Source organism: Actinokineospora inagensis DSM 44258 (genome assembly GCF_000482865.1).
Classification (GTDB): domain Bacteria; phylum Actinomycetota; class Actinomycetes; order Mycobacteriales; family Pseudonocardiaceae; genus Actinokineospora; species Actinokineospora inagensis.
Map to the genome: position 1 here is coordinate 156,936 of NZ_AXWW01000007.1, position 45,850 is coordinate 202,785.

Annotated in this window: 40 protein-coding genes and 1 pseudogene; 19 read left to right on the top strand and 22 right to left on the bottom strand. The window is 70.8% G+C overall.

Going from position 1 to position 45,850, the window contains the following annotated elements:
- Window positions 1–252: pseudogene (locus H504_RS0102875) on the top strand (transposase family protein); the annotation flags it as partial.
- A gap of 47 nt (window positions 253–299) precedes the next feature.
- Here the strand turns inward: H504_RS0102875 and H504_RS0102880 are convergent.
- On the bottom strand, window positions 300–1,085 hold the full coding sequence (locus H504_RS0102880; protein ID WP_026421537.1) for an inositol monophosphatase family protein: 786 nt from the start codon (window positions 1,083–1,085) through the stop codon (window positions 300–302).
- A gap of 83 nt (window positions 1,086–1,168) precedes the next feature.
- On the opposite strand from H504_RS0102880, the gene ppgK reads away from it, so the two are divergent.
- The 3 genes from ppgK to H504_RS0102895 all read left to right on the top strand — a co-directional run bounded on the left by ppgK (window position 1,169) and on the right by H504_RS0102895 (window position 3,969).
- Window positions 1,169–1,930, top strand: a complete 762-nt coding sequence (gene ppgK / locus H504_RS0102885; protein ID WP_026421538.1) for a polyphosphate--glucose phosphotransferase — start codon at window positions 1,169–1,171, stop codon at window positions 1,928–1,930.
- 181 nt (window positions 1,931–2,111) lie between these two features.
- On the top strand, window positions 2,112–3,437 hold the full coding sequence (locus tag H504_RS0102890; protein WP_026421539.1) for an RNA polymerase sigma factor: 1,326 nt from the start codon (window positions 2,112–2,114) through the stop codon (window positions 3,435–3,437).
- 346 nt (window positions 3,438–3,783) lie between these two features.
- Window positions 3,784–3,969, top strand: coding sequence for a DUF7455 domain-containing protein (locus tag H504_RS0102895; protein ID WP_026421540.1), 186 nt, complete (start codon window positions 3,784–3,786; stop codon window positions 3,967–3,969).
- 1,013 nt (window positions 3,970–4,982) lie between these two features.
- Here H504_RS0102895 and H504_RS0102900 read toward each other — a convergent pair.
- The 5 genes from H504_RS0102900 to H504_RS0102920 form a co-directional block, all read right to left on the bottom strand.
- Window positions 4,983–6,152 carry an ROK family transcriptional regulator gene (locus H504_RS0102900; RefSeq protein WP_026421541.1) on the bottom strand — a complete coding sequence of 390 codons (1,170 nt, stop codon included), beginning with the start codon at window positions 6,150–6,152 and terminating at the stop codon, window positions 4,983–4,985.
- 23 nt (window positions 6,153–6,175) lie between these two features.
- Complete coding sequence (locus H504_RS0102905) at window positions 6,176–7,681, bottom strand: sugar ABC transporter permease (protein ID WP_035303122.1); 1,506 nt, start codon at window positions 7,679–7,681, stop codon at window positions 6,176–6,178.
- Window positions 7,682–7,692: 11 nt separating this feature from the next.
- The gene (locus H504_RS0102910; protein ID WP_026421543.1) at window positions 7,693–8,466 is read right to left on the bottom strand and encodes an ATP-binding cassette domain-containing protein; all 774 of its coding nucleotides are present in this window, start codon (window positions 8,464–8,466) and stop codon (window positions 7,693–7,695) included.
- Between the two features lie 62 nt (window positions 8,467–8,528).
- Window positions 8,529–9,662, bottom strand: a complete 1,134-nt coding sequence (locus tag H504_RS0102915) for a sugar ABC transporter substrate-binding protein (protein WP_026421544.1) — start codon at window positions 9,660–9,662, stop codon at window positions 8,529–8,531.
- Between the two features lie 299 nt (window positions 9,663–9,961).
- Window positions 9,962–10,741, bottom strand: a complete 780-nt coding sequence (locus tag H504_RS0102920) for a sporulation protein (protein WP_026421545.1) — start codon at window positions 10,739–10,741, stop codon at window positions 9,962–9,964.
- 48 nt (window positions 10,742–10,789) lie between these two features.
- Between H504_RS0102920 and H504_RS0102925 the strand changes: the two genes are divergently transcribed.
- Complete coding sequence (locus H504_RS0102925) at window positions 10,790–11,032, top strand: DUF3039 domain-containing protein (RefSeq protein ID WP_035303124.1); 243 nt, start codon at window positions 10,790–10,792, stop codon at window positions 11,030–11,032.
- Window positions 11,033–12,145: 1,113 nt separating this feature from the next.
- On the opposite strand, the gene galE is transcribed toward H504_RS0102925, so the two are convergent.
- The 3 genes from galE to H504_RS0102945 all read right to left on the bottom strand — a co-directional run bounded on the left by galE (window position 12,146) and on the right by H504_RS0102945 (window position 15,030).
- Window positions 12,146–13,114 (bottom strand): UDP-glucose 4-epimerase GalE, encoded by a 969-nt coding sequence (gene galE, locus H504_RS0102935; protein ID WP_026421547.1) that lies wholly within the window; start codon window positions 13,112–13,114, stop codon window positions 12,146–12,148.
- Between the two features lie 87 nt (window positions 13,115–13,201).
- Window positions 13,202–14,338 carry a galactokinase gene (gene galK, locus H504_RS0102940; protein ID WP_026421548.1) on the bottom strand — a complete coding sequence of 379 codons (1,137 nt, stop codon included), beginning with the start codon at window positions 14,336–14,338 and terminating at the stop codon, window positions 13,202–13,204.
- Window positions 14,335–15,030, bottom strand: coding sequence for an iron-dependent transcriptional repressor DtxR (locus H504_RS0102945; RefSeq protein WP_026421549.1), 696 nt, complete (start codon window positions 15,028–15,030; stop codon window positions 14,335–14,337). The genes galK and H504_RS0102945 overlap by 4 nt, the downstream gene beginning before the upstream one ends.
- 101 nt (window positions 15,031–15,131) lie before the next feature.
- On the opposite strand from H504_RS0102945, the gene H504_RS0102950 reads away from it, so the two are divergent.
- The 3 genes from H504_RS0102950 (at window position 15,132) to H504_RS0102960 (ending at window position 19,933) form a co-directional block, all read left to right on the top strand.
- Complete coding sequence (locus H504_RS0102950) at window positions 15,132–15,992, top strand: sulfurtransferase (protein ID WP_026421550.1); 861 nt, start codon at window positions 15,132–15,134, stop codon at window positions 15,990–15,992.
- Window positions 15,993–16,053: 61 nt separating this feature from the next.
- On the top strand, window positions 16,054–17,253 hold the full coding sequence (locus H504_RS0102955) for an acetoin utilization protein AcuC (protein ID WP_026421551.1): 1,200 nt from the start codon (window positions 16,054–16,056) through the stop codon (window positions 17,251–17,253).
- A gap of 1 nt (window position 17,254) precedes the next feature.
- Window positions 17,255–19,933 (top strand): bifunctional acetate--CoA ligase family protein/GNAT family N-acetyltransferase, encoded by a 2,679-nt coding sequence (locus H504_RS0102960; RefSeq protein ID WP_245614047.1) that lies wholly within the window; start codon window positions 17,255–17,257, stop codon window positions 19,931–19,933.
- A gap of 31 nt (window positions 19,934–19,964) precedes the next feature.
- Here H504_RS0102960 and H504_RS0102965 read toward each other — a convergent pair whose 3' ends face one another.
- From H504_RS0102965 to H504_RS0102980, 4 genes are all read right to left on the bottom strand, one after another.
- Window positions 19,965–20,669, bottom strand: a complete 705-nt coding sequence (locus tag H504_RS0102965) for an anti-sigma factor family protein (RefSeq protein WP_026421553.1) — start codon at window positions 20,667–20,669, stop codon at window positions 19,965–19,967.
- Entirely contained in the window at window positions 20,666–21,223 is a 558-nt protein-coding gene (locus H504_RS0102970; protein ID WP_026421554.1) for a sigma-70 family RNA polymerase sigma factor, read from the bottom strand. Before H504_RS0102970 ends, H504_RS0102965 begins: the two co-directional genes overlap by 4 nt.
- 83 nt (window positions 21,224–21,306) lie before the next feature.
- Window positions 21,307–22,191 (bottom strand): DUF1996 domain-containing protein, encoded by an 885-nt coding sequence (locus H504_RS0102975; protein ID WP_245614048.1) that lies wholly within the window; start codon window positions 22,189–22,191, stop codon window positions 21,307–21,309.
- A gap of 108 nt (window positions 22,192–22,299) precedes the next feature.
- On the bottom strand, window positions 22,300–23,508 hold the full coding sequence (locus H504_RS0102980) for an acetyl-CoA C-acyltransferase (protein ID WP_157440166.1): 1,209 nt from the start codon (window positions 23,506–23,508) through the stop codon (window positions 22,300–22,302).
- Window positions 23,509–23,593: 85 nt separating this feature from the next.
- Between H504_RS0102980 and H504_RS0102985 the strand changes: the two genes are divergently transcribed.
- The 4 genes from H504_RS0102985 (at window position 23,594) to H504_RS40765 (ending at window position 27,238) form a co-directional block, all read left to right on the top strand.
- Complete coding sequence (locus tag H504_RS0102985) at window positions 23,594–25,111, top strand: carotenoid oxygenase family protein (RefSeq protein WP_026421557.1); 1,518 nt, start codon at window positions 23,594–23,596, stop codon at window positions 25,109–25,111.
- Window positions 25,108–26,034 carry a winged helix-turn-helix transcriptional regulator gene (locus H504_RS0102990; protein ID WP_026421558.1) on the top strand — a complete coding sequence of 309 codons (927 nt, stop codon included), beginning with the start codon at window positions 25,108–25,110 and terminating at the stop codon, window positions 26,032–26,034. Before H504_RS0102985 ends, H504_RS0102990 begins: the two co-directional genes overlap by 4 nt.
- 261 nt (window positions 26,035–26,295) lie before the next feature.
- Window positions 26,296–26,541 carry a hypothetical protein gene (locus H504_RS42795; RefSeq protein ID WP_051385425.1) on the top strand — a complete coding sequence of 82 codons (246 nt, stop codon included), beginning with the start codon at window positions 26,296–26,298 and terminating at the stop codon, window positions 26,539–26,541.
- A gap of 127 nt (window positions 26,542–26,668) precedes the next feature.
- Complete coding sequence (locus H504_RS40765; RefSeq protein ID WP_026421560.1) at window positions 26,669–27,238, top strand: hypothetical protein; 570 nt, start codon at window positions 26,669–26,671, stop codon at window positions 27,236–27,238.
- A gap of 66 nt (window positions 27,239–27,304) precedes the next feature.
- Here the strand turns inward: H504_RS40765 and H504_RS0103005 are convergent, their stop codons facing one another.
- Both H504_RS0103005 and H504_RS0103010 read right to left on the bottom strand, forming a co-directional pair.
- Complete coding sequence (locus H504_RS0103005) at window positions 27,305–27,691, bottom strand: VOC family protein (RefSeq protein ID WP_026421561.1); 387 nt, start codon at window positions 27,689–27,691, stop codon at window positions 27,305–27,307.
- A gap of 18 nt (window positions 27,692–27,709) precedes the next feature.
- The gene (locus H504_RS0103010; RefSeq protein ID WP_169735308.1) at window positions 27,710–29,371 is read right to left on the bottom strand and encodes a fumarate hydratase; all 1,662 of its coding nucleotides are present in this window, start codon (window positions 29,369–29,371) and stop codon (window positions 27,710–27,712) included.
- Between the two features lie 285 nt (window positions 29,372–29,656).
- Between H504_RS0103010 and H504_RS33020 the strand changes: the two genes are divergently transcribed.
- Window positions 29,657–30,088 carry a transcriptional regulator gene (locus H504_RS33020; RefSeq protein WP_051385426.1) on the top strand — a complete coding sequence of 144 codons (432 nt, stop codon included), beginning with the start codon at window positions 29,657–29,659 and terminating at the stop codon, window positions 30,086–30,088.
- A 245-nt stretch (window positions 30,089–30,333) separates the two neighbouring features.
- On the opposite strand, the gene H504_RS0103020 is transcribed toward H504_RS33020, so the two are convergent.
- The 4 genes from H504_RS0103020 to H504_RS33025 all read right to left on the bottom strand — a co-directional run bounded on the left by H504_RS0103020 (window position 30,334) and on the right by H504_RS33025 (window position 34,067).
- Window positions 30,334–31,311 (bottom strand): sigma-70 family RNA polymerase sigma factor, encoded by a 978-nt coding sequence (locus H504_RS0103020; RefSeq protein ID WP_026421563.1) that lies wholly within the window; start codon window positions 31,309–31,311, stop codon window positions 30,334–30,336.
- Between the two features lie 281 nt (window positions 31,312–31,592).
- Window positions 31,593–32,018, bottom strand: coding sequence for a D-aminoacyl-tRNA deacylase (gene dtd, locus H504_RS0103025; protein ID WP_026421564.1), 426 nt, complete (start codon window positions 32,016–32,018; stop codon window positions 31,593–31,595).
- Window positions 32,015–33,520 carry a DUF7782 domain-containing protein gene (locus tag H504_RS0103030; protein WP_026421565.1) on the bottom strand — a complete coding sequence of 502 codons (1,506 nt, stop codon included), beginning with the start codon at window positions 33,518–33,520 and terminating at the stop codon, window positions 32,015–32,017. Before H504_RS0103030 ends, dtd begins: the two co-directional genes overlap by 4 nt.
- A 43-nt stretch (window positions 33,521–33,563) precedes the next feature.
- On the bottom strand, window positions 33,564–34,067 hold the full coding sequence (locus tag H504_RS33025; protein WP_051385427.1) for a class I SAM-dependent methyltransferase: 504 nt from the start codon (window positions 34,065–34,067) through the stop codon (window positions 33,564–33,566).
- 81 nt (window positions 34,068–34,148) lie between these two features.
- On the opposite strand from H504_RS33025, the gene H504_RS0103040 reads away from it, so the two are divergent.
- Window positions 34,149–34,496 carry a DUF3099 domain-containing protein gene (locus H504_RS0103040; RefSeq protein ID WP_051385433.1) on the top strand — a complete coding sequence of 116 codons (348 nt, stop codon included), beginning with the start codon at window positions 34,149–34,151 and terminating at the stop codon, window positions 34,494–34,496.
- Here H504_RS0103040 and H504_RS0103045 read toward each other — a convergent pair.
- The gene (locus tag H504_RS0103045) at window positions 34,471–35,337 is read right to left on the bottom strand and encodes a carbohydrate kinase family protein (RefSeq protein WP_026421567.1); all 867 of its coding nucleotides are present in this window, start codon (window positions 35,335–35,337) and stop codon (window positions 34,471–34,473) included. The genes H504_RS0103040 and H504_RS0103045 overlap by 26 nt on opposite strands.
- Before the next feature lie 95 nt (window positions 35,338–35,432).
- On the opposite strand from H504_RS0103045, the gene H504_RS0103050 reads away from it, so the two are divergent.
- Genes H504_RS0103050 through H504_RS0103060 form a run of 3 tightly spaced genes read left to right on the top strand, consistent with a single transcriptional unit; the run spans window position 35,433 to window position 37,985 of the window.
- Complete coding sequence (locus H504_RS0103050; RefSeq protein ID WP_026421568.1) at window positions 35,433–36,233, top strand: ABC transporter permease; 801 nt, start codon at window positions 35,433–35,435, stop codon at window positions 36,231–36,233.
- Window positions 36,226–37,032 (top strand): ABC transporter permease, encoded by an 807-nt coding sequence (locus tag H504_RS0103055; protein WP_026421569.1) that lies wholly within the window; start codon window positions 36,226–36,228, stop codon window positions 37,030–37,032. The genes H504_RS0103050 and H504_RS0103055 overlap by 8 nt, the downstream gene beginning before the upstream one ends.
- Window positions 37,029–37,985, top strand: coding sequence for an ABC transporter ATP-binding protein (locus H504_RS0103060; RefSeq protein ID WP_157440167.1), 957 nt, complete (start codon window positions 37,029–37,031; stop codon window positions 37,983–37,985). Before H504_RS0103055 ends, H504_RS0103060 begins: the two co-directional genes overlap by 4 nt.
- Here H504_RS0103060 and H504_RS0103065 read toward each other — a convergent pair.
- Together H504_RS0103065 and H504_RS0103070 are read right to left on the bottom strand one after the other, a co-directional pair.
- Complete coding sequence (locus H504_RS0103065; RefSeq protein WP_026421571.1) at window positions 37,967–38,881, bottom strand: pseudouridine-5'-phosphate glycosidase; 915 nt, start codon at window positions 38,879–38,881, stop codon at window positions 37,967–37,969. The genes H504_RS0103060 and H504_RS0103065 overlap by 19 nt on opposite strands.
- A 41-nt stretch (window positions 38,882–38,922) precedes the next feature.
- Window positions 38,923–40,656: a DEAD/DEAH box helicase gene (locus H504_RS0103070; RefSeq protein ID WP_026421572.1), complete on the bottom strand. Its 1,734-nt coding sequence runs from the start codon at window positions 40,654–40,656 to the stop codon at window positions 38,923–38,925.
- 287 nt (window positions 40,657–40,943) lie between these two features.
- On the opposite strand from H504_RS0103070, the gene H504_RS33030 reads away from it, so the two are divergent.
- Both H504_RS33030 and H504_RS0103080 read left to right on the top strand, forming a co-directional pair.
- The gene (locus H504_RS33030) at window positions 40,944–42,017 is read left to right on the top strand and encodes a YihY/virulence factor BrkB family protein (RefSeq protein ID WP_245614049.1); all 1,074 of its coding nucleotides are present in this window, start codon (window positions 40,944–40,946) and stop codon (window positions 42,015–42,017) included.
- A gap of 198 nt (window positions 42,018–42,215) precedes the next feature.
- Window positions 42,216–45,320, top strand: a complete 3,105-nt coding sequence (locus H504_RS0103080; protein ID WP_026421573.1) for an efflux RND transporter permease subunit — start codon at window positions 42,216–42,218, stop codon at window positions 45,318–45,320.
- The last annotated feature ends 530 nt before the right edge of the window (window positions 45,321–45,850 follow it).

The following is a 45,850-nucleotide window of genomic DNA, read 5'->3' on the forward strand; positions in this document are numbered from 1 at the left end:
ATGGCCGACGGCGGCCACCAGGGCAACCCCGGCGTGATCATGCCCTACCGCAAGCCCCGCGACGGCACCGAACTGCCCACCTGGAAAGAAGACCTCAACACCATCCACCGCCGGGTCCGAGCCCGGGTCGAACACGCCCTGGCCCGCAGGAAGAACTGGAAGATCCCGCGCGACTACCGCCGCGCGGGCCACACCCTCGCCACCACCGCCGCGGGCATCGCCTTCCTCCACAACCTCACCATCACCAACTGAACACCACACCACCGGAACCAACCACAAGATCAGTTACGAGACATCCCCTAGAAGTCGCCCATGCCCGCGTCGAGCAGGGCGGCGCGCAGGCGTTCGGCGATCGCCGGGGCGGCGGCGAAGACCGCGTCGTCGCCGAGGTCCAGCGCCTCGCCGGGCAGTTCGACCACCGCACCGGCTTCCGCGGCGATCAGCGCGCCCGCCGCCCAGTCCCACCGGGACAGACCGCGTTCGCAGTAGGCGTCGACCCAGCCCGCGGCCACCGCGCACAGGTCCAGCGCGGCCGCGCCGTTGCGGCGGATGTCGCGGATGTCGCCGAGCAGCCGGGCCAGCACCGCCGCCTGCGCAGTTCGGCGTTCGGCGGAGTAGGCGAACCCGGTCGCCAGCAACGTGACCGACAGGTCGATGGGCGCTGAAACACCCAACCGTTCGCCGTTCAACCAGGCCCCCGCGCCGCGCGCGGCCCACCAGGTGCGGTCCGCGGCGGGTTCCACGACGGCACCCGCGACCGACGCACCGTCCACTTGGGCCGCCACCGACACCGCGTACCACGGGTAGCCGTACAGGTAGTTGACCGTGCCGTCGATCGGGTCGACCACCCAGGTGACCCCGCTGCCCGCGGCCCCGCCGGTCTCCTCGCCCAGGACGGCGTCGCCGGGCCGCAACTGGGCCAATCGGGTACGAATCAACTCTTCCGCGGCCTTGTCGGCGGCGGTCACCACGTCGGTCCTGGTGGTCTTGGTGTCAACGTCACGAATCGCGTTCGCCCGGGTGGCCTTGGCCAACCGGCCCGCCTCGGTGGCGACGGCCACCGCGATCTCGGCTAGGTCTCGCACCCGGCTATCGGACCACACCGCCCGGTCGGCGGCTAATGTCTGCCCAGGAGACGGGACTGAATCGAGTAGGAGAGGACCCGGGGATGGGTGCAGCCCGCGGTTTCGGCGTGGACATCGGCGGATCTGGGATCAAGGGGTGCGAGGTCGACCTGGAGGTGGGCGCGCTGGTCGGTGACCGGGTGCGGATCCCCACCCCGGCGCCGTCCACCCCGGACGCGGTGGCCGACGTCGTCGCCGAGATCGTCACCAGGTTCGGCTGGACCGGCCCGGTCGGGGTGACCCTGCCCGCGGTGGTCAAGCGGGGGGTGGCGCACTCGGCCGCCAACATCCACAAGTCCTGGATCGGCACCGACGCCGCCGCGCTGTTCGCCAAGCGGCTGGGGCGCGCGGCGGACGACGTGGTGGTGCTCAACGACGCCGACGCCGCCGGGACCGCCGAGATCAGCTTCGGTCGGCCGGAGGGCTCGTCGGGGGTGGTGGTGCTGCTGACCTTCGGCACCGGCATCGGCAGCGCCCTGTTCCTCGACGGCAGGCTGGTGCCCAACACCGAGTTCGGCCACCTGGAGATCGACGGCCACGACGCGGAGACCAGGGCCGCGGCTTCGGTGAAAGACGAAAAAGACCTGTCCTGGGAGGAGTGGGCGCACCGGGTCAGCCGGTACGTGCGCGGCCTGGAGAACCTGATCTGGCCGGATCTGATCATCGCCGGTGGCGGGGTCAGCAAGAAGGCCGACAAGTGGCTGCCGCTGCTGGACGTGCGCACGAAAGTGGTGCCCGCGCAGCTCCGCAACGACGCCGGGATCGTCGGAGCCGCGGTCGCCGCCCGGCAGGTCACCGGGGGTTAGCGGGCCCGTTCGGACCCGGATCGAGGCATTTCGACCTTGGCGTTTCCCGGGGACACGCCGTACGTCGCTACAATGGAACACGGCCCGCGGCGGAACCAGCCCCAGGGCTCTCCCCCGAACTCCCGGCAACGGCCGCCGTTCCACCGGCCGCGGCCGTGATGGACTGTGTGAAAGGGCGTACGTGGCAGCCGCACGAACCGCAACCCGACGCTCCACGGCGTCGGCGAGCGCCGCCAAGACGACCAAGGGCGCCGAGGACGAGGAGCTCGACGGCGCGTCGAAGACGACGGCGAAGAAGGCCGCGGGGGCCAAGACCGCGCGAGCCCCGAAGAAGCCCGCCGCCGCCAAGGGCGCCCCGAAGAAGGCAGGCGACGGGCCGGACGGCCCGGACGGCGATGGCCCGGAGGACCTGGAGAACCCCGACCTGTCCGACCTCGAGGAGGTCGAGGTCGACCCGGTCGACGAGGCGATCGAGGAGCCCGAGGAGAAGGACCCGAAGGAAAGCAGCACCAAGGAGAGCGACTTCGTCTGGGACGAGGAGGAGTCCGAGGCGCTGCGGCAGGCCCGCAAGGACGCCGAGCTCACCGCGTCCGCCGACTCGGTCCGCGCCTACCTCAAGCAGATCGGCAAGGTCGCCCTGCTCAACGCCGAGGAGGAGGTGGAGCTGGCCAAGCGCATCGAGGCCGGGCTCTACGCGGCGGAGCGGGTCCGCAAGTCCGAGGACGACAACGAGAAGCTGCAGCCGCAACTGCGCCGCGACCTGCGCTGGATCGTCCGCGACGGCGAGCGCGCCAAGAACCACCTGCTGGAGGCCAACCTCCGCCTGGTCGTCTCGCTGGCCAAGCGCTACACCGGCCGCGGCATGGCGTTCCTGGACCTGATCCAGGAGGGCAACCTCGGCCTGATCCGCGCGGTGGAGAAGTTCGACTACACCAAGGGCTACAAGTTCTCCACCTACGCCACCTGGTGGATCCGGCAGGCGATCACCCGCGCGATGGCCGACCAGGCCCGCACCATCCGCATCCCGGTGCACATGGTCGAGGTCATCAACAAGCTCGGCCGCATCCAGCGCGAGCTGCTCCAGGACCTGGGCCGCGAGCCCACGCCGGAGGAGCTGGCCAAGGAGATGGACATCACCCCGGAGAAGGTGCTGGAGATCCAGCAGTACGCCAGGGAACCCATCTCGCTCGACCAGACCATCGGCGACGAGGGCGACAGCCAGCTCGGCGACTTCATCGAGGACTCCGAGGCCGTGGTGGCCGTGGACGCGGTGTCGTTCACGCTGCTGCAGGACCAGCTCCAGTCGGTGCTGGCCACGCTGTCCGAGCGCGAGGCCGGTGTCGTCCGGCTGCGGTTCGGCCTGACCGACGGCCAGCCGCGCACCCTCGACGAGATCGGCCAGGTCTACGGGGTCACCCGCGAGCGGATTCGCCAGATCGAGTCGAAGACCATGTCCAAGCTCCGGCACCCCTCCAGGTCGCAGGTCCTGCGCGACTACCTGGAGTAAACGCTCGACCCCGAAGCGCCGCCCCCCGGATCCCGGCGGGCGGCGCTTCCGCGTTTCCCTATTGCCGGGCCCGCGTTCGCCGATGGTGAACGACGTAAGAGCGAACACCAGGTAGCCACCCCACCCACCGCTGGAAGAACCCCAGCGTGGAGCCCGAAACAGCCCGCTCCGCTGGGCCAACCGGGTTAATCAGAGGTTGCCGACGCCCACAACGGGCGCGGGAACACTGCCGGAGGCTCGCGCGTCTGTAAGAGTAGAAGCGCGACCACGGCGGGGCACCGCTCCTCGTGACCGCAGCCGAAAAGGGAACCGGTGTGACCGGTTCCGGGACGGAGGGAGAACTCCCATGACGACTACGACGCTCACCCGCCCCGAGCTGACCGCCGCCGACCGGTGCGACCGGTGCGGCGCCGCCGCTCAGGTCCGCGCCGTACTTCCCTCCGGAGGCGAGCTGCTCTTCTGCGGACACCACGCCCGCGCCCACGAAGACCGGCTCCGCGAGATGGCGGCGGAACTGTCGCAGAAGGGCTGAGCACCGCTCGCCGGAAGCACCACCACCACAACGGAGAACGGGCGGGACCACCAGGTCCCGCCCGTTCCGCTGTTCCCGGCCCCCGTCCGCCTGCTCTGTCAGCGCGCGCCTTCCCTGCGTGGCGACCTTGTCCCAGCCGCTGCCGGACGCTGCTTGACGGCCACGGTGAGCCCAGGACCATCCCGGTCGCACGACACCGGGCTCACCTCGGCCCAGCCGTCGAAACTCCTGCCACCGACCCTCCGTGGTCAGAGCTCTCCCCCTGCGCCCATGTTCCCGCCCCCAGCCGTTCGGACTCAGGCCATCGCGTGCCGCCCCGGCTCCTTCCTGGCCCGACCGCCACCGCCCCTCCCCACGGCCCTGGCCCCTGCTGCCCACTCCACCACCGCAACCCGACGCCGCCTCCAGAACTCGGCCCCTCCCGCGACCCAGACCCCCTACCTCCACCACCTCCACGCGGATAACAGCCACCCGCTTCCGCTTCGCCCCACACCGCCTGCGACCTCCGCCGCCCCCAGAACCTGGCCTCTTCCTGCGAACCCTGCCCCTCCGACTCCACCACCTCCACCACCTCCACGCCGACAACAACCACTCGCTTCCACTTCACCCACACCGCAGGCAACCTCCGCCGCCCCACCCCGACGCCGCCCCCCCCCAGAACCCGACCCTTCCCGCGAATCCCGACCCCCTACCTCCACGCGGATAACAGCCACCCGCTTCCGCTCCGCCCACACCGCCTGCGACCCCCGCCGCCCACGCGGATCACAGATGCCACCACCCCAAGCCCATCCCCCGACCGCGTGATTTCCCACGCCGACCGGCCCCGCCACTCCATCCGCCCAGGTCGAGTTATCCACAACCCCTCAAGCCGCCCACAGCCAAGCCACCTCCTCGTTCCCGCCCCGCCAAGCCGGTAGACTGGGACCGGGGACGCCCCCCGGGATAGGGTGGGGGCCGCCTGGACCCGCGTAGGGGCGGAGTAAGCGGTTGTCAAGGGGGCGTCTGGGTGGGGACTAGACGGTGTGGAGGACGGGTTCGAAGGCGAGTTCGGCGGCGCCGGTGAGTTTGACGTCGGTGCCCATGGTTGAGGTGAGGAGTCGGGTGCCGCCGATGGCGCGGCTGACCAGGCTGCGTCGGGAGACGGTGGCGGCGACCTCGGTGACGACCTGCGGGGGTAGGGCGGTGAACAGGTCGCCGAGGACCACCAGTTCGGGGCCGAAGGCGTTGACGATGGTTATCAGGCCGGTGGCGAGCCAGTGGGTGAACTCGCCGAGGACTACCGGGATGTGGTCGGGGGTGAGGGCGCGGAGTTCGGCGACGATCCGGCCGCGGGGGGAGGGGGTGGGGAGGTCGAGGGCTCGGCAGAGGGCCAGTTCGCCGACTTCGGTTTCCCAGCAGCCGCGGCTGCCGCAGTAGCAGGGGCGGCCCGCCGGGTTGATGACCATGTGGCCGAGTTCGCCCACGTAACCCGCGGTGCCGCGCAGGGTGGAGCCGTCGGAGATGACGCCGCCGCCCACGCCAACGTCGGCTGAGACGTAGACGGCGTCGAGGGAGCCGCGGGCGGCGCCGCGGAGGTGTTCGGCGAGGGCAGCGATCTCGGCGTCGTTGGCGACGCGGACCGGGAAGCCGAAGGCGGCGGTGAGGCGGTCGCCGAGGGGGACTCCGGTCCATTTGAGGTTGGGGGCCTCGTGCACGAAGCCGTCGCGGCGGCGGACGACGCCGGGGACGGAGATGCCCGCGGCGACGGGGGCGACCTTCAGCTCCTCGGCGAGGACACGGGTGGACTCGATGACGCGGGTGATGACCTCGTCGGGTTCGCCAGCCCGGCCGCGCAGGTTCCAACTGTCCCGGCCGAGCATCTGGCCGCCGAGGCCGACCAGCGCGATGGCGACCTGCTCGACCCGGATGTCCACGGCCAGCACGACCGCGGCCAGCGGCTGCGGCAGCACCAGCAGCGACGGGCGGCCCGCGCCGGAGCGGGCGCGCGGCACCCGTTCCTCCACCACCCCGGACTCGGCCAGGCCGTCGACCAGCGCCTTGATGGTGCTGCGGTTGAGGCCGAGCTCGGTGGCGAGGGCGGCGCGGGTGCACGGGCCGTCCACGTGCAGGCGGCGCAGCAGCGCGGTGCGGTTGTGCCTGCGCACCTCGTCGGGGCGCGCGCCCGCCGTGGGTGTGCTGGTCACCTGCTCGCCCTCCGGTCCTGCCCTTACCTGCCCACCGCCGCGCGCCGCCGGGAGAGGGCGTCGACGGTCGCCGCGAGCAACAGTACGAGCCCGGTGACGATGTTGACCACCGCGGCGGGCTGCTTGAGCAGGCCCAACCCGTTCTCGACGACGGCGAGGACCAGACCGCCGACCACCGCGTGGAACACCTTGCCGCGGCCGCCGAACAGCGAGGTGCCACCGATCACGGCCGCGCCGACGGCGAACAGGAGGGTGTTGAGCCCACCTGCCTGCGGGTCGACCGACCCCACCTTCGACGAGTACACAATGGCACCGAGCGCCGCCGTCGCGGACGCGACGACGAACACACTGGCCCGGACTCGGCTCACGTTGATGCCCGCGCGCCGCGCCGCCTCGGCGTTGCCGCCGACGGCGTAGACGTGCCTGCCGTAGCGGGTCCGGTTGAGCACGTACGTGCCGGCCACCAGCAGCACCAACACGATCGGGACGACGTACGGCACGCCGCGGATCACGACGGAGTCGTTGGTCGACCGGTTGACCGTCAACGCGTAGGTGGCCGGGACGGCGACGACCGCGACCCCGATGACCTTGGCCAGCACGATCGGGGTCGGCGACGTGACCAGGCCCCGGTTCAGCCTGCTCACGTGTTCACCGAGGACGACGAGCGCGTACCCGAGGACCGCGACGGCGCACAGCACCCAACCGCCGGTGACCGACATGTTGCCGTTGGCGACGGAGAACAGCACCGGCTGGGTGCCGATGCCGAACACGCCGCCCTCGCCGATGAACTGCAGGATCACCCCCTGCCAGGTGATGAACAGGGCCAGCGTCACCACGAACGACGGCATGCCGATCTTGGACACCAGGAAGCCGGTGAGCACGCCGATGGCCGCGCCGACCGAGATGGCGAGCAGCATCTCCAGCCACGGGTTGGGCGCCGCCCCGGACAGCGCGATGGCGATGGCGACCGCGGCGAGCACGGCGCCCGCCCAGATCCGCATCAGCAACGCGAGCCCGACCGCCGCGATGAGCCCGCCGAGGAACACGGCGAACACCGTGGTTCCCATGCCGCCCAACAGGTTCCCGGCGCGGACGTAGTGCATGGCCATCACCGCCGCGCACACACCGGACGCGGTGCCCGCGGACAGGTCGATCTCGCCGAGCAGCAGGACGAACACCAGGCCCATCGCGATGACCATCTTGCCCGCGCCCTGGGCGAGCAGGTTCGCGGTGTTGTCCAGGGTCATGAAGCCCTCGGACAGCACCCAGAACACGATCACCAGGGCGGCCAGGCCGAGCACGGCGGGCAGTGAGCCGAGGTCGCCCGCGCGCAGCCGGGACCCGTAGTCGCGCACGGCCTCCCAAGTGGACTGGGCGGTGGTGTCGATGCCGAAGTCGGCGATGGCGCCGTCGGCGCGGTGGTGGCCGTGCGCCTCGGGCGCCAGGTCGTCGGCCGGGTTGTCGGCCGGGTTGTCGGCCGGGTTGTCGGCCGGGTTGTCAGCCACTGGGTGGTGGATGTCGGATTCCATCGGTCCCCCTCTCACACGGTCGCGTTCTCGGGGCGGGCCAGGCCGAGGTCGCCGGAGCGACCGGCCGTGATCAGCTCGACCACCTGGGCGTGGGTCACGTCGCGGGTCGCCACGTCGGCGACCATGCGACCGAGGTACAGCGTCGAGATGCGGTCGGCGACGGAGAACACGTCGGCCATGTTGTGGCTGATCAGCACCACGCCGAGGCCCTGCTGGGCCAGCCTGCGCACCAGGTCGAGCACCTGGCGGGTCTGCGCGACGCCGAGCGCGGCGGTCGGCTCGTCGAGCAGCACGACCTTGCTCTCCCACAGCACGGACTTGGCGATCGCGACCGTCTGCCGCTGACCGCCGGAAAGCGCGGAAACCAGGGTGCGCACGGATTTCACCGTCCGCACCGACAGCGACGCGAGGGTTTCCCGCGCCGCCTGCTCCATCGCCGCCTCGTCGAGCAGCCAGCCGCTGCCGCGTTCCCGGCCGAGGAACATGTTCTGCACGATGTCGAGGTTGTCGGCCAGCGCGAGGTCCTGGTAGACGACCTCGATGCCGAGCCGGGCGGCGTCGCCGGGTCCGCTGATACCGACCCGTTCGCCGTTGAAGGAGACGCTGCCGGAGTCCATCGAGTGGATCCCGGCCACGCATTTGACCAAAGTGGACTTCCCGGCGCCGTTGTCGCCGACCAGGGCGGTGACCTCACCCGCGCGGACGGTGAAGTCGACGTCGTGCAGCACGTGCACCGGGCCGAAGCTCTTGTTCAGGCCGGTCAGTTCGAGGATCGGTTCGCTCATGGCGGTCTCCGGATGTGGGTCGCGCCTGCCCGCGGGGTCCGATCCGCGGGCAGGCGGCGAGATCAGCTAATGCCGAGTTGGCCGCAGACCGCGGCGAGGGCGCCACCGCAGATGTCGCTCGCCTTGACGTAACCCTGCTCCACCACGGCCTTCACATTGTCCTTGGTGGTCAGTTGCGGCTCCAGCAGCACGGACTTCACCTTGCGGTTGCCCTTGGGGTCGTCACTGCTGTCGCCCGCGACCTGGTCGGCGGCCGCGGTGTCCCCCTTGGCCAGCGCGACGGCCAGCTTGGCGGTGGCCTCGGCCTCCTGCTTGATCGGCTTGAACACGGTCATGTACTGGTCGCCGCGCAGCACGGCCATCAGGCCGTCCGGGGTGGCGTCCTGGCCGGTCACCGGGACCTTGCCGTTGAGGCCGTTCTTGCGCAGCACGGTGATCACCGCGCCCGCCAGGCCGTCGTTGGCCGCGACCACGCCGTCGACCTTGCCGCCGTTGCCGGTGAGGATCTGCTCGAAGGTGGTGCCGCCCTTCTGGTTGTCCCAGCCGTCGATGGGCTGCGAGCGGACCAGCTTGAGCGCGCCGGAGTCGTAGAGCGGCTTGAGCACGTTCTCCTGCCCGTTGTGGAACAGGGTGGCGTTGTTGTCGGTCGGGGCGCCCTCGATCTCGATGACCTGCGCGCCGGGCTTGTCCTTCAGCGCGTCGGCGAGGCCCTTCCCCTGCAGCTCACCGACTTTGACGTTGTCGAAGGACACGTAGTAGTCGGAACTGCCGCCGAGGTTGAGCCGGTCGTAGTCGATGGTGGGGATGCCGCGCGCCTTCGCCTTGGCCGCGACCGCCGACCCGACCTCGCTGTTGATCGAGGCGATGACCAGCACCTTGACCCCCTGGCTGATCATGCCGTCGGCCAGGGTGGTGAACTTCTGCACGTCGCCCTGGGCGTTCTGCACGTCCGCGTCGAGGCCCTGGGCCTGCATGGCGGCCTCGATCATGGGCTTGTCAAAGCCCTCCCAGCGGGCCGAGGTGGCGGTCTCCGGCAGGATCACGCCGACCTTCACCCCACCCGCGGCGGCCGGGGTGGTGCTGTTCCCACCCGTGCCGCCCGAGGCGGGCGGGGTGGCCTGGTTGGCGCCGCACGCGGCCAGCGAGATGGCGCTGAGCGCACAGACGGTAGTCACGGCGAGTCTGGTCAACCGCATCTGAGGTCCCTTCCACGAACCACGACGCACCACCTGGGCCCGGGGCGGCATCCGTCAAGGGGAATGTTGTGCGGCACAACATATGCCGCCGACAGCGGTGACCGGAAGCACACTGATTCGATTCAGATGCCCGGATCGAGACACAATTACATAACGGAAGTAACAGAGTGGCGCCACGCTCACCCGTCACCGGGCCGCCCGGTAGACCTGTTCAGCGTCACCCGGTGGACGTAAAGAACCCGCCGGGTAATCACACTAGGTGACCAGTGCCGGCGGGTTCGGCGCAGCGGACGCCGCGATCAGTCGAAGATCCCCCGCGCCGCCGCGACCTGGCGCAACCAGCCCTCCAGTTGGCGCTCCCACGGGGCGTTGACGTCGCGCACGACGAACGAGCCGAGGAACGACCGCTGCCGCCCGCCAAGACCACCGCCCTTGGCGACGCGGACCTGCTTCACCACGTCGAGCACCACCTGGACCTCCTGCGGACCGGCCACGAACGTGACGGTGACGGTGCTCAGCGGACCACCCTGCGGCGCGTCGAAAGTGATCTCCTGGAAGAACGGCAACTGCTGGTCGACCCCGTCGATCCGCTCCTGCACCAGGTTCGCGCCGCGGAACTGGTAACCCAGCCGGGACACGGCGTCGAGAACGCGGTGCTGCGCGGGCAGGGGCTCCACCGCCACCGCGTCCACGTCGTGCGCGTCGACCACCGACCCGGACAGGTGCAGCGTCGTCTGCAGGCCCACGGCCATGCCGGTCAGGTGCTTACCGAGGACCGAGGTGACCGGCGTCTCCCACGGCAACCGCACCTCGAACGGCACCGACACCCGCGCCCCCGCCCGGACCAGCTCACTACCCGCCAACCGCACCTCCTCCACCGGCAGGTCCTCCTGGCCGCGCGGACCGTCCACCCGCGCCAACAACGTCACCCCGAGCGCCTCAACCTGCTGGTCGACAGTGCCGCCGAGCAGGTGCACCACCCCGCGCAACACCCCACCGGGACGCACAGCCCCCGCGTTGAGCTGGGCGTCGACCTTCGCGCCGCCGGCACCGAACCCGGCCAGGACCTTCTGGAACATGGCCGCATCCTGCCAGGTGGGCTTCCCCGGCGGTGCAACAATGGAGATGTGAGCGCACCCACCCAGACCCTGCCGGACGTCGACACCCGCCCCGAGGGCACCGACACGACGGACGACGACACGCCCAAGATGTTCCACTACGTGCAGAAGGACAAGATCGTCGAGAGCGCGGTGACGGGGACGATGGTCGTCGCGCTGTGCGGGGAGGTCTTCCCGGTGACGAAGTCGCCAAAACCGGGGTCACCGGTGTGTCCGGACTGCCAACGGATTTACGAGTCGATGAAGCCTTGATGGTGTGGGGCTTGTAGACCTTGCCGCGGTGATCTTGCCGCGGTGCTGCTGCTGGTGGTCTTTGCTTTGGTGATGTTGCTTCGCTGCCGCTGATGGTCTTGTTGCGGGTGGCGTTGCCTTGCTGCTGGTGATCTTGCTGTGGGGTGTGCTGCGGTGATCTTGGTGTGGGGGTTTGTCGGTGGTGTTGGTTAGGCTGTGTATTCAGGGGCTCAAGTTTGGGTTGATCATGGTTCTTGGTCGATGGGACGATCTTGTCGGTGGGCTTGGGTAGGCTGTGTATTTGGGGGCTTCGGAGCGGGTTGATCTTGTTTGTGGGCGGCGGGCGGATCTTGTCGGTGGGTCCGTTTAGGCTGTGTATTCGGGGGCTTTACTGGCGGTTGATCTTGGTGTGAGGGGCACTGGGCCTCGGCTTCGCCTCGGGTTTCGGCCTGGTCGCCTTCGGCGACGCCGGCCTCGGGCGCCAGATTTTGCGGGCTGTGCCCGCTGGGGTGAAGTTGTTTTGTTTGGGGCCCCTAGCGGCAGCCTGGGTAAGGCTAAAAGGCGGGGCCACTGGAAAGACGTGGCCTTACCCGCCTGCCGGCTTAGGCCACCGCTCCCCCCAAACAAAACAACTTCACCCCAGCGGGCGGTTGGCATCGGCGGGTTTCGAGGCGCGCGGGGTGGGTTGGCGGCCTTCGTCGATGTGGGGTGGGGCGGGGGTTTGAGGCGCGCGTGCAGGGTGGCGTTTCGTCGATGGGGCGGGGGTTTGAGGCGCGCGTGCAGGGTGGCGTTTCGTCGATGGGGCGGGGGTTTGAGGTGCGCGGCGCGGGGGCGGCGTTTCGTCGATGGGGATTTGAGGCGTGCGGTGCACGGTGCGCTTTGTCGATGAGGCGGGGTTGAGGTGCGCGGTGCGGGAGTGGAGCTTTGTCGATGGGGGTTGGGGGTTGAGGCGCGCGGGTGGGGGGCGTTTTGTTGATGGGGTGGGGGTTTGGGGGTGCGTGGGTGGTTGTGTTGCGGTGCTCGTTGCTGTGCGCGCGATGGCGGAGCTTCGCGGTGGGGCGAGCTCCGCCACGGCGCGTGTTGTTGTTGCCTGGGCTGGGGGTTGCAGCCCTGGTGACGTGTCCTAAGTGGACGCTAGTGGTGGGTGTGGTTGCGGGATTGGGTGAAGGTCCAGGCGTCGGTGATGATGGTGTGGAGGGTGGTGTGGGTGGGGGTCCAGCCTAGGGCGGTGGTGGCGGAGTGGGGGGAGGCGACGAGGGTGGCGGGGTCGCCGGGGCGGCGGGGGGCGAAGGTGGCGGGGATGGGGTGGGCGGTGACCTCTCGGCAGGCTTGGACGACCTCCAGGTTGGAGAAGCCGGTGCCGGTGCCGAGGTTGTAGATCTGGTGCTCGCCGGGGCGGGCGTGGGTGAGGGCGAGGAGGTGGGCCTCGGCCAGGTCCAGGACGTGGATGTAGTCGCGGACGCAGGTGCCGTCGGGGGTGGGGTAGTCGTTGCCGTAGAGGGAGATCTCGGCGCGGGTACCGAGGGCGACCTGCAGGACGATGGGGATCAGGTGGGTTTCGGTGGTGTGGCGTTCACCGAAACGGCCGTAGGCGCCCGCGACGTTGAAGTAGCGGAGGCTGACCGCGGCCAAGCCGTGTGCGGCGGCGTAGGAGGTGATGGCGTGGTCGATGGCGAGCTTGGTGGCGCCGTAGGTGTTGGTGGGGCGCGTCGGAGCTGTCTCGACGATGGGGATCTGGTCGGGTTCGCCGTAGGTGGCGGCGGTGGAGGAGAACACCAGGCGGGGGGTGCCCGCGTCGCGCATGGCGTCCAGCAACCGCACCGAGGTGAGGACGTTGCCCGCCCAGTACTTGGCCGGGTCCACCATGGACTCGCCGACCAGGGACTTGGCGGCGAAGTGCAGGACGCCGTCGAAACCCTCGGGGAGCAGGGTGGGGGCGGCGTCGGCGATGTCGGCCTCGACGAAGCGGGCGCCGTCGGGTACCGCGTCCGCGTGGCCGGTGGACAGGTCGTCGACCACCACGACCTCGTGGCCCGACTCGACCAGCCGGGCAGCGCACACACTGCCCACGTATCCCGCGCCGCCGGTGACGAGCAGCTTCACCGTGGTCCTCCTCCTGCATCGATGGAATGGTGCCGACCGGACCGCGAAAGCCCGGCCGTGCTGTCCGCGGATAGTGTCAGGACCTTCTCACCGGTCCCGGCCCGCACCCGCCGAGGGGGTCGCGGTGAACAACCGCGGCGTCGTCAGCGAACGCTCGGCGAACGCGGCGAGGACAGCGGCCCGCACCGCCTCCGCCGCGGCGACGGGGACCAAGGCGATGGCGGAACCGCCGAAACCGCCGCCGGTCATCCGGGCGCCCAGCGCGCCCGCCGATTCCGCCGCGGCGACCGCCACGTCCAACTCCAGGCAGGACACCCGGTAGTCGTCGCGGAGGCTGGCGTGCGAGGCGGACAGGAACGGGCCGATGTCACCGCCAGCGCGCAGCGCGGACACGGTTGCCAGCACCCGCGCGTTCTCGGTCAGCACGTGCCGGACCAGTGGCCGCAGCGGGGCGGGGAGCGATCCCACCGCACCGTCGCCCTGGTCATCCGGGATTTCCCGCAGCGACGGCAACCCCAGCAGCCGCGCCGCCTCCTCGCAGCCGCGGCGGCGGTCGCCGTAGGCCGAGTCGGCCAGGGCGTGCCGCACCCGGGTGTCGATCACCAACACGCCGCTGTCGAACGGGATCTGCTCGGCCGCGCCGGAGCGGACGTCGAGGAACAGGGCGTGCCCGGCGACGCAGCGCAGCGACGCGGTCTGGTCGAGCAGCCCGGTGGGGGCTCCCGCGAAGTCGTTCTCGGACCGCTGCACCCACCGGGCGACCCGGTCGAGATCGGGCGCGGCGCCCGCCAACCCCAGCAGCGCCAAGGCCACCGCGCACTGCAGTGCGTGCGACGACGACAGCCCGGCCCCGGTCGGTACGTCGCCAACGACCACCAGGTCGGCGCCGGTCGCGAACCCCTCGTCGCGCAGCACCCAGGCCACCCCGCACACGTACGCCGCCCAGCCGGTGACCCGGCCGGGGGCGAGTTCGGCGATCGGGACGGGCGCGCTGCGCTGGGGTGACCCGTCGTCACCGATGGTCACGGCGGCGATCCGGCCGTCGGCGCGCGGCGCGGCGGCCACCGCGATCCGGTGCGGCAGCGCGAAGGGCAGCACCAGGCCGTTGTTGTAGTCGGTGTGCTCGCCGATCAGGTTCACCCGCCCAGGCGCCGACCACACCCCGACCGGGGGACGTCCGTGCAGTTGCCGGAACCGCTCGTCGGCCCGGTCGGCCTGGCTCACAGCAGGCGGGCCAGCACCGCGTGCAGCATGGTCGGGTTCAGTTCGGCGGTGTTGCCCGCGCCGGTGATCGGGATGCCCGCGCCGTCCGCGGTGGACGAACCGATCTCGATCACGGCGCCCGGCAGCACGCCGACCGCCTTCAGCTCGGCCATCAGCTCCGGGTCCATCTGGATGTGCTCGGCGATCCGGCGCACCTCGACCCGGCCGCCGCCGCGCCGGGCCACCTCGTCCACCCGGACCAGTCCGGCCTCGATCGCGGGCGCCTGCTCACCGGCGCCCAACTCGTCCAGACCGGGGATGGGGTTGCCGTAGGGGGACGTGGTGGGGTGGCCGAGCAGCTTGACCAGCTTGCGCTCCACGGCCTCGCTCATCACGTGCTCCCAGCGGCAGGCCTCGCTGTGCACGTGCTCCCACTCCAGGCCGATCACGTCGACCAGCAGCCGCTCGGCCAGCCGGTGCTTGCGCATGACCGCGACCGCCAGCGCGCGGCCGTGGTCGGTGAGCTCGAGGTGCCGGTCGCCCGCGACCACGACCAGCCCGTCCCGCTCCATGCGGCCCACCGTCTGGCTCACCGTCGGGCCCGACTGGCCCAGCCGTTCGGCGATCCGGGCGCGCAGGGGGACGACACCCTCCTCCTCGAGTTCGTAGATGGTGCGGAGGTACATCTCGGTGGTGTCGATGAGATCGTTCACGCCGGTTCCCCTTCGTCAGTTCCATGTTAGTCGTTCGCCCCGACAGAGCAGCGGGGTAGTAGCGGGCGGTGACCAAAGACCCGGGCCGGCAGGATGGACCGGTGAACGCGTTCCCCTCCGCTCTGGTATCGCCCGCCGACCTCGTGTCGCTTCTCGACAGTGCGCGGCAGCCGGTGCTGCTGGACGTCCGGTGGCGGCTGGGTGGCCCGCCCGGCCACGACGAGTACTCGGCCGGTCACCTGCCCGGGGCGGTTTTCCTCGACCTGGACCGGGATCTGGCCGCCGCGCCGGGCGCGGGCGGCAGGCACCCGTTGCCGGACCCGGCCGATCTGGAGCGGGTGTTGCGCGCGGCCGGGGTGCGCGCGGATCTGCCCGTTGTGGTCTACGACGGGGACAACGGCTCGGTCGCGGCGCGGGCGTGGTGGTTGCTGCGCTGGGCGGGACACGGTGAGGTCGCCGTGCTGGACGGCGGTTACGCGGGGTGGGTCGCGGGTGGCGGCGCGACCGGCACGGCGGAACCGTCGCCCGAACCGGGTGATTTCCAGGTTCGCCCGGGTGGGATGCCGGTGATCGACGCCGACGAGGCGGCCGAGTTGGCCGAGGACGGCGTGCTGCTGGACGCGCGCGCCGCCGAGCGGTTCCGCGGGGACGTCGAGCCGGTCGACCCGCGCGCGGGGCACATCCCGGGCGCGGTGAACGCGCCGTTCTCCGGCCACACCGGTCCGGACGGGGGGTGGTTGGCGCCCGCGGCGTTGGCGGATCGTTTTGCCGGACTTGGTGTCGATGCCGGGTCCGGGCCGGTCGGCGCCTACTGCGGCTCCGGGGTGACGGCGGCGTCGGTGGTGTTGGCCTTGGAGGTCGCCGGGGTCACCTCCGCGCAGCGACCGGCCGCTCTTTACGCCGGATCGTGGTCGCAGTGGAGCCAGGACCCGGCGCGGCCGGTGGCCACGGGTGACCACTGACTCGCTTTCCGCCACCTTCGGGTTACCGGCGGGGGTGGTGTCGGGCCACTAGGGTTTTGGCATGCGAGCGGATGCGGCTGTGGTGTGGGATCCCGCCTTGCTCGGCTACGACATGGGCGGCGACCACCCGTTCAACCCGATCCGGCTCCAGTTGACGATGCGGTTGTCCCAGGCGCTGGGCGTGCTCGACGGCGTCGAGTTCGTGGTGCCCGAGGCGGCCGACGACGTCGAGCTCGGGCGGGTGCACCGGCCGGACTACGTGGCCGCGGTGCGTGAGGCGCCGATGGCGTCTTGGGACGTCGGGCACGGGCTCGGCACCGCGGACAACCCGGTGTTCGACAGGATGCACGCCGCGTCGGCCCTGGTGGTGGGTGGTTCGCTGGCCGCGGCGCGGCGGATTGTGGACGGCGCGGACCGGGCGGTCAACCTGGCCGGTGGTCTGCACCACGCGATGCCGGACCGGGCCGCCGGGTTCTGCGTCTACAACGATTGTGCCGTGGCGATCTCGTGGTTGTTGGACAACGGGGTAGACCGCGTCGCTTACCTCGATGTGGACGTGCACCACGGTGACGGCGTGCAGACGGTGTTCTACAACGACCCGCGCGTGCTGACCATCTCCTTGCACCAACACCCGGCCACGCTCTGGCCGGGCACGGGTTCGGTCACCGAGCTCGGTGGGCCTAACGCTCAAGGTAGCGCCGTCAACATCCCGTTCCTGCCGGGGACACGTGATGCCGCGTGGTTGCGGGCGTTCCACGCGACGGTGCCGTCGCTGTTGGAGGTCTTCAAACCGCAGGTGCTGGTGACCCAGTGCGGAGTGGACACGCACGTGGAGGACCCGCTCGCGGACCTGGCGTTGTCGGTCGACGGTCATCGGGAGATCTACCGGACCATGCGGGACTTGGCGCAAACGTATGCGGGTGGTAAGTGGCTCGTCACCGGCGGCGGCGGTTACGAACTGCTGAGGGTTGTTCCCCGCTCGTGGACGCACCTGTTGGCCACGGTGCTCGATCGCGACCTGCCGGTGGACACGGCTGTCCCGGTCGAGTGGGCCACGGCGGTTCGCCAGGTCGCGCCGAACGTCGTCCTACCGTCCACGATGGGCGACGGTGGCAGTAACGGCAGCGATGGCAGCAGCGGCACTGTGGCGTTCGAGCGGTGGGGCGGCGGGCGGGACGAGCCCGTCGACAACGTGATCCGGGACGTGCGGGGCGCGGTCTTCCCCCTGCACGGCTTGGACCCGGATGATCCCAGGGACTGACATGTCCGAGCGGGACCCTTACGCCTACCCGCCGCTGTGGGAAGCAGATGTGGTGCTCTCCGACGGCGGTACCGTCCACATGCGCCCGGTAGTGCCCACTGACGCGGAAGCCCTTCGCGCGTTCCACGGCAGGTTGTCCGAACGCACGCGGTATTTCCGGTACTTCGGGCCGTATCCGACGATGCCGGACAAGGACCTCAAGCGGTTCAGCACCGTTGACCACCACGACCGGGTCGCGTTCGTCGCCCTGCTCGGTGACGACATCGTCGCCGTGGGCCGGTACGAGCGGTTGCCCAGCTCGGATTCCGCTGAGGTCGCGTTCGTCGTGGAGGACTCCCATCAGGGCCGCGGCCTGGGGTCGATCCTGCTGGAGCACCTGGCCGCCGCCGCGCGGGAACGCGGCCTGCGCCGGTTCGAGGCGGAGGTGCTCGCCGAGAACGCCCAGATGGTGCGGGTGTTCCGGGACGCGGGGTACCAGGTCAGCCGGGTGTTCGACGAAGGTGTGCTGCACCTGGAGTTCGCCATCGACCCGACTGAGGCCTCGGTGGCGGTCGCCTGGGCGCGGGAGCAGGCGGCGGAGGCGCGCAGTGTGCACAACCTGCTGCACCCCCGGTCGGTCGCGGTGATCGGGGCGTCCACCGACCACGCGAAGGTCGGCAACGCGGTGCTGGGCAACCTGTTGGCCGCCGATTTCGCCGGCCCGGTGTTCCCGGTCAACCCCGAGCACCGGTCTGTGCGTGGCGTGCGCGCCTACCCCACTGTGCTCGACATCCCTGACCCGGTGGATCTCGCCGTTGTCGCTGTCCCGGCCGCCGGGGTCGATGACGTCATGGACGCCTGTCTCGCGAAGGGCGTCAAAACGCTCGTAGTGGTCAGTTCGGGGTTCGGTGAGACCGGTCCGGATGGCAAGGGCGCTGAACGCCGTCTTGTCGACGAGGCCCGCGCGCACGGTATGCGTGTCGTGGGGCCTAACGCGCTCGGTGTGGTCAACCTTGATCCCGCCGTACGTCTCAACGCGACTCTTGCCCCAACCTTGCCTGGACCGGGGCGCGCGGGCTTCTTCTGCCAGTCGGGGGCGTTGGGGACGGCGATCCTCGCTGACGCTGCCGCGCGGGGCTTGGGTCTGTCGACCTTCGTCTCCGCGGGTAACCGTGCCGATGTATCCGGCAATGATCTGTTGCAGTACTGGGAAACCGACCCGGCCACCGACGTCGTCTTGCTGTACCTGGAGTCCTTCGGCAACCCGCGCAAGTTCGGTCGGCTCGCCAGGCGTTTGGGGCGTAAGAAGCCCGTTGTGGTGGTCAAGTCGGGGCGCAACACAGTGCTACCGGCGTTGGCGGCCACTGGTGTGCGGGTGGATGAGGCCAGCGTGCAGGCGTTGTTCGAGCAGGCCGGTGTCATTCGGGTCGAGTCGATCGCGCAACTCTTCGACACCGCGTTGTTGTTGGCACACCAGCCGTTGCCGCAAGGGGAGCGGGTCGCGGTGGTGGGGAACTCGTCGGCGATCGGGGTGCTGGCCGCGGATGCCGCGTTGGGCGCGGGTCTGGAACTCGCCGGTGACCCGGTCGACGTCGGTGCGCAAGCTGGTCCGGACGAGTTCGCCGCCGCTGTCGCCGATGCCTTGCGCCGGGACGACGTCGACTCGCTGATCGTGGTGTTCGTGCCCCCGTTGGCCATTCCGGGTACCGCCTACGCGCGTGCCCTCAGGGAAGCCGCTGAGGGTTTGCCCGAGGCACACACCAAGCCCATCGTGTCGACATTCCTTGCCGCGGACGGCATCCCGGCGGAGTTGGCCGTACTCGGGCCCACTGGCGCGCCGATACGAGGATCAATCCCGTCCTACCCGAGCCCGGAGAGGGCAACGCTCGCTCTTGCCCGTGCGACCGCCTATGCCCGTTGGCGTTCCTCACCACCTGGCACCTTCGTGCGCCCCGAAGACATCGACCCCACCGCGGCGAGCGCGGTGGTCGAGGCCGCACAAGCCCGCGCCCACGGACCCGAGGTGGAGCTGACCGACGACGAGGTCACCGCGCTTCTTGGCCACTACGGCATAGAGGTCATGCAGTTCCACGTCGTGTCCGACCCTGATGCCGCTGTCGTCGCGGGCAAGGAGTTGGGCCTACCGGTGGTGATGAAGACCGCCAGCCAACAGTTCCGCCACCGCAGCGACCTCATCGGCGTCCGACTCGACCTGACGACGGATGACGCTATCCGCAACGCTTATGCCGAACTGGTAAGCGTTTCCGGTGTCCGCGAGGTCTACATCCAGCGCATGGCCCCGAAGGGCAACTCGTGCAGCATCGGACTCCAAGACGACCCGTCCTTCGGCACCGTCGTCTCCTTCGGCTTGGCGGGACTGGTCAGCAACCTCCTGGGTGACCGCGCCTACCGCGCAGTCCCTCTTACCGACAACGACGCCGCGGGCCTGATCCGATCTCCCAAGGCCGCCCCCCTCCTGGCGGGCTACGCGGGCGGCGAGCCCGCTGATCTGCTCGCCCTGGAACAGCTCGTGCTCCGCGTGTCCGCCATCGCCGAGGACATCCCCGAGATCCGCGCCCTGGCCCTGGAGCCCATCCTGGCGTCGGCGGCGGGCGCGTACGTGACCGGCGGCCGCGTCACGCTCGGCCCACCCCCGTCGCGGCACGACAGCGGACCACGGCGGCTGCGCCCGATCGCGTGAGGGAGGGCCGGGGTCCGGCCCTCCCCGAGCGTCACATCTTCACCGACACGAACTTCTTGCCCGCGTCGTTGACGATCTCCACGGCGCTGATGTTCGCCATGTCGACCATCGCCGAGCCATCCAGGGTGGTGCCGTTCGCGGCGCCCGCCTCGGACACGACCCAACTGGCCGCCTGCTCGCGGCTGCCGTCCGTGCCGACCACGATCACCCGGCACCGCTCCCCGGCGGGGATGCCGGTGGCGGCCAGGTTGACCCGGACCCAGCCCGCGGCGGGCACGACCTTCGCGGTCAGGTGGACGCCGGTGCCGGGGTCACCCCCGGAGAGGAACCGGGTCCCGTCGACCTGGGGTTCGGGCGGGCTGACGGTCACCGTCGGTCCGCCCGCCACCGGGGTCCCGGTCGAGCGGCCGATCGCGACGCCCGCGCCGAGCACCGCGGCGATCACCACGGCGGCGGCGACACCAGCCACCGCGATCCGCCGGTTGCGGTCGGCGGTCACCTCGGCGCGGACCTGGCGCAGGGTCCTGGCCAGCAGCAGGTCTCCGTCCTCCGGGGGGCCTTCCAGCAGCGCCTCCGGGGGCAGCTCACCGGCCATGTCCCTCACCTCCTCCAGGTCACGCAGTTCGGCGCGGCAGTCCGCGCAGTCGGCCAGGTGCCGCTCGACGGCGGCTCGTTCGTCTTCGTCCAGCGCGCCCAGCGCGTACGCGCCGAGCATCGGGGCCTCGTGGTCGCTCATGCCGGCGTCCCCTCCAGCGCGGTCCGCCCGGCCATCGCGGTGCGCAGCGCGCGCAGGGCGTAGTGCGAGCGGGACTTGACCGTGCCGGGCGCGATCCCCAGCTCCCGCGCGGCCTCGGCCACGCTGCGGTCCCGGAAGTAGACCTCCACCAGCACCTTCCGATGTTCCTCCGACAGCTCCTCGATGGCGGCGAGCACGGTCATCGAGTCCACCACCCGCTGCGAGTGGTCGCCGGACACCGGGACCGCCGCAGGCGTCTCGGCCACCTCGGCCGGTCGGGCCGCCTTGGCCCGGACCCGGTCCACGATGATGTTCCTGGCCACGGTGAACAGCCAGGCCCGCACCGACCCCTCCTTGCTCATCAGGTTGTCCGCGTGCCGCCACGCGCGTACCAGTGTCTCCTGGACGACGTCCTCGGCGGCGGCCCGATCCCCGGTGAGTCGCACGGCGTAGGCCAGCAGCGCCTTGCCGTGTTCCTCGTAGAGCGAGCGGACCAGCGCCTCGTCCCTCGATGTCGCCCGTGCCGCCCGTTCCCGGGCGAACAGCCTCGCCATGCCGACTCCCTGTCCAACGGCGTCCGGTTGCCCCTTCGCGGCTGACACGGCCACCGGGGCGGATCGGTTCGAATTTGTTCCGGCTAGCAGTGCCTGCCGGAGTTCACGCAGGTCACGATGGCGGCCATGGCAGCCTCGGTGTGCACGTCGATGAAGTGCGCGTGGTCCGATGCGGCCGCCCGGTCGACGACCTCGGGGAAGCTGTCGATGCCGATGTCGGTGCCCGTGGGCAGGTCGTAACCGACCTCGATGTGCAGCCTCGGCACCGGGAACGTCGCGCGCGGGCAGCCGCCGTTGGTGCCCGGGAACTGCACGTGTGACTTGTGGTCGGGGCTGTCGGTGCCCTTACCGTCCCAGCAGCTCGGGAAGTCGTACACGCGCAAGGTGCGGCTGCCATTCGGGCATTCCGGGTAGGACAACGTCACGCGGTCGGTAAAACCGGAGCAGGTCCACGTACCGCGCGCGGACGGACCGGCCTTCGCGTCGCCTGTCACCGTGCGGAGGAACCGGGGCATGGCGACGACGTTGCTGACGGGGCTACCGAAGAAGGTGATGGTCACCGAGTCGGGGGTGCGTACCTCGCTGTGGTGACCGTTGACGCGCAACACAGGCCAGTAGTAGCTGGAGAGGTCACCGTCGCGGCAGGTGGTCTTGGCGGCCGCGAGCACGTCGTTGGTGCTGAACGCGTCGGTCGCGAGGTTGCCCACGTAGTCATGGAGGTGGTGCGCGCCGTCGTGAACGCCGGGGGAGGCGACGACGTTGTCGGAGTTGCGGTGGTTCTCCTCGTCGCGGCCGCAGTCCTCGGTATAGCTACCGGTCGACGCTCCCTTGCCGACCGCCGGTGCCGTAGTGGCCGGCACATCGCGGATGTCCACCCGGTCGCCGGGCGTCGCGGAACACCCGGACGTGACGAGTAAGAGGAGAACGACGAGCACGCCGATGGCAGCAGGCATGCGGAGGGGAAGCACCTGATCACTCTGAGCCCGGCCCACGACTGGTCAGTGAACACGATCAAGCCGGGCCGTGGCGCGGGAGTGAAGGCGATGCGCCGAATGCCCCACAACACCCGGCCCGGATCACCCCCGGTCCAGCACCAGCCCGACGCCCAACCCGGTCGGCGCGCTCACCCCGGCCACCCCGAGCCGCCCCGCCCGCCGCTCCAGTTCCTCCAGGCAGCCGCCGACCATGATCGCCCCGGTCGCGCCGACCGGGTGGCCCAGCGCGATCGTGCCGCCCGCAGGGTTGAGCCGCTCCGGGCCCGCGTCGAACGCCCACCGCAGTCGTAGGCACAGCGCCGCGAACGACTCGGCGAACTCGAACACGTCCACCTGCCCCGGCGTGATCCCCGCGCGCAGCATCGCCCGCGCCATCGCCTCTTGGCCCGCGGTCAACATCCGCACCGGGTCCCGCGCGACCACCGCGGTCGTGACGATCCGGGCGCGCGGGGTCATCCCCAGCCGCTGGGCGGCGCGTTCGTCGCCGATCACCAGCAGCGCGGCTCCGTCGGCGGGGGTGGGGGAGGTCGCGGTGGTGTGCCGATGGTCGATCCGCCGGGGCGAGTCCCGACCGGCCAACGCCAACGCGTCGTGCCCGTCGGCGCCGATCCCGGCGTACGCGGGCGGCAGGGTGGAGAGCACGTCGCGGCTGCTGTCCGGGCGCACCAGTTCGTCCCGGTCCAGACCGCCGACCGGGACCAGCGACCGGTCGAACGCGCCCGTCCGCCAGGCCGCCGCGGCCTTGTGCTGCGACTCCAGCGCGTAGCCGTCCAACTCGTCCCGGTCGAAGCCGTCCAGGGTGGCGTTGAGGTCGGCGGCCACCCCCGGGTGCACCGACCCGGTGCGCCGCACCACCTCCGCGTCCGTCCACAGTGGAGATCGGGTGGCCAGTGGGCCGACCCGGGATGTGCTCTCCACCCCGCCCGCCACCACCAGGTCGACCTCACCCGCGCGAACCCGGGCCGCCGCCTGGGCGACCGCGTCGATGCCGGAGGCACAGAACCGGTTGACCATGACGCCAGGCACCCCGTGTCCCCAGTCGGCCAGCAGTGCCGCCGTCCGGGCGAGGTTGCCACCCTGCTCGCCCACCTGCGCCGCGCAGCCGAGTACCACGTCGCCCACCCGGGTCGGGTCTAGACCGCGGCCTACCAGCGCGTCGAGCAGGGTCGTCACCAGCGCCAACGGCGGCACGTGGTGCAGGCCGCCGGACGCGGTGCCCCCGCCGCGGGGCGTGCGGACGTAGTCGAGCAGGTAGGGCTCACCCACCGCGCACCCCCTCTTCCGGAGCATGGCCTGGTCACCGCCCCAGTTGTAGTCTCGGATTCCGGGACGTGGCAACCAGAGACCACCAGTGTGACCGGGCAGGGGGTCCGAAATGGATGTGGAGATCCTCGGCCGGGTCTTGAGCACGCTCCCACCCGACGACGACCACCCGTACCGGACGGGCCCCTGGCGGCCGCAGACCGTCGAGCGGGCGGCGACCGAGTTGGCGGTCGTCGGTGAGATCCCGACCGACCTCGACGGGGTCTACCTGCGCAACACCGAGAACCCCGTACACCCCGCGCTGGCCACCTACCACCCGTTCGACGGCGACGGCATGGTCCACGTCGTGGGATTCCGGGACGGGAAGGCGTTCTACCGCAACCGGTTCATCCGCACCGACGGGTTCCTGGCGGAGCAAGAGGCCCGACAGTCGTTGTGGGCCGGTATAGCCGAGAAGCCCGAGTCCGCGGTCAGACCGGTCGGTTGGGGCGCGCGCGGCAGGATGAAAGACGCCGCGAGCACCGATATCGTCGTACACGCGGGAGTGGCGTTGGCCACGTTCTACCAATGCGGTGAGCCGTACCGCATCGATCCGCTCACCTTGGAGACACTCGGCAAGTCCGCGTGGACCCCCGCGCACGGTGTCTCCGCGCACACCAAGGTGGACCCGGCCACCGGCGAGCTCATGTTCTTCAACTACGGCAAGGAAGAACCGCACCTGCGCTACGGCGTGGTGGACGCAGACGACAAGCTCGTGCACTACACCGACATCCCGCTACCGGGCCCACGGCTCCCGCACGACATGGCGTTCACCGAGAACTACGCCATCTTCAACGACTGCCCGCTGTTCTGGGAACCGGACCTCCTCGCGAAGGGAGCCCACGTCGCCCGGTTCCACCCGGAACTGCCGCTGCGGCTCGGTGTGCTGCCGCGCCGCGCCACCGGCGACCGGGTCCGCTGGTTCGAGGCCGACCCGACCTTCGTGCTGCACTTCGTCAACGCCTACGAGGACGGCGACGAGATCGTGGTCGACGGCTTCTTCCAGTCCGACCCGGAGGGCCGCGGCGGGCACTGGCCGGGCGACCCGGCGTACGCGCGGCTGTTCCGCATGCTGTCGCTGGACGGCATGGGCACCCGGCTGCACCGGTGGCGGCTGGACCTGGCCACCGGCCGCACCCGCGAGGAACGGCTCAGCGACGACATCACCGAGTTCGGCATGGTCAACCCGAACCGCGCCGGACGCGACTACCGGTACGCCTACGCCTCCACCGGCGCCCCCGGCTGGTTCCTGTTCGACGGGATCGTCCGGCACGACCTGCGCACCGGCGCCCAGCAGCGCTACCACTACGGTGCCGGGGTGTTCGGCAGCGAGACCGCCGTCGCCCCCCGGGCGGGTGGCCGCGGCGAGGATGACGGGTACCTGGTGACCATGACGACGGACATGACCGCCGACCGGTCCGAGTGCCTGGTCTTCGACGCCGCCAGGGTCGACGACGGGCCGCTCGCCCGGATCCGGCTCCCCGAACGGGTCAGCAGCGGCACGCACAGCACCTGGGCGCCCGGCTCGGCCATCCCCGGCTGGGCCGACGCCGACCACCCGGCGACCACGGTGGGCCTGCCCAGGTCATGATCCACCCGCCGGACCGGCCCAGCCTGCTCGGTGTGGGCGGCGACAACGCCGTCGCCCACGCCATCGGGACCGTCGCGGACGAGTGGACGCTGTTGATCCTGCGGCACGCGCTGCGGGACGGCACCAGTCGTCCCGCGGACTGGCAGCGGTTGTTGCCGATCTCGAACGCGGTGTTGGCTTCACGGCTCCGCCACCTCGGCGACCTCGGCGTGCTGGAGCCCCGTGGCCGCCGCGAGTTCGCGCTCACCCCCCGTGGGGTCGGTCTCTGGCCCTTCCTGCTCGCCGTCTGGTCCTGGGAACTCACCTGGGCCGACGGCCCCGGCCCCGACTTGCCCCTGCTCAGACACCTCGACTGCGGCGAGCTGTTCACCCCCGTCCAAACCTGCCGCGGCTGCGCCGAACCCGTGGCACCACGCGATGTCCGCGCCGCCTTCGGTCCCAGCGGCTCCTGGCCCCGCTCCACCCCGACCGCCACCCTGCGCCGCCGCTCCAGCGGCTCCACCAGCCTCGGCGGTGGCTTCTTCCCGGAGTCCCGCGCCCTCATCGGCAACCGCTGGTCCGCCACCATGCTCGGCGCCGCGTACCTGGGCGCCCGCCGCTTCCCCGATTTCCAACGCCGCCTCGGCGCCCCCGCGACGGTCGTCGCCGACCGGCTGCGCACCTTCAGCGCCCTGGGCGTGCTCAGCCCGGTCGGCGACCTTGACCACGCCGAGCGTTCGACCTACCGGCTCACGGACAAGGGGCGGGCGCTGTTCCCAGTGGTCATGGGCGCGTTGACGTGGGGGGAGCGGTGGTTCGTCGCCCCAGAGGGGCCCGCGGTGGTGGTCGAGCACGGCGACCACCCGTTCGAGCCACTGCTGGTGTGTTCCGGGTGTGGGGACGCGCTGTCCGGCCGCACGATCACGCCGGTGCCGGTGGACTGAGCGACCGCGTGCAACCCCGGCGCGCGCGGCCTCCGTCTTGTCCCCGTGAGACGCCTACAAACCAGCTTTGGCGCAGGCGTTCTACTCGTGGTGATGACCGCTTGCGCCGGACAGACGGCTGTTCCCGCACCGATGACGCCCCCGTCGACCGCGGGATCGGCCCAGCCTGATCGCCAGCCTGCCCGAACACCGCCCGAAAGGGGTGGCCAGGTCCCGGCCGCCCAGATCGATGCCACGGGGTTGGCCCCGGGGTATCCCGCGGTGGTGTGGACGGAGGGTGGTGGTAGCGACGTTGGCGTTGTCGCCCAGGAGGGTGGCTGCGGCAAGGCCAGTGCCGAGGTCGGCGACCAGGGTCCCGCGCGCGTCGTGCTGACCCTGGTGGAGACCCGGCCCGCGCGGCCGCGGATGTGCACGATGGACATCCGGTACCCGAGGCTCTCGGTGCGGTTGGACCAGCCGTTGGGCGACCGGCGGGTGGTTCTGCGCAGCGAGCAGCGGACGGCCTGAGCAGGCAGGACGGACATCCTCCCCCGGGTGCCCCGGTCGGTCTTGCCCCGCCGACCGGGGCACCGCTTTGCCTGGACGGTCGAGAGGTCGGTGCAACCGCGCGGTCGTCGGCTACCGTCCTGGGGCTATGAAGACCACTCTGTCCACGGCCGTCTCGGCCCTGGCCCTGCTCCTGCTCGCGGGCTGCGGCGGTACGGCCGACCAGGCCAACCAGGCGCCCACCCCGGGCAGCACCCAGCCCGGTTCGGCCACCACCGCCGGGGGCTCGGCCGCCCCCACCGGGTCCGCCGCCCCGCAGACCGGGCCCGCCCCCACCAAGGCCGCCGTCCCGCAGGTCGGGGTGGCACCCGACGGCAAGGTCACCGTGCCCGCCGGGTTCCGCGAGCTGCCCGCCACCCAGGTCGACGCCAAGGCGCTGCCCGACACGTACAAGGAACGCCGGGTGTGGGCGTCCCAGGACGGCAAGCAGTTGCAACTGATCGGCCTGGCGAACGACTCCTGCGCGGGGGTCGACGCCCAGCTCGCCGAGCAGACCGACTCGGCGCTGACCGTCGTGCTGACCCCGATGACCTCGCCCCAGGGCGGCACCGAGGGCGGCAAGATGTGCGCCACCGTGGTCACGCCGCGGCCGGTGGAGGTTCCGCTCGACCAGCCGGTGGGTGACCGCAAGGTCGTCGTCACCGCCGCCAACCAGTAACGACCGACTGTCCCGAGGTCGGGGCAAGCGCCCTGCCTGCCCCGACCCCTAAAAGCCCGGACAGCCTCAGCCGGGCAGGCCGCCGTAGGGGACGGTGATCGCCTCCAGGGCGTGGCCGTCCGGGTCGAGGAAGTACACGCCGCGCCCGCCGTCGTGGGTGTTGATCTCATTCGGGCGGCGCCGGTGCGGGTCGGCCCAGTGGACCAGACCGCGCTCGGTGATCTTGCGGTGGATCTCGTCGAACTCGTCCTCGCCGACCAGGAACGCCAGGTGCTGCACCGGGAAGTCGACATCGGCGTCGGCGTAGTCGAGCGTCACACCGTTGTCCAACTGGACGGCCACGAACGGGCCGGACACCTTCGGGGCGGGGCGGCCGAGGATCTCGGCCAGGAACGCGGCAGAGGCGTGCTTGTCCTTCGCGAGGACGATGGTGTGGTTGAACTGGACAGCCATGATCGTTCCCTCCTCGGTTCAGCGCCGGAAGGTCACCTGCAGGGTCGGCTGCGCGGTTCCGGCGAAGAAGTCGTTGCCCTTGTCGTCGACGACGATGAAGGCGGGGAAGTCCTCGACCTCGATGCGCCACACCGCTTCCATGCCCAGTTCGGCGTACTCCAGGACGTCGACCTTCTTGATGCAGTCCTGCGCCAGCCGGGCCGCCGGGCCGCCGATCGAGCCGAGGTAGAAACCGCCGTGCGCGGCGCACGCCTCGGTCACCTGCTTGGACCGGTTCCCCTTGGCCAGCATGACGAGCGAGCCGCCCGCCGCCTGGAACTGGGCCACATAGGAGTCCATCCGACCCGCGGTGGTCGGGCCGAACGAACCGGACGCGTAGCCCTCCGGGGTCTTGGCCGGACCGGCGTAGTACACCGGGTGGTCGCGCAGGTACTGGGGCATCGGCTCGCCCGCGTCCAGCCGTTCCTTGATCTTGGCGTGCGCGATGTCGCGGGCCACCACCAGCGGACCGGTCAGCGACAGCCGCGTCTTCACCGGGAGCGCGGCGAGTGTGCCGCGGATCTCGTCCATCGGGCGGGTCAGGTCGATCTTGACGACCTCGTCGGACAGGTCGTCCCCGGTGACCTCCGGCAGGAAGCGCGCCGGGTCCCGCTCCAACTGCTCCAGGAACACCCCGTCCGGGGTGATCTTCGCCTTGGCCTGCCGGTCGGCCGAACAGGACACCGCGATGCCGACCGGGCAGGACGCGCCGTGCCGGGGCAGCCGGATCACCCGCACGTCGTGGCAGAAGTACTTGCCGCCGAACTGCGCGCCGATGCCGAACTCGCGGGTCATCGCCAGCACCTGCTGCTCCAGGTCGACGTCGCGGAACGCGTGCCCCAGCGCCGATCCCGCGGTCGGCAGGGTGTCCAGGTACCGCGCGGAGGCCAGCTTCGCGACCTTCAGGTTCTGCTCGGCCGACAACCCGCCCACCACGACCGCCAGGTGGTACGGCGGGCAGGCCGCGGTGCCCAGGCCGCGCAGCTTCTCGTCCAGGAAAGCCGCCAGCCGCTTGGGGTTCAGCACGGCCTTGGTCTCCTGGTACAGGAACGTCTTGTTCGCCGACCCGCCGCCCTTGGCCATGAACAGGAACTCGTACACCGGGTCGGTGCCGGGCTTGGTGTTGATGTCGATCTGCGCGGGCAGGTTCGTCCCGGTGTTCTTCTCGTCCCAGAACGAGACCGGCGCCATCTGCGAGTACCGCAGGTTCAGCTCCTGGTAGGCCTCGAAGACGCCACGGGACAGGGCTTCCTCGTCGGTCCCGCCGGTGAGGACGGTCTCGGTCCGCTTGCCCATGACGATCGCGGTCCCGGTGTCCTGGCACATCGGCAGCACGCCGCCCGCGGCGATGCAGGCGTTGCGCAGCAGGTCCATCGCGACGAACCGGTCGTTCCCGCTGGCCTCGGGGTCGTCCACGATCGACCGCAACTGCGCCAGGTGCGACGACCGCAGCAGGTGCTGGATGTCCTTGACCGCCTCCTTGGCCAGCGCGGTGAGCGCGGCCGGGTCGATCTCCAGGAACCGCCGCCCCGCGGCGTCGACCACCCGCACCCCCTCGGCGCTGACCAGCCGGTACTCGGTGGTGTGGTCCGGCCCGAGCGGCAGGACGTCGGTGTAGTCGAAGTTCGTGGTGGTGGTCACGATGTGCGGGCTCCCTCACGCGCGTCCGGATTCAGCAGAACCTACTCCTCGGCCGGGCCCCCGCCAGGCGATCGGACTGTGACATTCCCTCCCCCCAGTGACCCCCTCAGCCCCGCTCAGGTCCGCCCGGTCTCGGTCCCCGGTGTGGCCGAGGTGGGCTTCAAGCGAGAAAAAGGGATGATTAAACCCCTTGATTGGATTGAATTAATACCACGAAGCCGGCGGATTTCCGGAAACGGCAACCGCTATTGTTTGGGCCTGCTGCCGAGCGCGGAGGAGTTTCACGTGGCGGGCGTTACCGGGGATTACGCGGCGGTGGCGCGGGTCATCCAGCAGCGGCTGGTCGCCCTCGGCATGAGCCAGGCGACGCTGATCGAGCGGTCCAGTGTGTCCAAGGCCGTCGTCGGCGAACTGCAGCACAACAAAGTGCAGCGCAGTCGCTCGGAGAACATCCTGCGCGCCATCGCCGAGGTGCTCGACCTGCACACGAACCACCTGATCGACGTGGCGCAGGGCAGGGCGCCGCAGCCGGTGGACGAGCCGTCGGCCCGCTCGGCGGACGACGTCGCGGGCAGGCTGGACGTGTTGGACTACCGCACCGCCGAGATCCTCAAACTGGTCCGTGAACTGCGCGAACACACCCTCGGCCGGGTCGACGTGAACTTCCCGGAGCGGACGACCGAGCAGGGTCCGCGGCCGAGCCGCGACTCGGAGTGACCGTGCGGGCCGCGGTCTGCCGGGCCTCGCGGCAGTCGGCTTCGACGTGCCGGAAGGCCGGGGCGGCCCCCGGCCGTCCCGACCTCCCGCCGCGGGCGGCGCAGGACCCGGGAACCGGGAGCTGCGCCGCGTGGTTCAGGGGATGTGTGCTGACCACGCTGCCGTGACTGGGGTCACATGTCAACGCCGCCGTCCGTGTGACATCGGTCGGCGGCGTCGAACCTCCCCAGGGGCTGCCCGGCTGGTCAGCTCGCGTACGCGCGCAGCTTCTCGGCCCGCTCGCCCTGGCGCAGCTTGGACATGACCTCGCGCTCGATCTGGCGGACCCGCTCCCGGGACAGCCCGAACCGCTTGCCGATCTGGTCGAGGGTGCGCGGCTGGCCGTCGTCGAGGCCGTAGCGCAGCCGGATCACCGACTGCTCCCGCTCGTCCAGGGTGGCCAGCACCCGGCGCATGTCGTCCTGCAGCAGACCGGAGATCACCGCGCTCTCCGCGTCGGTGGCCTCGCCGTCCTCGATGAAGTCGCCGAGCGGGGCGTCCTCCTCGGCGCCGACCGGCATGTCCAGGCTCACCGGGTCGCGGGCGTGGTCGAGCAGGTCGGCGACCTTCTGCGGGGTCAGCCCGGCCTCCTTGGCCAGCTCGTCCTTGGTGGCCTCCCGGCCGAGCTGCTGGTGCAGGTCGCGCTTGATCCTGGCCAGCTTGTTCACCTGCTCGACCAGGTGGACCGGCAGCCGGATGGTGCGGCCCTGGTCGGCCATGCCGCGGGTGATCGCCTGCCGGATCCACCACGTGGCGTAGGTGGAGAACTTGAAGCCCTTGGTGTAGTCGAACTTCTCCACCGCGCGGATCAGGCCGAGGTTGCCCTCCTGGATCAGGTCCAGCAGCGGCATGCCGCGCCCGGTGTAGCGCTTGGCCAACGAGACCACCAACCGCAGGTTCGCCTCCAGCAGGTGGTTCTTCGCCACGTTGCCGTCCGAGACGATGGCCCGCAGCTCGGCCCGGCGGGCGGGGGACAGGTGGGGGGAGGACTCGAGCATGTGGTGCGCGAAGACCCCCGCCTCGATGCGCTTGGCCAGCTCCACCTCCTGCGCGGCGGTGAGCAGGGCGGTGCGCCCGATGCCGTTGAGGTACACCCGCACGAGGTCGGCGGCGGGCCCCTGCGCGTCCAGATCGGCCGACTCGTAGGTGAGCTCTTGGGGCTCGCGCTGCTGCGGGACCGTCATGGTGCTCCCTCCCCCTGTAGGTGGTTCTGCTCGTGGAACGTGGCGGGGAGTGGATTCGTTCCCGTGCCTCCCCCCTGTGATGACGTCACCCCGCGGTCGGGAGTTGCTCAGGTTTACCTGAGCTTTCGCTGAGAAGACCGGTGTCGCTCACAAACCCACCGTGGCAGCACGGGATCTTGTGTCACATCAACCGGAAGGTGGAGTATTCGCGTCCACCCGGTGGGGGACACGACCGTCCACCGGCGACGGCGGGCAGGCGGTTGTCGCCAGGGTTCCCGCTGTCAGAGGTCGATCAGAACGGTGCAGGGGCCGTCGTTCACGCTCGCCACCGCCATGTCCGCGCCGAACCTGCCGGTGGCCACCCTGGCGCCCCTGGCGCGGAGTTCGGCCACCACGGCGTCGATCAGCGGCTCGGCGTGGTCCGGTCGGGCGGCCGCCGTCCACGATGGCCGCCTGCCCTTCCGGGTGTCCCCGTACAGTGTGAATTGGCTCACCACCAGTAGCGGGGCGCCGGTGGTCGCGCAGGACTCCTCGCCTGCCAGCACACGCAGTTCATGCAGTTTCCTGGCCATCGTCGGGGCCTTGTCGGCGGTGTCGTCCACATGCACCCCGAGCAGTACGAGCAAACCCGGCTCGTCGATCTCGCCGACCGTCTCGCCCGCGACCACCACCCCGGCCCGGGTTACCCGGGCCACGACCGCCCTCAAACCAGCTCCTTCGGCAGCAGCATCCCGTGCGTGACGAGGTCGGCCACCACCGGCAGCGCGGCGTGGACGACGGCGTCCGCGGGCAGGCCGTGGCCCGCCGCCAGCAGCGCGAGCAGGTCGCCCAGCGGGACCTGGCCGCGGCACCCGGCCAGCAGCGCGGTCACCAACTCGTCGGTCTCCTGTTGCCAGCCTGGGCCGTCGGTGCGGTGCAACCTGCGCACCAGCTCCGCCCAGCCGTCCGCGCCCGGCTCGGACACCCGCTCCAGCACCACGGTGGACGGCACCGCGAACTCGGTCGCCAGCAGCCGGGCCGGGTCGGCGTTGGCGCGCAGCCAGGCCACCCGGTCCAGCCACGCCCCCGTCTCCGGGCCCAGCGGGTCGTCGTAGGCGTGCCGCAGGTCCTCGCAGGCCACCTCGGTGTCGCTGTCGGTCGCGCGCAGCGTGACGAAGCCGAACCCGACGCCAACCACGTCGTTCGCCTCGAACCAGTCCAGCCAGGCCGCCGCCTTGGCCGACCCCTCCGCCGACCGCGGGTCGATCCCGGCGTCGCGCAGCCAGGTCCCCACGTACATCGCGGGCTCGGCCACGTCGCGCTGCACGAACCAGGCGTCCACGCCCTCGTCCGGCAGCCACCCGGTGACCCGGTCCGCCCAGTCCTCGCCGCGCCGGTGCAGCCAGGACGCCAGCAACTGGCCGACCCCGCCCGGCGCCAACACCCCGGGCAGCCCGCGCACGACCAGCGCGCTCGCGTCGTCACCGGCCAGCCCGGAGTCCCGGTAGACGTAGTCGACCCGCGGCGGCCCCACCACGAACGGCGGGTTGCACACCACCTGGTCGAACCGCCGACCCCCGACCGGCTCGAACCAGGACCCGCGCGCGGTCTCCACGTCGAGCCCGTTGAGCCGGAACGTCGCCGACGCCAGCGCCAGGCAGCGCTCGGACAGGTCGGTCGCGGTGATCCGGCCCGCGTGCCTGCTCGCGTGCAGCGCCTGCACACCGCAGCCGGTGCCCAGGTCGAGCAGCGTGCCCACCGGCCTGCGCACGGTCGCCCTGGCCAGGCTCAGCGAGGCGTGCCCGATGCCGAGCACGTGGTCCGCGCCCACCGGCCCGCCCGCCTGGTCGGCGTCCAGGTCCGCCACGACCCACCAGGAGGCCCCGTCGTCTCCGTCATCGCCGTACGGGCGCAGGTCGAGCCCGGCCCGCGCGCTGTCCCCGTCGAGCCGGACCAGTCCGGCGGCCGCCGCCTCCTCGATGTCCACACCGCGCAGCGCGGCCACGGCCTGCGCGCGGGGGACCGCGTCGCCGACCAGGAACATGCGGATGAGCGTCGCCAGCGGTCCACCACCGGCGGTCGACCGCCGCGCTGGCTCCGGTTCGCCCCGGCCCAGCGCCGCGTGCGCCTGGTTGCCCAGGGCGGCCACCACACCGTCCGCGTCGTACCCGACCACCCGCAACGCGTCGGCCAACCGCGCGCAGAACTCGTCCGAGAATTGGGGAAGCACGCCGCGAATGCTCGCACGGCGCACCGACACCGCGCCGGACGGCTCAGACGCGGGTGATCAGGTGGAAGTGGCCGGGCAGCCGGTACCTGGCGACGATCTCCGCGCCGAGGTCCACCGCCGCGTCCCGCGCCTGGGCGGCCGACGGCAGCGGGCCGAGCAGCGACAGCAGGCCACCGCAGCGCAGCGGCGCGGTCACCGCGCGCAGCAACGCGGCCGGGTCCTCGGCGTAGTGCAGCAACTCGTGGCAGAGCACCACGTCGAAATCGGCGGCCAGGAACAGGTCCGGGGCGTCCTCGGCCGCCGCCTGCACGACGTTCACCGTCACACCGCGCACGTAGGCGTGGGCGAGCGCGTCGGCCAGCATCGCGCCCGCCGGGTCGAGGATGGTCACCTCGTGGCCCAGCGCGGCCAGCGGCACCCCGTCCTCGCCCCGGCCACCGGCCACGTCCAACACCCTCGCGCGGGTGGTGAGGTGGCGGACCAGGTTGGCCCCGGCCAGGCGGTGGCGGGTGGACGCGCCGAACCCCTCGACCGCGAATCCCGTCATAACCCACCTTCTTACCGGCAACTGGGGGATTCTTTGCCCAGGTCTACCCGGATGGCGCAGTTGGCACTCCGAGGTGACAAGATGGCAGGCGGAGGTGGTGTCGTGAAGGGCTCCGAGCGGGACGACACCCCGGTTCTGATCACCGAGGCCGAGCCGTCGTACGACGAACAGTTCGCCGCGCGCAAGCGCAAGTACATGATCATGATGGGTCTGCGGTTGCCCTGCCTGCTGCTGGCCGGGCTCACCTACCAGATCCCCTGGCTGGCGCTGGGTTTCGTGGCGTTGTCGGTTCCGCTGCCGTGGGCGGCGGTGCTCATCGCCAACGACCGGCCGCCGCGCAAGTCCGAGCAGGTCAACCGCTACCAGCGCGAGGCGAAAGCGATCGAGTCGACCGACCGCCAGGTCATCGATTCCGATCCCCGGGAGTAGCGGGCTGCGCGCCGGTCCTGGCCACCGCGAGCGCACTCGCGGCGACCCCGGCGCGCAGGACGTCCCGTGGTCGGGCGCCGGCGAGCCAGGCTTTCAGCGCGCCCGCGTTGAACGCGTCACCGGCACCCGTGGTGTCAACGCACTCGGTTGCGGCAGCGGGTTCTTCCACCTTCTGCGTGCTGTCGACCCAGTACGCCCCCTGTGCACCTCTTGTCACCGCCGCCGCACCAACCGCGGTCAGCACATGCCGCTCGCCCAGAGCGATGTACTCGTTGTGGTTCGGCAGCAACAGGTCCACGCCGCGCAGGATTTCGCGGAAGGCGTCCGCGTCGTCGATCAGCGAGGCCGATTGCGGATCCACCGACGTGGTAAGACCGGCCGCGCGGGCAGCGGTGAGGATGTCGACTCCTGCTCGCCGAGTCGCGCTGTCCAGCAGGACATAACCGGACAGGTGCAGGTGTTTCGCGCCGTCCAGGGCCGGTAGGTCTGTCGAGCGCAGCAGGGCGTTGGCACCGCGGTCGGGGAACATCGTGCGTTGCCCGGTGGCGTCGACGAGCAGGACAACGCAACCGGTGGCAGCGGACTCGTCGACCGTGAACGCGCAGTGCACACCGTGGGCGGATAGCTCTGCCTTTGCGTGGGCGGCGGCAGCGTCCCCACCAACGCGGGACACCAGGGTGACCGACTCGCCGAGGTGAGCGAGCCAGGCCGCCGCGTTGGCCGCCGCGCCGCCCGACCGCAACGAGGTCTTGGCGAGGGTGTCGTCGCCCCACGCGATGTGGCCGTCGTGCCGGACCACGATGTCCAGTGCGGTGTCGCCCACGACAACGACGCTGCTCATCGGCCGCCTCCGTTAAACAACTCGCATCAACCGGGCTCTTGCGGTAAGAACATCCCCCGCACAGTCTGCGGCAACCACCCCCGAGGAGCCTTGTGATGGCGCATGCCCAGGTAGCCCTGGTGGCGGCCGGGTTTCGCCGCTACTCGACCTACCGCCAGGCCACCGTCGCCGGGGCGTTCACCAACACCGTGTTCGGCTTCCTGCGCTGCTACATCCTGCTCAGCGTCGCCGCCACGGCGGGCGGCTCGGTCGCCGGGTACGACGGGCCGCAGTTGGTCAGCTACGTCTGGATCGGGCAGGGCGTGCTGGCCGTCGTCAACGCCTGGGTGATGCTGGACCTGGCCGAGCGGGTGCGCACCGGCGACGTGGTCGCCGACCTGCTCCGCCCGATCGATCCACTGTGGACATATCTGTGCACCGACCTCGGCCGGTCCGGGTTCGCCATGCTGACCCGGTTCGTCGGCCCGGTGCTGGTCGGCGCGCTCGCCTTCGGCCTCTACGTGCCCGCGAACCCGCTGACCTACCTGCTGGCGCCGCTGTCGATCCTGTTCGCGGTGGTCGTCGGGTTCGCCTGCCGGTACCTGATCGGCCTGTCCGCGTTCTGGACGCTCGACATCCGGGGCACGTCGATGTTGTGGGTGTTCCTGTCCGGTTTCGCGGGTGGGCTCTACTTCCCGCTGGCCATCCTCCCGGAGTGGTTGAAGACCACGTTGTGGGTGGCCACCCCGTTCCCCGCGCTGATGCAGGCGCCGCTGGACGTCCTGGTCGAGCGCGGTGGGGTGCCCAACATGCTGCTGGTGTGCGCGAGCCAGGCGACGTGGTGCGCCGTGACGTTGTTCGCCTGCAAGCGGGTCCAGGCCAGGGCGATGCGGAAGTTGGTGCTCCAAGGTGGCTGAGAGCCCTTTCGGCGTCTACGCGCGCATCGTGCGGGCCCAGGTCCGCAGCCAGGTCCAGTACCGCGCCTCCTTCCTGCTGGAGGTGTTCGGCAGCATGGCGACCAACGCGCTGGACATCGCTTCCGTCTTCGTCCTGTTCTCCGTCGCCGGTGGCCTCGGCGGGTTCAGCGGCACAGAGGTCATGCTCATGGCGGCATTGTCGGCCGGCGCGTTCGCCACGGCGGACATGGTGGTCGGCAACGTCGACAAGCTGCGCGAATACGTGCGTTCCGGCCTGTTCGACTCGCTGCTGCTGCGACCGCTGTCGTCACTGGCCCAACTGGCGGCGCTCACGTTCGCGTTGCGCCGTAGCGGTCGGGCGTTGCAGGGGATGGTGTTCTACGTCGTCGCGTTGTGCGTGGCCGACATCCACTGGACGGTGGGCCGGGTGCTCTGCGCGGTCTTCGCGCCGATCTCCGGGACGGTGTTCTTCATCAGCCTGTTCGTGGCGGGGGCGTCGGTCGCGTTCTGGTGGATCGAGTCCGGCGAGATCGCCAACGCCTTCACCTACGGCGGCCGCGACTTCACCGCCTACCCGAACAACATGTACGGCGGCTGGTTCCGGGACTTCTTCACCCTGGGCATCGGATTCGGCTTCGTCGCGTACTTCCCCGCTCTTGCGCTACTCGGCAAGTCCGACCCGTTGGGTCTACCGGACTGGCTGCTGTGGTTCTCACCTGTCGTCGCCGTCATCGCCGCCTGTCTCGCCTCGCTGCTCTGGCGGGTCGGGGTCCGGCACTACCGGAGCACCGGATCATGATCATCTCAGCGCGCGGGCTGCGCAAGGACTTCACCGTCCACCGCAAGGTCGGCCGGTTCCGCCGGGAGCGCACCGTGGTGTCCGCTGTGGACGGTGTGGACCTCACCGTCGAACGCGGCGAGATGGTGGGCTACATCGGGCCCAACGGCGCCGGTAAGTCCACCACGTTGAAGATGTTGACCGGTGTGCTCAGCCCCAGTGGTGGGGAGGTCCAGGTGTGTGGGCTGGAGCCGGTGGCCAAACGGACAACGTTGGCCAAGCGCATCGGCGTCGTCTTCGGGCAGCGCTCACAACTCTGGTGGGATCTACCCCTTGGCGAGTCGTTCTCACTACTACGGCACATCTACCGGGTCCCCGAGACTGACCACACAGCCCGGCTCAAACAGTGCACCGAACTGCTTGCCCTGGACGAGTTCATCCACACGCCCGTCCGGCAACTCTCCTTGGGGCAACGGATGCGCGGCGAACTCACGGCCGCGTTGTTGCACGGGCCGGAAGTCCTGTTCCTCGACGAGCCCACCATCGGTCTGGACGTGCTGAGCAAACAAGCCGTGCGCACCTTCCTCTCGGAGCTCGACACACGCGGGGACACCACGGTGGTTCTAACAACGCACGACCTCGCGGACATCGAAAAGCTATGCCGCCGTTTGGTGGTCATCGACCACGGCAAGGTCGTGCACGATGGCACCGTGGACGAGCTGCACAGCCGATACCGCTCACGCCGCACCATCGTCGCCGACCTGGAACTCCCCTGGCCCGACGGGCTCACCCTGCCCGGAGCCGTGGTCACCGCGGTGGAAGCCGAAGGTCGACGGGTGACCCTCACACTCGATGGCACCGCGGCCGGTGAGGTCGTCGCGGCTCTTGCCAAAGCGGTCCCACTACGGGACCTCTCGGTGCAAGAGCCCGACATCGAAGACGTGATCGCCCGGCTCTACCGCGACGACAACTGAACCGCGACCTCCGCCGCCACCCGCGCGTTGTCCGCGACCAGCTCGGTGTTCGCCGCCAGGCTCGACCCGGCGCTCCCGCTGTGGAAGTGCTCCAGCAGCGCCGGGGTGACGTCCTTGCCCCGGATGTCGCGTTCCCGCAGCAGCGCCATGCCCTCGTCGAGCAGCCGGTCGTGCAGCGCCCGGTCGAGCTCGTACTCGGCCGGGACGGGGTTCACCATCAACACCCCGGACCCGGACACCTCGCCGTGCGCGCTGATGACCTCGGCCGCGTCGACCGCGTTGTCCACCCGCCACGGCACCCGGTGGGCCGACTCGCGCAGGTAGAACGCGGGGAAGTGGTCGGTGCGGTAGCCGAGGACGGGAACCGACCGGGTCTCCAGCACCTCCACGGTCGCCGCGATGTCCAGGATCGACTTCACCCCCGAGCAGACCACGGTCACCGGCGTGTTCGCCAGCACGTCAAGGTCGGCGGACACGTCCCAGGTCACGGTGCCGGACGGGACCGACAGGTGCACCCCGCCGAGCCCACCGGTCGCGAACACCCGGATCCCGGCCTTGTGCGCCAAGGTGGCCGTGCTCGCCACCGTCGTCGCCCCGTCCCGCCGCATGGCGATCGCGGCCCCCAGGTCGCGCAGCGAGAGCTTCGCCAGACCGGGCGAGCAGACCCGCTCCAGCTCGCCGATCCCCAACCCGACCCGCGGCACCCCGTCCAGCACGGCGATCGTCGCGGGCACCGCCCCCGCCGCCCGGATCACCTTCTCCAACCGGACCCCGACCTCGAAGCTCCGCCCCGGCGGCAACCCGTGCGCCAGCAGCGTGCTCTCCAGGGCGACCACCCCCCGCCCCTCACCCAGGGCGGTGGCGACCTCGTCGGCGATAACCAGGTGTGCGCTCACACCCCCATCATTGGCAAACCCGGTCGGAAGGGCCAGTCCGGTCACCATGACCGCAGGGTCGCGATGCGTTCCTCGAGCTGTTCGACCGTGGCCAGCGCGGTCGGGGGGCCACCGCAGGCGCGGCGGAGTTCGCCGTGGATCATGCCGTGGGGTTTGCCGGTGCGGTGGTGAGCCATGCCGACCAGGGCGTTCAGCTCTTTGCGCAGCGTCGCCAGCCGTTCCTGAACCGACTGCGGGCGGGCTATCGGAGCGGGCTCCGGCTCCTTGTCCGCGGCCCTCTTGGACCGGTCGGCCAGTTGCTGGTCTTGGCGCTGTCGCAACAGGGCGCGTACCTGGTCCGGTTCCAACAGGCCCGGTAGGCCCAGGTATTCCTCTTCCTCCGCCGTCCCCGCCATCGCCGTTGTGCCGAAGGAGGAGCCGTCGAAGATGACCTGGTCGAGCTCGGCGGAGGCTCCCAGCGCGGTGAACGCCTTCTCCTCTTCGCCCAGCTCGTCCTTGGTGCGGTTGGCGTCGGCGACGAGCTCGTCGTCCCACCCCTCCTTTTCCCGGTGCGGCTTGCCGAGGACGTGGTCACGCTCCGCCTCGAGCTGGCTCGCCAGGTCCAGCAGCACCGGGACCGACGGCACGAACACGCTCGCCGTCTCCCCGGGGCGTCTGGCACGCACGTAACGGCCGATGGCCTGGGCGAAGAACAACGGGGTCGACGCGCTGGTCGCGTACACGCCCACGGCGAGCCGGGGCACGTCCACACCCTCGCTCACCATGCGGACCGCCACCAGCCAGCGGGAGTCGGAGTCGGTGAACTCCTGGATGCGGCCGGACGCCTTCGGGTCGTCGGACAGGACCAGGGTCGGCGCCTCGCCGGTCGCCGTCTCCAGGATCTTCGCGTACGCCTTCGCCGACACGTGGTCGGACGCGATGACCAGGCCACCCGCGTCCGGGACGTGCTGGCGCACCTGCGTCAACCGGGTGTCGGCCGCCCCCAGCACCGACGGGATCCACTCGCCGGACGGGTCCAGCGCGGTGCGCCACGCGCGGGCCGTCTGCTCCGCGGTCAACGGCTCGCCCAGCCGCGCGGTGAACTCCTCACCGGCGCTGGTCCGCCAGCTCGCTTCACCGGAGTACGCGAGGAAGATCACCGGCCGGACCACGCCGTCGCGCAGCGCGTCCGCATAGCCGTACGTGTGGTCGGCGCGGCTGCGCATGAACCCCTCGCCGTCCGGCTCGTACTCCACGAACGGGATCGGCGAGTCGTCGCTGCGGAACGGGGTCCCGGTGAGCGCCAGCCGCCGGGTCGCCGGGGTGAACGCCTCGCGGACGGCCTCACCCCAGCTCTTGGCGTCACCGCCGTGGTGGACCTCGTCCAGGATCACCAGCGTCTTGCGCTGCTCGGTGCGCACCCTGTGCAGGCTCGGGTGCGCCGCGACCTGCGCGTACGTCACCGCGACGCCGCGGAAGTCGCGCGAGGTCGCGCCCATCGAGTTGGTGAAGTTCGAGTCGATCGGGATGCCCGCCGCGGTCGCCGACGCCGCCCACTGGTGCTTGAGGTGCTCGGTCGGCGCCACGATGGTCAGGTACTCCACCGTCCGGTCCGCCAGCAGCTCGCTGGCCACCCGCAGCCCGAACACCGTCTTGCCCGCGCCCGGCGTCGCCACCGCGAGGAAGTCCTTCGGCCGCGCGGTCAGGTACCTGGTCAGCGCGCGCCGCTGCCAGGCCCGCAGCGGGCGGGCCGCCGACTGCGCCTGCGGCTCCGGTTGCACCTCGGCCCGGGTCACGGGATGCCCCAGCTCCTCTCCAGTCGCTCTGCCGTCCCGCCTGCCGGGCGGGCCATCGCCCGCCTGCACCGGCGCGGGACGCGGGCACGTCCTGGTCACCGGGGCTGCCGAGTCCCAGACATGCCGATGCCCCCAGCGGCGTGGCGCCACGTGGCGCCGGAACCCGGTTGAGGGCGACCGTGAGGATACCGCCCGACGGCCCAAGATCGCCGCAGCCCGCGACACGCCGGACGCGAACCGCCGCACGATCAAGCCGGACGCCCGGTCATGGACCATGCTGGGGTGGTATGACCGCGCAGCCAGGACCCCAGGACGGCCGCGACGGCAGCCCCGGTCCGCCGACGCCGCGCCGGGGGCCGTCCCGGCTGGTCGCGCGCACCCTGTCCAAGGCGTGGGGGGGCAACCTGTTCTCCGAGGCGGCCGAGGCGGCGTTCTGGCAGGTCCTGTCGCTGCCGCCGCTGCTGCTCGGTCTGCTCGGCAGCCTCGGTTTCGTCGCCGAGTGGTTCGGCCAGGACGTGGTCAACGCGGTCGAGTCGGACATCATCGACCTCTCCCGCAAGGCGTTCAGCGGGAACGTGGTGACGCAGATCATCCAGCCGACCGTGTCGGACATCCTGACCGTCGGGCGCGGCGAGATCGTCTCGGTGGGCTTCCTCATCTCGCTGTGGGCCGGGTCGTCGGCGATGTCGTCGTTCGTCGACGCGATCACCGTCGCACACGGTCAGTACGGGGTCCGACACGAGGTGTGGCAGCGGATCTTCGCGCTGCTGCTGTACATGGCCAGCCTGGTGCTGCTCATCATCGGGCTCCCGGTGCTCGCCCTCGGCCCGGACCTGCTGCCCAACCTGTTCCCGGTGTCGTGGCGGCCGACCATCACCACGTGGGTCGGCATCGCGTACTACCCGGTGGTCGCCATCCTGCTCGTCCTCGCGCTGGCCACCCTGTACAAGTTGGCGCTGCCGAGGAAACTGCCGTGGCACAGGGGCTTACCGGGCGCGGTACTGGCCATGGTCGTGTTCGTGCTGTCCAGCATCGGTTTGCGCCTCTATATCGGATGGATCACCACCACCGGTTACACCTACGGCGCCTTGGCGACACCGATCGCCTTCCTCCTCTTCGCGTTCTTCATCGGTCTCGCCGTGGTCATCGGCGCGTACTTCAACGCGGCGATCCAAGAGGTGTACCCGGCCAAGATGACCAAGCGGCAGCGCAGGCGTTGGCGGCGCCTGGAGATGGAGCGCGCCGCGGGCCGCGACCGCACCGGCGAGCACGACACGGGTGCCGATTCCGGCGGCGGTGGAACAGATCCGGCCGGTGAACACCAAGTGGACGGTGGGCGGCACGAGGAGCGGACGGACTGACCGCCCGGCGACGCCACCCGGTCGTGGGATCGGGACCGGACCCGGGCCAGGGTCATACTGGGGAATGACCACCGGCTCGGTCTCAGGGCTGAATCGGTTCTCAGGGTTGTTGTGCCAGGCTTTCCCCGATTCCACCGGTGAAGGGGCGTGTGCCGCGCTCGGGGGAGCCGGTGACCGTACTTCGAGGGGAACACGCAGATGTCCGTGCTGGCACGACTCAGCCTGGGCAATCGGGGCCTGGTTGGCCTGCTCAGCCTGATCATCATCGGCTTCGGCGCCATCGCGCTGCCGTCGCTGAAACAACAACTCCTGCCGTCGATCCAGCTACCCGGCGCCGTGGTCGTGGCCAGTTATCCCGGCGCGGCGCCGGACGTGGTGGACGACCAGATCGCCGAGCCGATCTCGTCGGCCGCGCGCGGCATCCAGGGTGTGGAGAAGATCACCACCCAGTCCGCGGAGAGCACGGCGACCGTGCAGGTCCAGTTCGTCTACGGCACGAACATGGACACCGCGGTCAGCCAGTTGCAGCAGGTGGTCAACCGGCTGCGCCCGCAGTTGCCGCAGAACGTCGAGCCGACCGTGTTGCAGGGCAGCACCGACGACATCCCGGTGGTGGTGCTCGCCGCGACCACCGGTGACGACGAGGTCGCCGCCGCCCAGCGGCTCAACGCCGAGGTCGTGCCGACGCTGCAGGCCATCGGCGGGGTGCGCGAGGCGACCGTCAGCGGTTCCCGCACCCAGCAGGTGACCGTCACCGTCGACTACGCGAAGCTGACCGCCGCCGGGGTCGAACCCACCGCGCTCGCCGGCACGCTGTCCGCCGCCGGTGCCACGGTTCCGGCCGGTTCGGTGGCCCAGGGGGACAAGTCGCTGACCGTCCAGGTCGGTGGCCCACTGACCAGTGTGGACGACCTGCGCACGCTCGTCCTTCCCGGGCAGGGCAAGCCGGTCACGCTCGGCGACGTCGCCACCGTCCAGTCCGGACTCGCGCCCGCCACCGTGATCACCCGCACCGACGGGAAGCCGACCCTGGGCGTGGTCGTCACCATGACCCGTGACGGCAACGCGGTCGAGATCTCCAAGGCGGTCAACGACAAGCTGGCCGACATGGGCCGCGCCGCGCAGACCACGCTGACCGTCGTGTACGCGCAGGGCCCCGAGGTGGAGAAGGCGATCTCCGGCCTGACCACCGAGGGCATGCTGGGCCTCGCCTTCGCCGTCCTGGTGATCCTGCTGTTCCTGCTGTCCATCCGCTCCACCCTGGTGACCGCGGTGTCCATCCCGCTGTCGGTCCTGGTGGCGCTACTGGTGATGTGGACCGGCAAGCTGTCGCTGAACATGCTCACCCTGGGCGCGCTCACCATCGCCATCGGGCGGGTGGTCGACGACGCGATCGTGGTGCTGGAGAACATCAAGCGGCACATGGAGTACGGCGAGGAGAAGCTGCGCGCGGTCCTCGACGGCACCAAGGAGGTCGCGGGCGCGGTCACCGCGTCCACCCTGACCACCGTCGCGGTCTTCCTGCCGATCGCGTTCGTCGGCGGTATCGCGGGCGAGCTGTTCGGCCCGTTCTCGCTCACTGTCACGGTCGCGCTCATCGCGTCGCTGCTGGTGTCGCTGACGGTGGTCCCGGTGCTGGCGTACTGGTTCCTCAAGCGCCCCACCGTGTCCGCCGACCCGGCCACCGCCGAGCGCGAGTTGCAGGCGGCACTGGACAAGGAGCGGCGTAGCCCGCTGCAGCGCATGTACGTGCCGGTGCTGCGGTTCGCGACCAAGCGCCGGTGGGTCACCCTGGTGGTGGCGCTGGTCATCTTCGTGCTGACCATGGGCTTGGCGTCCAAGCTGGAGACCAACTTCCTGGACGACAGCGGCGGCACCTCGGTCCGGATGACCCAGGAGTTGCCGCCGGGCACCAGCCTGACCGCCCGCGACGCGGCGGCCAAGAAGCTGGAGGCCGTGCTGGCCGCCACCCCGGAGATCGAGGTCTACCAGGTCACCGTCGGCACCGACAACTCCCTGGCGGGCTTCGGCGTCGGTGGCGGCGGCGACACGACCGTCGACGCCACGCTCAAGGAGAAGGCCGACAAGAACGCCGTCCTCAAGGGCGTCAAGGACCGGCTGGGCACCGACGCGGGCACCCTGGACACCGGCTCCGACTCGGCCACCGGCTCGTCCGGCTCGATCGAGGTCACCGTCACCGCCCCGGACGCCACCGGCCTCGCCGCGGCCGCCAAAACCGTGCAGGACACCATGGCGGGCACCCCCGGCCTGACCGACGTCACCAGCGACCTGGCCAAGAGCACCCCGCGGGTGTCGATCGTGGTCGACCAGAAGGCCGCCGCCGCCAAGGGCCTCAACGCGCAGACCGTCACCCAGCTCGCCACCCAGGCGCTGCACGGCACCCAGGTCGCCGAGCTGCCCATCGGCGGCACCCGCCAGGAGATCGTGCTGCGCACCGGCGCCGCCCCCACCGACGTCGCCGCCCTCAAGGCGCTGCCCCTGCCCAGCCCCACCGGCCGGGTCACCCTCGGCGACGTCGCCCAGGTCTCCACAGTGGACGGCGCCGTCCAGGTCACCCGCACCGACGGCGACCGCAGCACCACCCTCACCGCCAAGACCAGCTCCTCCGACCTCGGCGCCGTCACCAAGGACATGACCGACCGCTTGGACAAGGTCACACTGACCGGAGGCGCCCAGTACAAGATCGGCGGTGTCAGCGCCGACCAGGCCGACACCTTCGCCAACCTCGGCCTCGCCCTGCTCGCCGCGATCGCCATCGTCTTCCTGATCATGGTGGCCACGTTCCGCAGCCTGGTGCAGCCGCTGATCCTCCTGGTGTCCATCCCGTTCGCCGCGACCGGCGCCATCGGCCTCCTCCTGGCCACCGGCACCCCCCTCGGCCTACCGTCACTCATCGGCATGCTGATGCTGGTCGGCATCGTCGTCACCAACGCCATCGTGCTGATCGACCTCATCAACCAATACCGCGCCGACGGCATGTCCGTCCGCGACGCCGTCATCGAGGGCGGCCGCCGCCGCCTCCGCCCCATCCTGATGACCGCCGCCGCCACCATCTTCGCCCTCCTCCCCATGGCCTCCGGCGTCACCGGCGAAGGCGGCTTCATCGGCAAGCCCTTGGCCCTGGTCGTCATCGGCGGCCTGGTCAGCTCCACCCTGCTGACCCTCGTCCTAGTCCCCACCCTCTACACCATGGTCGAAAACTCCAAAGAACGCCGCCGCACCAAACGCGCCGCCAAACACGCCCCCCACCCCCACCCAGAACCAGAACTCCAGCGCGCCTAACCCCCAGACACACACACACAGAAAACGCCCGGCCAGAACACCCCCTGGCCGGGCGTTTCACAATCCACCCCCCCACCGACGAAGCACCACAACACACTTACCCCACGCGCCTCAAAACCCCCACCCTATCGACGAAGCGCCACCCCACCCCCCGCGCCCCAAACAAGCCAGCCCATATCGACGAAGCGCCACCCCACCCCACAGCGCCTCAAAACAAACTCGGCCCCCATCGATGAAGCGCCACCCTCCACCCCCACCCCACGCGCCTCAAAACAGACCCGACCCCCATCGACGAAGGCCGCCAACCCGCCCCGCGCGCCTCGAAACCCGCCGATGCCAACCGCCCGCTGGGGTGAAGTTGTTTTGTTTGGGGGGAGCGGTGGCCTAAGCCGGCAGGCGGGGAAGGCCACGGCTTTCCAGTGGCCCCGCCTTTTAGCCTTACCCAGGCTGCCGCTAGGGGCCCCAAACAAAACAACTTCACCCCAGCGGGCACAGCCCGCAAAATCTGGCGCCCGAGGCCGGCGTCGCCG

Bases quoted from the DNA above. Each gene is read 5' to 3' on its own strand.
- ppgK (WP_026421538.1), top strand. From the start codon at position 1,169: ATGGGTGCAGCCCGCGGTTTCGGCGTGGACATCGGCGGATCTGGGATC.
- H504_RS0102895 (WP_026421540.1), top strand. From the start codon at position 3,784: ATGACGACTACGACGCTCACCCGCCCCGAGCTGACCGCCGCCGACCGG.
- H504_RS0102905 (WP_035303122.1), bottom strand. From the start codon at position 7,681: ATGGAATCCGACATCCACCACCCAGTGGCTGACAACCCGGCCGACAAC.
- H504_RS0102910 (WP_026421543.1), bottom strand. From the start codon at position 8,466: ATGAGCGAACCGATCCTCGAACTGACCGGCCTGAACAAGAGCTTCGGC.
- H504_RS0102915 (WP_026421544.1), bottom strand. From the start codon at position 9,662: ATGCGGTTGACCAGACTCGCCGTGACTACCGTCTGTGCGCTCAGCGCC.
- H504_RS0102920 (WP_026421545.1), bottom strand. From the start codon at position 10,741: ATGTTCCAGAAGGTCCTGGCCGGGTTCGGTGCCGGCGGCGCGAAGGTC.
- H504_RS0102955 (WP_026421551.1), top strand. From the start codon at position 16,054: ATGCGAGCGGATGCGGCTGTGGTGTGGGATCCCGCCTTGCTCGGCTAC.
- H504_RS0102960 (WP_245614047.1), top strand. From the start codon at position 17,255: ATGTCCGAGCGGGACCCTTACGCCTACCCGCCGCTGTGGGAAGCAGAT.
- H504_RS0102965 (WP_026421553.1), bottom strand. From the start codon at position 20,669: ATGAGCGACCACGAGGCCCCGATGCTCGGCGCGTACGCGCTGGGCGCG.
- H504_RS0102970 (WP_026421554.1), bottom strand. From the start codon at position 21,223: ATGGCGAGGCTGTTCGCCCGGGAACGGGCGGCACGGGCGACATCGAGG.
- H504_RS0102980 (WP_157440166.1), bottom strand. From the start codon at position 23,508: ATGCTCCGGAAGAGGGGGTGCGCGGTGGGTGAGCCCTACCTGCTCGAC.
- H504_RS0102985 (WP_026421557.1), top strand. From the start codon at position 23,594: ATGGATGTGGAGATCCTCGGCCGGGTCTTGAGCACGCTCCCACCCGAC.
- H504_RS0102990 (WP_026421558.1), top strand. From the start codon at position 25,108: ATGATCCACCCGCCGGACCGGCCCAGCCTGCTCGGTGTGGGCGGCGAC.
- H504_RS40765 (WP_026421560.1), top strand. From the start codon at position 26,669: ATGAAGACCACTCTGTCCACGGCCGTCTCGGCCCTGGCCCTGCTCCTG.
- H504_RS0103005 (WP_026421561.1), bottom strand. From the start codon at position 27,691: ATGGCTGTCCAGTTCAACCACACCATCGTCCTCGCGAAGGACAAGCAC.
- H504_RS0103020 (WP_026421563.1), bottom strand. From the start codon at position 31,311: ATGACGGTCCCGCAGCAGCGCGAGCCCCAAGAGCTCACCTACGAGTCG.
- H504_RS33025 (WP_051385427.1), bottom strand. From the start codon at position 34,067: ATGACGGGATTCGCGGTCGAGGGGTTCGGCGCGTCCACCCGCCACCGC.
- H504_RS0103040 (WP_051385433.1), top strand. From the start codon at position 34,149: ATGGCAGGCGGAGGTGGTGTCGTGAAGGGCTCCGAGCGGGACGACACC.
- H504_RS0103045 (WP_026421567.1), bottom strand. From the start codon at position 35,337: ATGAGCAGCGTCGTTGTCGTGGGCGACACCGCACTGGACATCGTGGTC.
- H504_RS0103050 (WP_026421568.1), top strand. From the start codon at position 35,433: ATGGCGCATGCCCAGGTAGCCCTGGTGGCGGCCGGGTTTCGCCGCTAC.
- H504_RS0103060 (WP_157440167.1), top strand. From the start codon at position 37,029: ATGATCATCTCAGCGCGCGGGCTGCGCAAGGACTTCACCGTCCACCGC.
- H504_RS33030 (WP_245614049.1), top strand. From the start codon at position 40,944: ATGACCGCGCAGCCAGGACCCCAGGACGGCCGCGACGGCAGCCCCGGT.
- H504_RS0103080 (WP_026421573.1), top strand. From the start codon at position 42,216: ATGTCCGTGCTGGCACGACTCAGCCTGGGCAATCGGGGCCTGGTTGGC.